Origin of the sequence: Corallococcus praedator, from assembly GCF_003612125.1 — a bacterium.
In the GTDB taxonomy this organism is placed as follows: domain Bacteria; phylum Myxococcota; class Myxococcia; order Myxococcales; family Myxococcaceae; genus Corallococcus; species Corallococcus praedator.
This window is the reverse complement of the sequence record NZ_RAWI01000029.1, coordinates 1-44,606: the sequence shown is the minus strand read 5'-3', so window position 1 is coordinate 44,606 and position 44,606 is coordinate 1. Positions and strand designations below refer to the sequence as shown.

Sequence of the window (44,606 nt, the reverse complement as noted above, 5' to 3'; positions counted from 1 at the left end):
GGCCTGGGGCATGCTGGTGGTCATCTTCAACCTGGGGGACGCCATCGACAGCGTGGCGCACCTCTGGGGTGAGCGTCCGTACGCGGAGGCGCATCACGCGCGCAACGGCGTGTTCATGGGGTGGTTCACGCTGGGCGAGGGGTGGCATGCGAACCACCACAGCTTCCCGTCGAGCGCGCGCCACGGATTGTTGCCGGGACAGTTCGACTTCATCTGGCACGTGCTGCGATTGTTCGAGCGGCTGGGGCTTGCCAGCGACCTGCGCGTTCCGGCTCCGGCGGACATCGAAGCGCGCATGCACCGACCGTCGCCGTCGGGGCCCATTTCCGTCCCCCTGTCCCGGTGAGCCATGGATCCCGTCGAACTGCTGAACAGCGAACCGCACGACCCGAAGGATCCGGACCCCTGGGTCGCGCTGTTCCTGGACCGCAGCCTGCCGATGCACGAGCGCACCAAGGCGGCGATGCTGGTGGATCAGCGCTCGAGCGCGCGGCAGTACATGCTGCCGGTGGTCCGGCCCCTCGCGCGGCTGTGCATCATCCTGTTCCAGTGCCTGAAGATCTTCGTGCCCCGGCGCTTCACGTCCTCGAAGCTGCTGCACCGGCTGCTGGCGTGGGGGCTGAAGACGTGGGTGAGCCCGGAGGCCAACTACCTCATCCTGCGGCACTTCCACGTGGGCTCGGAGATCCTCGACTTCATCGCCCGGAACGCGTCGGAGCTGAACGTGCCCACGAATCCCATCTGTCCGACGGAGCTGGTGCACGTCAAGGATGAGATCTTCCTGAACCACGACCTGAACCTCTACAACTTCGTCATCCGGCTGAGCCGGGCGTTGAGGGACCAGGGGCGCACGCTGTCACCGCCGGCGAAGCTGGACTTCAGTGGGGTGTCGGACGAGTTCCCCATCCAGGAGATGCCGAACCGGTGGACGAACTTCCTGGACCTGCAGTCGGCCATCGAGATCTTCACGCCGATGTATCAGTTGTTCCTGACGGACCGGGACTTCTGGCGCGCGAGCAATTCGTTGCAGTTGGATGAGACCATCGCCATCTACGTCGCAACGCTGCTCCAGGCGCCGGGGCTGGTGGCGCTGGTGAACAACCGCCACCCGCTGGTGCCCCTGACGACGATGCGCGCGGGCTTCCGGCTGATGTTGCACGGCCTGTCCGCGGAGCTGCTCCATGGCTTCCTGGTGGAGTGCAAGCACGGGCGGATGCCGCAGTTGGCGCGCATCGTGGCGCCCACGCTCCAACTGCCGCCCCAGCCGGTGAGCGGGGCGGCGTAGGCCTTCCCCCCCACACGTCGGAACCGAGCGTCGTCCCACCGAATCGGTGCGAACAGCCCTGCTGCTTCAGGGACATTGACGGGCCGGCCCTTAAAGATGCATTCTGAATGCATCTTTAAGGGCCCGGGTCCGGGCAGGGAGCGGCGACATGTCGAGCGTGTACGAGCAGATTGGCGGGGAACCGGCGATGGCGGCTGCGGTGGAGCTCTTCTACCGGAAGGTGCTGGGCGACGAGCGCATCAGCCACTTCTTCGAGACCGTGGACATGGAGCGCCAGGCCGCGAAGCAGAAGGCGTTCCTGACGATGGTGTGCGGGGGCCCCGCGAACTACTCGGGCAAGGACATGCGGGAGGGCCACCGGCCGCTGGTCCAGCGCGGCTTGAACGAGACGCACTTCAACGCCGTGGCGGGACACCTGAAGGAGACGCTGGAGGAGCTGGGCGTGTCCGCGGAGCTGGTGGGGAAGGTGATGGCGGTCGCGGAGGGGGCTCGGGCGGATGTGCTGAACCGCTGAAGCGCGAAAGGGGCACGTCATGGCGAAGGTGAAACACGAAGCCGCGTGGTACCCGCTGGAGTCCGGCGAGACGGTGCTGGACGGCCTCCTGCGGCAGGGCGTGAGCGTGCCCCACGCGTGCAGGGCGGGCGCGTGCCAGTCCTGTCTGATGCGCGCGGTGGAGGGCAGCGTGCCCGCGGCCGCGCAGGTCGGGCTCAAGGACACGCTCCAGGCGCGCAACTACTTCCTCGCGTGCGCGTGCCGGCTGCCGGACGGCGCGGCGCTGGAGGTGGCGGGGGCCGGGGAGCTGCGGATCCCCGCGCGCATCGTCGCGTTGGAGTCGCTTTCCCCGGACGTGCTGTCGGTGCGGTTGGAGACGGAGTCCCCGCTGTCCTACCGGGCGGGGCAGTACATCACGGTGGTGCGAGGGGACGGGCTCGCACGCAGCTACTCGCTGGCGAGCCTGCCCCGCGAAAGCACCCTGGAACTCCACGTGCGGATCATCCCCGGGGGCGCCATGAGTGAGTGGCTGGCCCGCGACGCGCGGCCCGGCGAGCGCGTGGAGGTGCAGGGCCCGGCGGGAGATTGCTTCTACGTGCCCGGACAGCCGGAAGCGCCGTTGTTGCTGGCGGGCACGGGCACGGGGCTCGCGCCGCTGTATGGGATTGTGCGGGACGCGCTGGAGGCCGGGCACACCGGGCCCATCCACCTGTTCCACGGCGCGCGGGAGCCGGGCGGCCTGTACCTGGTGGAGCGGCTGCGGCAATGGGCGACGTGGCACCCGAACCTCCACTACGGGCCCACCGTGCTGACCGGCGGAGGAGGGGATGTGCGGGAAGGGACGCTGGAGGCGCTCGTGCTCGCCCGCGTGCCGAAGCGGCCCACGGGCTGGCGGGCCTACCTCTGCGGGAATGCCGAAGGGGTGCTATCCCTGCGCAAGAAGCTCTTCCTGGCGGGGTTCTCGCTGAAGGACATCCACGCGGATGCCTTCCTGCCGAGCACACCGCCAGCAGGGCGTGTCGCCGGAGCCGCCTGACCTTGCACCTGACCCTTCACGCCGACTACGCGCTGCGCGTCCTCATGTACCTGGCCGCGCGTCCAGACAGGCCCTCGTCCACGCAGGAGATGGCGGACGCCTACGGCATCTCCAAGCACCACCTGGTGCGCGTGGTGCAGACCCTGGGACAGCAGGGCTGGGTGGAGGTGAAGCCGGGGCGCTCCGGCGGCGTGCTGCTGGCGAAGCCCACGGGGGACATCCGCCTGGGCAAGGTGGTGCGCGCAGCCGAACCGGACTTCCACCTGGTGGAGTGCTTCAACCGCGAGCAGAACACCTGTCCCATCGCGCCGGCCTGCGGCCTCAAGGGCGTGCTGGCGGAGGCCCGGGACGCGTTCCTGGCCACGCTGGACAAGTACACGCTGGAGGACCTGCTGCGCCGCTCCAAGCCGGGCCTGGCGGACCTCTTCTTTCCGACGGCCGCCTCGGAAGGCTGAAGTCGCGCGCACCCGTGCGCCGACCGTCGCAATGTGGAGGGATGGCCCGGTGATGAATGCCGCGGGCGACGAGGACTGAAAGTGTGTGGCCGCGTGCGGCGGCCTCGCGATGACGAGGCGCGTCGCGCGACCGTCGTTGACAGGGGACACCCGGGCCCGGACAGTCGCGCGCGCCATGGCCACCTATCCCGCGTCTCCCCGTGAAGCCTTCCTCCAGCTTCGCTCGCTCGCCGAAGCGCTGAGCCAAACGGAGACGCGGGCCCGCGCGCTGGTGGAGCTGCGCGAGTTGGCGGAGCTGTCGCGCGACAAACCCGAGGGCGCACCGCTGCGCCTCGCGTCGGTGGTCGTCGCCGTGGGTGCGTCCCAGGAGCGGCTGGAGCTGCTCATCCCGCCGTCCATCTTCGCGCCCGAGGCCTGGGCCTTCACCTTCCTGGAGGGCCTGCTCAAGGTCCCGCTGGACGAGTACGCCGGCAAGCACCTGGTGGAGGTGGGCGCGGGCTCCGGGTGGATCTGCATCGCGCTGGCGAAGTTCACCGGCCTGTCGCGCATCCGGGGCCTGGACCTCAATCCCCAGGCTCCCGCCGTGGGCCTCTGCAACGCGTGGCTCAACGGCGACGAACAGCTCGTGTCGCGGCTGTCCTTCGGGGAGAGCGACCTGCTGCGCGGCCTGCCCCAGAAGCCCGACTGGGACTTCATCGTCGGCTGCATCCCCCAGGTGCTGCGCGGTGACGAGCTGCCGGCGGAGCTGGCGCAGGCGGATGAGCAGGCCCTGCTGGACCTGTCCAACTACACCTCGCTCCAGAACGTCTACGAGGACCACTTCGGCCTGGGCCTCATCGCACGGCTCCTGGACGAAGCTCCGGAGCGACTCCACGCCGGCGGACGGCTGTTGCTGAACCTCGCGGGCCGTCCGGGCCGCGCCATCATCGCGCGCATGTTCACCCGGCGCGGCTTCACCACCCGGGTGCGCGTGGCCCGCCGCGTGATGCAGGCGGCGGACACGGACATCCGTCCCCTGGTGTCGCTGGAGCAGCGCACCGGACGGGAGTTCGAGTTCTTCATGGAGGCCCACAGCCCGGAGCCCCTGCGCGCGGCGACCGCGCTCGGCTGGCTCCAGTCGGGCCATCCCATCTGGCACGAAGTGGCCGTGTGGGAAGCGCACCTGTCGCTGCCCCGTGAAACGCTGGCCCTGCGCTCGGCGTTGCGCACCCTGGGCATCGCGGCGCTCCAGGAGGAGCTGGACCTGGGCACCGCGTCCGCCGAACAGCTCGGCTTCGTCACGGCGCTCGCGGAGCGGATGTCGCAGTCGCCGCGCCTGCCCTATGCGCACGAAGCGGGAGACGCCTCCTTCCGCCGGCTGGTGGCCCGCTACCTGGACCGTCACTTCGGGCTGCGCCTGTCGGAGGACTCCCTGTTCGTCGCGCCCGAGCGCGAGCAGGCCGTCTATTCGCTGCTGCTCGCCACCTGCGACCCGGGCGACACGGTGCTGGTGTCGCGCAGCCTGCACCCGCTCTACGCCCGCGCGCTGGACAAGGCGGGCGTGCGTGCCGTCGTCACGCACAACGCGCTGGGGGAGATCCGCCGCCTGCTCACCGCCTTCGATGTGAAGGCCGTGCTGCTGACGGTGGAGCCGGGCGAGCGCACGAACCTCGCGGTGCTGCGCGACATCGTGGCGGAGGCCGCGCGGCGCGGCATCTGGGTGGTGTTGGATGAGAGCGCCTTCTTCAACATCACCGGCGAGGTGGAGCCGCGCACGCTCTTCGAGTTCCTCGCGCGGGCCCCGCAGGCGCCCAACCTGGTCATCCTGTACGGGTTCATCAAGAACGCGGTGTGGCCGGACCTGGAATTGACGCTGCTGTTGCCCGTGCCCGAACCGCTGCGCGCCGACCTGGAGGTGGCCGCGGAGGTGACGTACTCGCGCATCAGCGTCTTCGCGGAGTGGTTCTACGAGCGCACCTTCTCCGAACTGCTCGCCTTCCGCATGGCCTTCGCGGAGCCTAAGCCGCCCACGCCGCCCCGCGCGCCCGAGGTGCCGCTGCCCCGCGCCCAGCGCATCGCCCGGCTCTCCACCCTGCCCGCGTTCGCCCCCCGCTTCTTCCGCGAGGACGACCCGGAGCTTGTGCGCCTGGACTACGGCGAGAACGAAGGCCCGCTGCCGCTGCCCCTGATTGAAGGGCTCATCGCGGCGGGCGTCGCCCCGCGCGCGGATGCCACGCAGACGGGCCTGGCCGAGTCCGTGGCGGCCTTCCTCCTGGAGACGCGAGGCGCCCGCTACACCGCCGAGGACGTCGTCGTGGCCCCCGGCGTCTGGCCCCTCATGCACCACCTGGGCGTGGCGCTGCGCAAGCGGCTGGGCCGGGGGCCGCGCGTGTTCCTCGTCACGCCCTGTTATGGCGTGCTGGCGCCCACGTTCCTCGCGGCGGGCTGTGAGGTGGAGTCGGGGCCGCTCGCCACGCTGCTGTCGCGCCGCGCGCGGGGCGGGGCACCGGACGCGGTGGTGGTGTCCCAGCCGGCGAACCCCACGGGCCACTACCTCTCCCACGAGGACCTGATGGCGCTGGCGACGTACGTGGTGGAGCAGCGCTGCCTGTGGGTGTCGGACGAAATCTTCGGGCTGGTGAACCTCTCCAACCCCACGGCGGAGACGGTGCACAGCCCGGTGACGCTGGAGGGCGCGGTGCCCGGCATCGGCGCGCACACGGTGCTCCTGGGCGGACTGTCCAAGGAGTTCGCGGCGGGGGGCCTGCGCGTGGGCTGGCTCGCGACGAAGGACCGGGCCCTGGTGGCGGCGCTGCGCGACAGCGCCCCGGGCGTGCTGCACGCGCCCACCGCGCGCGCGGCGGCGTACCTGTACGCGGCCCATGCCAGGGGCCCGGACGGACAGCTGCTCTATCCGGCGCGGCACAAGGCGCTCCGGGCCTTCCTGGCGAGGATACGGCGCGACCTGGCGGAGAAGCGCGAGCTGCTGTCCGAAGCGCTGCCCGACGACGGCCGCGCGGAGGCCACCGAGGCGGGCGGCCTCTTCCTCGCGCCCCGGATGACGGCCTGGCTGGGCCGCACCGTGGACGGGGTGAAGCTCACGCCGGAGAACCTGCCCCGCATCGTCTACGAGCACACCCACGTGGTGCTCAACGGCGGGGCGTGGTGCGGGGACCCCGAGCGCGTGCGCGCGGTGTTCTCCATCCCCAGGGAGAAGCTGCTCAAGGCCCGCGACCGGCTGCGCGCCTTCGGACAGCGGCTGCGCTGAGCGTGGCGCGGACTACACTCCGCGCATGCTCCGACTCTTCGTCCTGCTCCTCTGCTGCCTGCCGACGGCCGTGCTCGCGGCCTCCGAGTCCTGGTGGGTGACGACCGACCTGTGGGGCAACCCCGCGTACCAGCTGCTCACGCTGGAGCGCGCCGGCAAGCGCCTCACCGGGGAGCTGGACGGTGACGCGCTGGAGGGCGAGCGCGTGGGCAACGACATCCGCTTCGTCGTCACCGACGCTCGCAAGCAGACGTATGTCTTCAGCGGCAAGGTGGGCGGGGAATCGCTGCGCGGTACCGCGGACTACCCGGACAGCAACAACCCGAAGACGCGCGTGATGCATGCCTTCACGGCCCGGCTGCTGCCCACGCGTCCCGCCGGTCCGCCGCGCGTGCACGACTTCAAGCCGACCACCTGGTCCAACGAGTTCTCCGCCCACCGCAAGCCGGTCCTCACGGTGTGGCCGGGGGACACCGTGCGCACGACGACGCTCGACTCCGGCGGCATGGACGAACACGGCGTCACGCGCGCGCTCTTCGGCAATCCTCAGACGGGCCCCTTCTTCGTCGCCACCGCGAACCCGGGCGACACGCTGGTCATCCGGCTCAAACGTCTGCGATTGAACCGGACGTTCGCCGACAGCCTGGACGGCATCGTGGGCCGGGCCCTCACGCCGGGGCTCGCCGCGAAGGCGACGGAGCTGGGCAAGCCCGTGCGCTGGAAGCTGGACCTGGAGCGCGGCGTCGCGACCCCGGAGGCTCCGACGGAGCGCTTGAAGCACTTCACCGTCCCGCTGCGCCCCATGCTGGGAGGACTGGCGGTGGCGCCGGGGTTCGGGTCCGCGTCCCCGTCCACCGGCGACACGGGCCGCTCCGGCGGCAACATGGACTTCAACGAGGTGGTGGAGGGCAACACCGTCTACCTGCCCGTGTCCCAGCCCGGCGCGCTGCTCTACCTGGGGGACGCGCACGCCGCGCAGGGCGACGGTGAAACGTCGCAGTACGCACTGGAGACCTCCATGGAGGTCGAATTCACCGTGGACGTGGTGCACGGCAAGGCGCCTCCCTCGACACCTCGCGTGGAGTCCCCCACGCACCTGATGGCGCTGGGGCAGGGCGGCTCGCTGGACGACGCGCTGCGCTCCGCGACGCAGGGCCTCACGCAGTGGCTGGAGCAGGAGTACGGCCTCACCCTGTCGGAGAGCGCGCAGGTGCTGGGCAGCTCCGTGCAGTACGTCGTCGCGAACCTCGCGGGGCGCAGCGTGGGTGTCGTCGCGAAGCTGGAGAAGGCGCGGCTCGCGCCCCTGCGCCCCGCCACGAAGTGACCGTCACCCCGGTGTGCCTCAAGGCCTGTGCACCCGTCGCGTCGCCCGAGGCCCGTGGACTCATTTCCTTCCATTGAGGATGTGCTGAAGCAACTGCCGCGAGATGCGCAGCAGCTTCGCCGCGCCGCGCACGCTGCCCTGGGATTTCGCCAGCGCTTCATCCACCAGCGTGTTCCGGACGACGCCCTCCAACTGGTGCAGTGGCACCTGCCCGGCGCTCGCCCGCAGCGCATGCACCAGGTCCGGGGGGCGTGCCAGGGTTTGCGTCCACACCGCCTCCAGTCGCGCCAGGTCCAGGGGTTTGGGAATGAAGGCCCGCACGCCGCCGGAGGCCAGACGGAACGCCTGCTCGGCGGTGGCGTTGCCACTGATGGCGATGACGTGCGGCAGGGGCTCAACCGCTTGCAGATCCGCGAGCAGGGAGTCGCTGGTGCCATCCGGAAGACTGACATCCAGCAGCACGGCATCCGGGGGCTGTTCTCGCAACACCTGACGTGCCGCCGCGAGCGTCGTCACGTGGGTGATGCGCTCGGCGCGGGAGCGCAGCGCGTCCTCCAGCACCGAAGCCAGACGTTTCGAGTCCTCCACCAGCAACAGATGTCGCGCCCGCCCCACTCCGGGAAGCCTACCCTGTATGCCTGAACGCTCCGAGCCTTCCTCTCCCGAACAGATTGCCTACCGTGTGCTGTTGGACGCCTCCAACAATGGTGAGGCGTTGTTGAGCGTGGCCCGCATCGTGTTCTGCGGGCTCATCCTGGTGCGTTACCTGTTGCTGGGCGGCATCCACGCGGAAGGCGGCGTGCCGGCGGCGCTGGTGGAGTTGCCCGTGCTGGGCATCTGCATGGCGGTGTCGGCGGGCTCGGGGTGGGCGGCGCGGCGGCGCCTGTTCGGCCCCTGGCTGCTGGTCGCCTCCGCGGTGCTGGACGCGGTGTTCGCCCATGCCTCGCTGCTGTCCACGATGGCGTGGCATGGCCCCCAGTACACGGGCCTGCTGCGCATGCCCGACCCGGCCGCCTCCGTCTCGGTCGTCTTCATCACCGCCCTGCGCCTGTCGCCCCGGGCCGCGTGGGCGGGCACGCTCGCCACGTTGCTCCTGCTGGGGGGGCTGGTCGCGCTGGACCTCCACCTCAACGCCCGCTTCGTCACCTACGGCCTGTCGGAAGTGGCGCTGCTCGTCATCGTCATCGGCAGCGCGGGGGTGGTGTCCATCGTGACGTGCGACGTCGCTCGGAGGATCGTGCTGCGGGCGGGCCGCGAGAGCGCCCGCGTGGAGAGGACGCGCCGCAACCTGGACCTGCTGCTGCGCGAGCACCACGACGTGAGGACGTTGCTGTCCTCGGCGCGGCTGCGCGCGGAGCTCCTGGTCCGCGACCCGGGCGGCCCCACGTCCTCGCGCTACGCCCAGGCCATCGTGCAGGACCTGCGCGAACTGGGGGACTTCGTGTCCAGCGTGAAGTCCCGTGCGCAGGGGGAACTCGCGATGATCGACGAGGCGGAAGGCGTGGACGTGGGGGCCGCGCTGCACCACGCGGCGCAGGTCGTCCGTGCGCGCTTCTCCCATGTCCACATCCTCGTGGAAGCAGAGGCCCAGGCCTCGCCCCTGCGCGCCCGCATCGTCGGAGGCGAGCGGGGCCTGGCCCACGTGGTGACCAACCTGCTCGTGAATGCCTGCGAGGGCGACGGCCAGCAGGGAGCCCGGACGGTCCGGGTGCGGGTGCGGCCGGGCTCGAGCCCCGCGCACCTGCTGCTGAGCGTGAGCGACGACGGGCCGGGCTTCCACGCGGGGCTGCTGGAGGGCGCGCGCCTCCTGGGGGGAACGACCAAGCGGGACGGGTCGGGGCTGGGCATGCTCCTGGTGGGCGGTCTTGTGGAGGCGAGCGGGGGCTCCCTGCGCGCCACCAACCCGCCGGAAGGAGGCGCGTGCGTGGAGGTGCTGCTGCTGACCGATGCGTGAGTCGCCGCCCCCGTCAGGGGCCGTGCAAGAAGTTTGGCAGTGTTCGCATCGAGGGCTTCCCGGCAGGGTGCTTCGTGAGCCCGCGCTTCCGGGAGGCGCGGGTGTGGTGTCTGTCCATTCCCCGAACCCCACGAAAGAGAAGCCACACCATGTCTGGAATCCATTCCCTGGGTGCCCTGTCCCGCCGCGCCTTCGCCACGCTGGTCGCCGCCTTCGCCCTGGCCTTCATCACCCTGGCGCCGGGCGACGCGCACGCCTACGACGAGTCCCTGCGCGTCTCCTATATCCGCGTGAAGATCACCACCGGCGGGGATGACCTGCGCACCGCGAGCCTCGCCGTCGCCCAGCTCAAGTACCTGTCCCTGACGGGCAGCCAGCAGACCGCCAGCGGCAACCTGAACAACTACGTCGGCTGGGGCAACTACACGGAGAACACCGTGACCTACGCGGTGCCGGGCGACGTCTACGTGGACCGCCTGCTGGAGTTCGCCGTCCAGTTCACCTCCGGCCAGCCCAACATCTTCTCCACGGGGGACAACTGGAACATGAACAGCATCACCGTGACCGCGGTCCTGTCGAACTCGACGGAAACAATCCTGCTGACCATGGCCGGCAACCCCCTGCACCGCTTCCAGAGCGACAACTTCACCCGCTGGGCCGTCACGTTCTGAGCGACGAAGCTTCCGGTGGACCGGGCGCAACGGTGCGGTAGGCCGGGGTGGGCCTCCCGGGCCAGAAATGCCGTGTCGAATTCGCGGCCCCTCGTTCGACGTGGAGCTGAAGCCTCCTGGGATGCACCCGGGAGGCGCCTTCGTCTGGAACAGGAGCCGTCCCCATGGCCATCAAGCTCGCCGTCGCCGCCCTCATCCTCCTCGCCGCGCTGGGGACCTTCATTGCCACCCGCCCGGACCGCTTCAGCGTCGAGCGCCACGCCCAGGTCCACGCCTCCCCGGAGGTCGTCTTCGCGATGATCAACGACCTGCGCCAGTTCGACGGGTGGTCGCCGTACCGCTTCGAACTCGCGCCGGGCCTGAGCAAGTCCTTCGACGGGCCGGCCACGGGGCAGGGCGCCAGCTACACCTGGGAAGGGGGAAGCAAGGCCGGCGCGGGGCGCATGACCCTCGTGGAGAGCCGGCCCTCGGAGCGCGTCGTCCTCAAGCTGGAGTTCTTCAAGCCGTTCGCCGCCACGAACCAGACCGTCTTCACGCTCGCGCCCGTCGAGGGCGGCACCCGGGTGAGCTGGCGCATGGAGGGGGAGAACACCCTGATGGGCAAGGCGTTCTCGCTCGTCGTGAACATGGACACGATGCTGGGCAAGGACTTCGAGAAGGGGCTCGCGAACCTGGACGCCGCCGCGCGAAGCGGAACGCAGGCGGCCTCCCAGAGCGCCCAGGCCGGCACGGCGACGCCCGCGTCCGCGCTCTAACCGAGCGCCGCGTACGCCGCCTTCGAGAACGCCACGGCGAAGGCCTCATCGTCGGGGCCCGACATGATCCGCTGGGTGAGCAGCAGCGCGACCAGGTCCTGGTCGGGGTCGATGAAGAACGTGGTGCCGAAGCCGCCGGCCCAGCCATAGCGACCGGCCGTGGGGGAGATGCCATCCGGCCGCGTCGTGACGCTTCCGCCGAAGCCCCAGCCGGAGGTGTCCCAGAAGCCCGGGAAGAAGGGCGAGGCGGCCTTCTGCTCGGGGGGGATCTGATCCGTCAGCATCTGCTGGAGGCTCTCGGGGGACAGCAGGCGCGTCGCACCGTGGCGGCCCTGGTTCAGCAGCATCCGGCAGAAGGTGAGGAAGTCGTCGGCGGTCGACACCAGCCCGCCGCCCTGCCCGCCGCCCGCGAGGAAGGCGGGAGGATGTGACAACAGGCCCGACAGGGGGCTGTCCCAGGCCGTGAGCGCTCCGGTGCCGGGGGCTCGCTGGTAGGCGGTCGACACCCGGTCCAGCTTCTCCTGCGGCACGCTGAACGCGGTGTCGTTCATGCCCAGGGGCTTGAAGAGGCGCTCGGAGAGGAAGTCATCAAGGCCCATCCCGGAGGCGCGTGCGACCAGCACGCCCAGGACCTCGAACCCGGTGTGATACATCCACCGTTCTCCCGGGTGATGGATGAGCGGCAGCGCGCCCAGACGCCGCATGAATTCGTCGGGCGTGTGGGGGATGGGCTCGAAGCCGGGAGCCACCCGCTCCGCCTGCATCGCCTTCTGGATGGGGTAGGTGTTCGGAGGCGCCATCACCGCGCCCGTTCCCAGCCGCAGCGTGAGCAAGTCCCGCACCGTGATGGGGCGGCGCGCCGGAACGGTGTCCTCCAGCGGGCTGTCGAGCGCGCGCAGGACGCGGCGGTTCGCCAGCTCCGGCAGCCACCGGTCGACGGGGCCATCGAGCTGGAGCCTTCCGTCCTCCACGAGCATCAGCGTGGCCACGGCCGTGACGGGCTTGCCCATGGACGCGATGCGGAAGAGGGTGTCGCGCCGCATGGGCACGCCGGACTGGAGGTCCTGCACGCCCAGCGCATCCACGTGGACCTGAGCCCCTCGCGCCACCAGCGAGACGAGGCCGGGCAGCCCGCCCTGTTCGACAGGGCCGCGCAGCACGGAGGACACCGCGGCGAGCCCTTCGCGGGTCAGTCCTCCTGAAGCCCGTCTGGGCGAGGGGGGCGATTCCGTCCGGCCTGTCGGTGCCATGGCGCGTCTCCTCCAGGTTCAAGACCGTCAACGCGCGCCGGCCTCCAGGCCTTCGCGCGCGGGCGGGCGGCCAGGCGAGGGCTCACCGCTTCGCGAGCATGAAGGCGGTGATGGAGTAGCGCTGATGGCCCTGCGCCGCGGGCATCCACTCCGTCACGCGGTGCGGGGCGTTCACGGCGCGGAAGATGAACACCGAGTTGAAGATGGGCGGGACGCGCATCAGGTCCCGGTCGCCGTCCGGGTGCGGGAAGGCGAGGACCCCGCCGAAGCCCTGTTCCCAGGGGCGGGTGAAGTTGTAGACGACCGCGAGCCCTTCCTCGTCCGTGTCCCGGTGCTCCGGGAACTGCTCGCCCACGTCCATGCGCGACACCTGGACCTGCCGGGTCTCCAGCTTCTGGGGCCAGCCCACGAGCGCCGCGTGGAAGTCCGCGCCGTCCTCGCTCGCGAGCCACGCGCAGAAGTCCGACAGGACGCCGGGCGCCTGCTGCGCCAGCGGCGCGACGTGCAGCGGATAGGGCCCGTGGTGGTGGCGCTGGAAGCGGGCGTCGCGGAGCGCCTGGTGCATGGCCTCGGCGCGCTCGGGCAGGAGCATGCGCTGGAGGCAGACGTGCGGCACCCGTCCACCGGAGATGAACTCGTGGCGGATGGCGTCGTGCAGCTTCGGGGATGCGTCCGCGAGCGGGGACCACCCGGCCGCGGACGCAGGGAACGCGCTCGGCGGCTTCGCGCGGACGTGGCCGAAGACGCTGTCGGCGAAGTGCGCGACGAAGAAGCCGCTGGGGCGCTCAGGCCTTGGCGACCAGGTAGCTGGCGAGTCGGGTGATGACTTTTCCGTCGCGCGGATCATCGAAGAAGGAGATGGCGGGAGTGGGGTTGAATTCAAGGGCCACGAACTCGCCCTCGGGGGTCCGGCGCAGGTCCACCGCCGTGAAGACCATGCCCAGCGCCTTCGCGCCGCGGATGCACAGCTCCCAGGCCTCCTTGGGCAGGCGGCCGGGCTTCACCTTGTCCAGGTTCTGCCGCGCGTCCACCACACCCTCGGTGGGGATGCGGAAGGCCGCCACGGGCTCGCCGTCGAGCACGTAGGCGCGGAACTCGTCGCCCTGGATCTGCTGCTGGAAGAGGACCGGGCAGTTGACGAGCAGCGCCATCCGCTCCTCGGTGAGGTCCGCTTCGCCAATCTTCTGCACGAGCGCGCCGCCGCCCAGCGGCTTGTAGATGACGGCCTTGTGGCGGGCGACGAACTCCCGCACCGCGTCCGCGGAGGCGGTGCCCAGGCTCGCGGGCACGGGGATCTTGTGCCGCCGCAGCAGGGCCAGCTGGTGGAGCTTCAGGTAGTGCAGCTCCACCGCCTCCATCGGGTTGATGAAGGAACACCCGCGCTTGTTGAGCGAGCGCAGGACGGAGTGCAGCAGCGACTGACGCTCCCGTTCCGCGAGGTACTGCTCCTGCCAGCGCGGGAAGTTCCGCGCGGACAGGGCTTCGGCCTCGGGGACCGGGAGCGAGAGCCGGATGGCCTTGATGTAGAACGAGCGCAGGTCGCTGAGACATTCACCGTCCCAGAGCACGTCGCCGTCCTCCCAGCTCAGCGTGGCGGAGTCGGGCACCTTGTCGGTTTCCACGACGATGGCTCGCGCGCGTCGGCGCTCCACCGCTTCAGCGACGAAGCGGGTGGCGTCATCCGTCCGCGAGCCGATGATCACGACCTTCTTCATGGACGCCATGGGGACCGTGACTCCGCCAGGAGGCTGCTCAGACCGGGCTGTCCATGCGGACCTTCAGCACCTGGGTGTCCAGCGGCTTGATGTCGAGCTTCGGCGGCTTGAACGAAGGCTCGGACGGGCCACGGATGGGGTCGTCGGAGATGATCTTCACGATGACGCCGTCATCGATGTCCTTGATGCTGCCGTCACCGCCGCCCTTGATGGGGTTGGTGGGCTCGTCCGCGATGACCTTGACGATGTGGTCACCGATCTTCAGGCCGGAGTCCGTGCCACCCTTGATGGGGTTGGTGGGCTCGTCCGCGACGATCTTCACGATGTGATCATCGATGAGACCCGACGTCCCGCCGCCCGTGACGGGGTTGGTGGGCTCGTCCGCGACGATCTTCACGATGTGATCGTCGATGAGGCCCGGCGTCCCACCGCCCGTGACGGGGGTGGTGGGCTCGTCCGCGATGACCTTGATGGGCCCGTGCGGGAAGCCGATGTCCTTGAAGTCGCCCTTGCCGCCGATGTTGCCCTTGAAGCCGATGTCACCGCCGCCCGTGACGGGGTTGGTGGGCTCGTCCGCGACGATCTTCACGATGATGCGGTCATTGACCTTGAGGCCCGTGTTCTCGCCCTTGACGGGGGTGGTGGGCTCGTCCGCGATGACCTTCACGATGACGCGGTCATTGACCTTGAAGCCCTCCTTGCCGGACTTCGGGGCAGGCTTCGTCTGCTCGAAGCTGTCGCCCGCGCGCTTGGGGGCCTTCTTCAGCTCGGGCGCGCCAGCGGGCTTGCCCTCGGTCGTGGCGCTCTTCGGCGCGGTCTTGGGCGTTGAAACGAATCCCGGCGGAGACTTGATCTTGGTCATAGGGGGTCCTTTGCGATGGGTTATCGCGCCGGATGCCCCGGGAGTTGCTTGATTCTCCGAGGATGAGAGTCCTGCTCGCCTGCTTGCTTCCGCCCTGCCGTCCGCGCCGCGAAAGTCCCTGTGACTACGGGGACTTGGAGGGCCGGTGGTACAGCTTGCGCAGCTCCTCCTTGGCCTCCTGGAGCGCGCGCTTCCGGGAAGCCGGGAGATTCCGCCCCGCGCGGTTTCCGTAGAACGTGAGCATCGACATGGCGGACTGGAACGGTGAGGCCTTCCGCCGGGTGCTGCGTTCGGCGGAGCGTTTCACCGAGCGTGCGATCTCCTTCGGGGAGAGTGTGAAGACCCGATCCTCCAGCGTCATCGCGTCGCTGTGCTCCGTCACCGCCTGGGACCAGCGTCCCTGCTTCGGTGCATGGGACGCGGTGGTCTTCTTCCGGGTGGGGGCGCGCTTGCGGGGCATGTTGTGGCCCCGCGTCTTCCGGGTGGCGGCTGCCATCGCGTTCTACCTCCCCGTCCGGGGCTTGCCCCGCTGCGCCGCGCTCTTCTCCTGGGCCGGCGGGGTCTGTTTGGAAGCGCGTGCGGGGCCTGGCTCCTCGCGGATGAACTCCCCCTGGACGGTCAAGGGACGCTTGTCCTCGCGTGGGTCCTTCCTGGCTTTGTCGGGGGGCTGCTTGTCGGGCATGGATTCCTCCTGACGGGCTGAGCGCGCCATTGATCCAAACCTGTGGCCGCGGCGCGGAGGGACAAGGTGGGGTGCCGCGCCAGCTATCGCACCGCCTCCCCTGGCTGCTCGTCTGGTCGCCCACCGTTCATGGGAAGGGCCCGTCCGCGTAGGCTCCGCGTCCATGTCTTCCGGAGGGGAGCAGTCCTTGAAGTGCCTGAAGCCGCGGTGGGGCGTCCTGGCGTTGCTGCTCGCTTCGTGCGCGGCGCACGAACCCACCCGCGCGGAGGACCGGGACGACGCGGTGGCGCGGGACCTGCGCGCGCGCATCTACCTGGCGAAGGGCGAAGCGGCCGCCGAGTCCCGGCAATGGGGCGTGGCGGCGGCCTCCTTCGCGATCGCCCGCGCCTCCCAGGACTCACTGGCGGCCCGGTGGGGACAAGGGCAGGCGTCGGGCCGGGCCTCCACGCTGCGCTGGACGCAGTCGTTCGAAGGCTCCGTCCTCGCCGTGGCGTTCTCGCCGGATGGGCGGGTGCTGGCCTCCGCGGGCTACGACTCCGTCGTGCGGCTCTGGGACGTGGAGCACGGTGGATTGCTGGCGGAGCTCAAGGGCCACACGGCGGAGGTGCACGCCGTGGCCTTCGCGCCGGACGGCCGGTGGCTGGCGTCCGCCGGCAGGCCCGGGGAGATTCGCGTCTGGGATTGGCGGCAGGGGCGTCAGGTGGCCCTGTATCAAGGCCATACGGACGTCGTGCGGGGGCTGGCGTTCTCACCCGGGGGAGAGCGGTTGGCCTCCGGAGGCCTGGACAAGACGGTGCGCGTCTGGAGCGTGGCCACCGGAGCCGAACACCTGCGCTTCGAACATGACGAGCATGTGATTGCCGTGGCCTTCTCCACGGATGGCCAGCGGCTGCTCTCGACGAGCATGGACCGGAGCGCGCGGGTCTGGGACCTGGAGGCGCGCAAGGAAGCGCATCGCCTCATCGGTCACGAGGAGAAGGTGGAGTCGGGGGCTTTCTCCCTGGACGGGCAGCGGATCATGACCGCGGCGGCCGACCACGCCCTGCGCTTCTGGGATGCGCGGTCGGGGCAGCTCGTGAACGTCCTGCGAAACAGTGGGGATGTGTCGGCCGCGGCCATCGACCCCGCGTTCACGCTCGTCGTCCAGGCGGGATGGGATGGGCGCGTCCAACTTGTCGATGCGCGCGGCGGGGCCCTGTTGGAGCGGCTGGATGCGCACCGTGGGTTCGTGATGTGCGTGGCGTTGTCTCCCGACGGGTACACCTTCGCTTCCGGCGGGATGGAGGGCGTCTTGAAGGTCTGGTCCAGACCGCGTGCTCCGCTGGACGTGCTCCTGCGCGGACATGAGGTGTGGGTGGAGGCGCTGGCGTTCTCCCAGGAGCAGGAGCTGCTCTCCGGCGCGGAAGATGGGTTGCGACGGTGGCGCCTCGCGGACTGGAGCAGCGTCGCGTCGAGCGCGGAAGGGACGGAGGCCGTGGGGTCCCTGGCCGTGAGTCCGGACCGGAGGCTGGTCGCGGCGGGCACGTTGAAGGGACGGGTGCGGGTGTTGGAGGCCGGCTCGGGCCGACCCCTGCTGGACCTGTCGGGTGTGAACGGCTCCGTGCGCGCGGTGGCGTTCAGCCCGGATGGGAAGACGCTCGCCGCGGCGGGAGACCCGGACATTCACCTCTGGTCCCTGCCCGAGGGCACGCCCGTGGGACGGCTCCAGGGGCACACGGGGAAGCTCTGGGCCCTGGTCTTCGATGCCACCGGGCATCGGCTCGCCTCGGGCGGAGCGGACAAGACCGTGCGCACCTGGGATGTGGCCACGCGTCAGCCGCTGCTGCGACTCGAAGCGGGGGAGCGGGTCCGGGCGGTGGCGTTCACGCCGTCCGGCGACCGGTTGGTGACGGCGGGCATGCGGCAGCCCCTTCGGGTCTGGGACGCGGTGCAGGGCCGGTTGTTGCAGACGCTGGATGAGGGCACGGCGGGCATCCTGTCCCTGGCCCTGTCACCGGATGGGCGGTTCCTGGCCTCGGGGGGCCTGGATGCGGAGGTGAAGGTCTGGGGCCTGCCATCCGGAGAGCTGATGGGCCGCGTTGGGGGCCAGCAGGGTTTCCTGTCGGCCCTGGCCTTCTCGCCCGACGGGACGGTCCTGGCGTCAGCGGCCTCCGACCGGACCGTGCACCTGCTCGGGTTCCAGGCCCTGGCCCATCCGCCCCCGGCGGGGACGGGGATTGAAGACCTCCTGCGACGCCATGGGCTGCTCTGGGATGAGGCCCACTTCCTCCTCCAGCACCGCTGAGACGGCGCGGGGATGCTCAGCGAGCGGCGGCGGCCCCGGCGCTTCCGGAGGTCGCCCGGGCGCGCAGGTCGCGCTTGAAGCCCATCGAGAAGAGCACGAGGGTGATGAGGTACACGGGCTCGATGAAGAAGAGCAGCGGGCCGCCCAGGGACAGCCCGTGGGTCTTCTTCTCGAAGAGGATGTGCGCGCCCACCACCAGCGCGAAGCGCACCACCATCACGCCCACCGCCACGCCCACCGCGGTCCCGGTGGGAAGGCGCGACACCGCCTCGGCGGCCGCGAGCGTGGGCAGCAGGGGGATGGCCATGAGCAGGCCCGCGGTCCACTCCAGCGTCACGGCGTAGAGGACCACCGCGAGCACCAGCAGGTGCGCGGCCGTGAGGGACAGCCCGGGCACCGGCAGGTGCACCCAGGACAGGGGCACGAGCAGGGAGAAGGTGAACAGGTAGGCCCCCACGAAGTGCACGGCGCGGCTGACACCGTTCTCGTGCAGGGGCAGCCAGGGGCGCAGCTTGTCGGCGAAGCTCATGAGGGGTGAATGTAGGCCACTTCCGGCCACGTTTCCTGGGCGAATGCGCCCCTGCCTGGCCGGGGTGACGGTTCCGTGTCGACAGCCTCCCCGCGTCTCTCGCGGAGCCGCCGCCCGCGACATCGCCAGTCATTGGCGTGCTCAGGACGGGTGTTTGTCATTGCTCCAAGGCGGCGCTCGGCCCCGCCAGGGGCCACTGAAAGACAGGCGAACTCTGCCGGCAATCCTTGCCCGGGGCAGGCAGCTATTGCCGTAAATGCATACAGCGGTCCCTCGTCATCGAAGGCAGGCGAACTCTGCTGTCGGTGGAGCCCCAAAGGCAGGCGTAATCTGCTCTTCCCAGGGCGTCCGCCAGAGGAGCGGGGAACAAGTCCAGTTACATTGAATTAACCGGATTAAGTTGCTTGATACGAGATTTCAGCTATCGCTCTGGCTATTCTGATGCTATGTCCCGCGCCGCCGGTTGCGATGAAACAGTTCGCCGGCGTGACCCGTCATGGGTCGTGGTTTCAGAGGGGGAGTGATGGGAAGACACTGTAGCGGTATGGGGATGCATTCGACGACCGCCTGACGAGGCGCCTCTGGAGGGGCGTTCGGTAGCGCACGCGTTCTTCCTTCCAGCGGGCTCCAATCCATTGCCAGAAAACCGTGGCCGGTCTGGACGCGTCTCCAGGACGGACCGCCACGTGCTTCGCCGTGTCGTGGGTGCCTTGGGGGCCCTCACGTCGCTGGCGCTGACGGACCCGTTTTATCTCGAAGGAAGCAGCCTGCTATGTGCGGATTCATTGGCGTCTACCAGCGTACTCCCTCGTCCTTTGACGAGCGGGCCCTCATCACCGCGCTGACCACCATCCACCACCGTGGACCCGACGAGCGCAGCCTGTGGCATGACCCGGCCGGCCGCGCGGTGCTGGGGCACGTCCGCCTGAGCATCATCGGTCTGGACAACGGCAAGCAGCCCATCGTCGCGGACCAGGGTGACCTGGCCCTGGTGGTCAACGGCGAGCTCTACGACCACGAGCGGATCCGCCGGGAGCTCCAGGCGCTCGGGTGTGAGTTCAAGACGGACTCCGACAGTGAGATCGCCCTGCACCTGTACCGCCGCTCGGGCCTCGCGGGCCTCAAGCAGCTGCGCGGCGAGTTCGCCATCCTGCTGTTCGACCGCCAGCGCCGCCTGATGCTGGCCGTGCGCGACCGCATGGGCATCAAGCCGATGTTCTACGCCCAGCACCGGGGCGCCTGGTACTTCGCGTCGGAGATCAAGGCCCTGCTGGCCGCCGGGGTCCCCGCAGAGTGGGACGAGGACGCCTACGCGAGCCGCGCCTTCTATCTGCGCGACCACACCCTCTTCAAGGGCGTGCGCAGCGTGCAGCCGGGCTGCTGGGTGATGGCGGACAGCGGCGGGCTGCACCACGGCCGCTACTGGGACATGGAGTTCGCCCGCCAGGACGCGCCGGATCCGTCCGACGAGCAGGGCATGATCGAAGCCGTGCGCGCCGCGGTGGAGAAGTCCGTGAGCCTGCGCCTGCGCGCCGACGTGCCCATGGGCGTCTACCTGAGCGGCGGCATTGATTCCTCCGCCATGCTGGGCGTGGCGACGCAGCTGTCCGGGCAGCCGCTGGACGCGTTCAACCTGTCCTTCACGGACATGGATGACTACGACGAGAACCGCTTCGCCCGGCTGGCCGCGGAGCACAACGGGGCGCGCTTCCACACGGTGGCCGTGTCCCAGGACGACCTGGCGGATCACTTCGAGCAGGCGCTCTGGCACAACGAGACGCCGTTCTTCAACGCGCACGGCGTTGCCAAGTACATCCTGAGCCGGACGGTGCGCGACGCCGGGATGAAGGTCGTCCTCACCGGCGAGGGCGCCGACGAAGTGTTCGCCGGCTACCCGCACTTCCGCCGCGACATGCTCCTGTACAACCCGGAGCGCCAGGACCCGAAGGTGGTCACCCAGCTGCGCCAGCGCATCCAGGAGAGCGAGAACGGCTACCAGCGGCCGGACATGCCCCAGGACATCCACTGGATGGTGGAGCAGCTCAGCCACGGCGTGTCCTGGCTGGACAACCAGGCCGGCTGGTTCAAGGCCCTGGAGGCCCTGTACCGCAAGGACTTCCGCGACCGCTTCGAGGGCACGGACCCCTACCGCCAGTTCTACGACCGCCTGGACCACCGCAACCTGGAGGGCCGCGACCCGGTCCACAAGTCCATGTACCTGTGGGCCAAGTCCTACCTGCCCAACTTCGTGCTCACCACGCTGGGCGACCGCATGGAGATGGCCAACAGCATCGAGGGCCGCGTCCCCCTGTTGGACCACCACGTCGTGGAGCTGGCCTGCCAGATGCCCGTCTGGATGAAGGTGCGCGGCTCCACGGAGAAGTACGTGTTCCGCGAGGCGATGAAGTCCTACCTGCCGGACGCCCTCTACAAGCGCAAGAAGCACTACTTCCGCGCGCCCCCGGCCACGCTCCAGCAGAAGGGCCGGCTGTACCAGCTGGTGCGCGACGTGCTGAACGGCTCGGAGCTGGACTCGCTGCCCTTCTTCGACCCGGCCCGCGTGCGCGACCTGCTCAACCGCCTGCCGCAGTTGAGCGCCCATGAGCAGGGCCTGTTGGACCCGATGCTGATGGAGCTGACCAGCCTCTGCCTGTTGCAGAACCGCTACTCGCTGCGCTCCTCCAACACCCAGCCCCTGTGGAGCGCCCGCGAGGAGGCGGCATGAGGGTCGCCATCATCGGCGCGGGCCTCAACGGCCTGGCCTGCGCCGTCATGCTCAAGCGCCTGGGCGTGGACTGCGTCGTCTTCGAGCGTGGCAAGGGACCCCGGGACTCGGGCACGGGCATCTACGTGTGGCCGCAGGCCATGCAGGTGCTGCGCTTCGTGCTCAAGGACCGGAAGTTCCTCTCCCGGGGCCAGCCCATCGAGTTCCTGGACACGCACGACAAGCACGGCCGGCTCATCCACAGCCAGCCGGTGCGTCCGGACGGGCTGGGCCTGCCCGCGCCCGCGATGATGTTCCTTCGCACGGAGCTGTTCCGCCTGCTGGCGGACAGCCTGGAGGAGGACGACATCCACTACGACATGGGTTGCGAGAAGCTGGAGAACCTGGGCGACCAGGTGCGCCTCACCTTCACCAACGGCCACCGCTTCGACTTCGACCTGGTCGTGGGCGCGGACGGCGTCTCCTCCACGACGCGAGGGTTCGTCAACCCGGGGCTCCAGCCGCATGACACGGGGCTCGTGGCCAGCCGGGGCGTGGTGACGTTCGACTCGCCCCTCTTGCACTCCGACCGCTGTCAGATCTTCACGTCCCACCACTCGCGCGTGGTGACCTATCCGCTCAGCAAGGCCAGCTCGCTGCGCTACTGGTTCGCCGCCTACCAGCACAAGAACCAGCCCCTGCTGGACAGGCAGGGCCTGTTGGAGCTGTTCGCGCCGCTGCCGGAGGACCTGCTGCGGATGATGGCGCGGACGCCGGAGGAGGACATCCTCACCCACAAGCTCAAGGCGCTGACGGGCGAGGGCCAGTGGTTCCGGGGCCGCGTGGTGATGCTGGGCGACAGCATCCACGCGATGCTGCCCACCCTGGGCTACGGGCTGACGCTGGGGCTGGAGAACGGCTTCATGCTGGCCCAGGCGCTGGTGGGCCACTGCGACGCGGACCTGGAGACGGCGCTCAAACGCTATGAAATCCGCGCGGCGCGGCGCTCGCGGGAGATGCTCCAGGTGATGAACGACTTCACCCAGCTCTACTACTTCGAACCGGAGGGCGAGGTGTCCCCGGCGCGGCTGTCCCCCATCGTCCAGCGCTTCCAGCACCTCGCGCAGACCACGGTCTTCTAGGTGGGCACGGACGCCATGACGCAAGCCTTCCGGGAGCAGGTGCGCGCCTTCGTCAACGACCATGTGCGGCCCGACGTGGACGCCTGGGAGCGCGAGGGTGCGTACCCGTTGGAGCTCTACCGCCAGGCGGGCCGCGCGGGCCTGCTGGCCCTGGGGAAATCCCCGGAGCAGCTCCCCGACGACCCCCGGGCGCTGGCGGTGCTGGTGGAGGAGCTGACCCTGGGCGGCGCCCAGGGCATCACCATGGGGCTGGCGTCGCACTTCGTCAGCCTCAAGGCGGTGCAGGGCAGCGACGCGCAGGTGGCGGCCCGCGTGGTGCCGGCGGTGCTCAAGGGCGACCAGGGCATCGTCCTGGCGCTGACCGAACCCCAGGCGGGCTCCGACCTGCGCGCCTTTGAATGCCGGGCGGAGTCGCGCGGGGGCGAATACCGGCTCACCGGGGAGAAGAGCTTCATCTGCAACGGCGGCCGCGCGGACCTGCTGCTGGTGGGCGCGGTCCACGAGGGCGCCCTGGCGCTGTTCCTGGTCGAGGCAAAGGCGCCCGGGGTGAGCAGCACGCGGCTGGCGTGCCTGGGCTGGCGGTGCCTGCCGCTCGCCTCGCTGCGCTTCGAGGCGGCGCCCGCGCGGCTCCTCATCGCCGGACGCGAGGCGGGGCGCCTGCTCCAGACGTGCCTGCAGCAGGAGCGGCTGAACCTGGCGGTGATGGCGGTGGCGTCCGCGGAGCTGGCGCTGCGCGACACGGTGGCGCACTGCCGCACGCGCCGGGTGGGCGGCGAGGCGCTGCTGGACAAGTCCGTCCTGCGCCAGCGCCTGGCGGAGCGGCACTCTGAATTGAGCGTGGTGCGGGTGTACGTGGAGCAGGCGGTGCGCTGGCAGGCGGAGGGACAGCTGTCCCCGGCGCAGGCCGCCATCGCCAAGAACTCCGCGGTGGACGTGCTGGAGCGCATCGCGCACGACGCGGTCCAGTTGCATGGGGCGCACGGCTGCGTCGAGCCGGCCCGGGTGGAGCGCATCTACCGCGACGCGCGGCTGCTCGGCATTGGCGGGGGCGCGCGGGAAGTCATGCTGGAAGTCATCGGACGGGCCTTGTGACGGGAGACACGATGAAGGACCTGAGTGAACACGCCCGGGCGCACTCGCAGGCGCTCCTGGAGCATGCGTACCAGCGCTATTGCGGCCTGCGCCTGATCGAGCAGCGCGCCGGCTTCTGCCAGTGCCGCCTGCGCGTGACGGAGGCCATCGACAACCTGAGCCACACCCTGCACGGCGGGGTCATCTACTCCATGCTGGACGTGGTCAGCATGCTGGCCACCCTGCCCATGCTGGGGCCCGACGAGTACGCGCTCACCAACAGCTTCAACAGCATGATGATGTCGGCCACCCCCCTGGGCGCGGAGGTGCTCTTCGAGGCCCACGTGCTGCGCAGCGGCCGCAACCTCATCTTCACCCAGAGCCAGGCCTGGAAGATTGCGGACGACGGCCAGCGCACGCAGATCGCCTCCGCGCAGCTGAGCAAGTTCCGCATGCGCGTCGACTGGCAGGATGGCGCGGCCCGCACGGGCTGATTTCAGCCGCGCTTCCCCCCTGCGGCGTGACTCCAGCCCGTGTCGCTCGCGAAGCGCCGGGCCAGGAAGTCCACCCACGCGCGGATCTTCGGAGTGATGGTGCGCCCCGGCGCGTGCACGGCCCAGATGGACAGGTCGGGCAGCGCGTAGTCATCCAGCACCTCCACCAGCTGTCCGCCCCGCAGCTCCTCCGCCACCGCGAACAGCGGGAACTGCCCGATGCCGGTGTGCCCCAGCACGGCCATCTTGAGGGCCAGGCTGCTGTTGGCCTGCAGGGGCCCGGTCGTCTCCACCAGGGACTCCTCGCCCCCGGGCCCGCGCAGCTTCCAGGCCGTGCCGGAGGCCAGGTAGGTGTACTGCACGCACCGGTGCTGCTTCAGGTCCTCGGGCCGGTGCGGCGTACCGTGGCGGTTCAGGTACGCGGGCGTCGCGCAGATGACGCGGCGGCTGGACGCGAGCTTCCTCGCCACGAGGGAGGAGTCCGGCAGCGTCGCGATGCGGATGCAGACGTCGAAGCCGTGCTCCACCAGGTCCACCACGCGGTCATCCAGTTGGATGTCCAGGTCGATCTCCGGGTAGCGCTCCAGGAACTCCGGCATCGCGGGCACCACCTGCATGAGCCCGAAGGTCATCGGCAGGCTCACGCGCAGGCGTCCGCGCGGCTTGCTCCGCAAGAGCAGCACCTCCGCCTTCGCCGCCTCCAACTCGTCCGTCATCCGCTGGCACCGCGCCGCCAGGGCCCGCCCCTCCGCCGTCGGCGACAGCTTGCGCGTGGTGCGGTGCAGGAGCCGGACGCCCAGCGTGCTCTCCAGCAGCATCACCTGCTTGCTCACGGTCGCCTTCGACAGCCCCAGCGATTTGGCCGCCACCGTGAAGCTGCCGGTCCGCACCACCTCGGCGAACGTGAAATAGGGCGCGACGTGCTCCATTGGTCACCTCCAGGAAACAATCCTTTTCCCTCCTGCGCGTAGTGTCCAGTCGTCAACCCGCTCTATAGGGAAGTCATGGTTTCCCGAGGTCCGGTCCTCCGGGTGCACGTGGCGCTGTTCCTGGCCGCGACGGCCTGCACCCCCCCAGCGAATGAAGTGCCTCGCGCCGAGGCGGCGGGCGTGTCGCGGGTGCTGACGTCCACGGCGCCGGAGCCGTCCTTCCGGCTGGCCGCGCGCAAGGGCCCACGTCCGGAGACGAGCGACGCGCCTCCGGGCACGCCGCTGGCGCACCGGCAGTTGAGCCAGCAGTCCCCCACGGACATCCAGGAGCGCCTCTTCACCCGCGCGGCGGCGCTGCCGGACGTGACGGTGGCGCCCAGCGGCATCTCCGTGCCGGGGGCGCGTGCGTTCTGGCTGCGGCCGGAGTCCGTGCGAGGCCCCCGGGCGGCGTTCCAGGTGGGGACGGAGTTCGCGCACATCCACCCGGCGGAGGACGGCAGCCTGCACCTGAAGTTCCCGCCGGAGCTGGCGCGGCAGGTGTTCCAGCAGGGCTGGGGCATGCCGCATCCGCGCTCGGGAACGCCGATGCTTTTCGGACCTCGCGACGCGGACGAGCTTGAGGTCGTGTGGCAACTGCTGTTGCGCTCCTACGCCTGGGCCCATGACGGCCAGGTGGTGGGAGTGACTGTCGAATGACTCAACCTGAACTTGAGAAGAGGCGGAACATGAAGATCCTTGTCACGGGCGCGACGGGCTACATCGGCGGGGCGGTGGTGGATGCGCTCAAGAAGGCGGGCCACCAGGTCCTGGGCCTCGCGCGTTCCGAGGATGCGCGCAACAAGCTCACCGGCCGGGGCGTCCAGGCCGTGGCGGGCGACCTCGCGGACACCGCGGGGCTGGCCGCCCTGGTGAAGAACCTGGACGCGGTTGTCTGGACGGCGACGACCAACAGCGAGGCCGTGGACGCGCCCGCCGTCGCGGCGGTGCTGGACGCGCTCAAGGGCACGAACAAGACCTTCGTCTACACCAGCGGCGTCTGGGTGCACGGCGACACGCGCGGCGACATCGTGAACGAGGACACCCCGCTGAGCGCGGCGGCGCTGGTCGCCTGGCGCCCGGCCGTGGAGCAGCGCACGCTGAACACGGCGGGCGTGCGCGGCATCGTCATCCGTCCGGGCATCGTCTACGGGCGCGGCGCCGGCATCCCCTCCATGCTCAGCGCGTCCGTGAAGGACGGCGGCGCCGCCCGCTTCATGGGCACGGGTGAGAACCACTGGCCGGTGGTGTTCGTGGAGGACCTGGCGGACCTCTATGTGCGCGCCGTCGAGCAGGCCCCCGCTGGCACCGTGCTGGTCGCCGTGCAGGGCCCGCCCCTGAAGGTGAAGGAGATCGCCGCCGCGGCGAGCGAGGGCGCTGGCGCGGGTGGCAAGACGGTCGCGTGGCCCCTGGAGGAGGCGCGCAAGCAGTTTGGCGCCTTCGCCGACGCGCTGGCCCTGGACCAGAAGTTCTCCGCGCAGAAGGCGCAGACGCTGCTGGGCTGGGCGCCCAAGGGCCCCGGCATCATCGACGAGCTGCGCACCGGTTCCTACGCGCGACGCTGAAGCAGGCGGCTTTCGCTCGCGCGCCGGTGCCTCCAACACCGACGCGCGCGCAAAGCGCCTCCACCGGAAAGCGAGGGCTTCCGGTCCGGATGTGAAGGCGGCGTCCAGGGGCGGGGGTGGGGCCCCCGCGAGCGCCGGCCCGCCTTGAAGCAATGACACACCCGCAATCCCATCCACCGCGTCCGCGGTGCACGGGAGGCGTGTGCTTGAAGCAATCAACCGAAGAACCCGAGGGGGAAGTCATGCAGGTGGGCCTGGAAGCAATCGGTGTCGCGGTTCCTGACACGTATGTGGAGTTGGCGGACCTGGCGATGGCGCGCGGGGTCGCGCCCGGCAAGTACGTGGACGGCCTGGGCGTGACGCGCATGGGCGTGCCGCTGGTGGACGAGGACACGGTGACGCTGGCGGCCCGCGCGGCGCGGATGGCGCTGGAGTCCGCGCGCTGCTCTCCCGACGACATCGGCCTGCTGGTGGTGGGCACGGAGACGGCGGTGGACCACTCGAAGCCGGTGGCCTCCTACGTCCAGGGCCTGCTGGGCCTGTCCACGCGCTGCCGCATCTTCGAGACGAAGCACGCCTGCTACGGCGGCACTGCGGCGCTGCAGATGGCGCTGGACTGGGTGCGCTCCGGCAGCGCGAAGGGCCGCAAGGCGCTCATCGTGTGCTCGGACATCGCCCGCTACGGCGTGGGCACGCCGGGCGAGCCCACCCAGGGCGCGGGCGCGGTGGCGATGCTGGTGTCGGACCACCCCAGCCTCGTCGTCCTGGAGGCCGGCAAGACGGGCGTCTACTCCAAGGACGTGATGGATTTCTGGCGTCCGCTGTACTCGAAGGACGCGCTGGTGGACGGGCACTACTCCGTCCAGTGCTACCTGGACGCGCTGGAGGGGGCCTACCGCGCCTACCAGGAGGCCGCGGGGGACGCGGGCGGGGAGGGCGCCTACAGCGACCGCTTCGCCGCGCTCGTCTACCACGTGCCCTACGGGAAGATGTCCCGCAAGGCGCACCGGCACCTGCGCACGCTGGACGGGGACGCCGCGCCGGATGCCAGCTTTGATCGGCTGGTGGGCCACAGCCTGGTGATGCCCTCGCAGGTGGGCAACATCTACACGGGCTCCATGTACCTGGCGCTGGCGAGCCTCCTGTCGTCCGCCCCGGAGGACCTGACGGGCAAGCGCGTGGGCCTGTTCTCCTACGGCAGCGGTTCCTGCGCGGAGTTCTTCAGCGGCGTGGTGCAGGACGGCGCCCAGGCGCGCGTGAAGGCGCTGGGCCTGGAGGCGAAGCTCGCGCGCCGCCGCGCGCTGTCCATCCCTGAATACGAGGACGTGATGCGCGCTCGCGAGCACCTGGACGAGCGGCCCGCCGCGGACGCCGCCGGCTCCGGCTTCCGCTACCAGGGCACGCGCGACCACAAGCGCATCTACGCGACCTGATTCCTGGCGGCCCTCCGCGGCGCGGGGGGCCTGCCGTGATTGTTTCCCATTGGAGAGCAACACCATGACGTCGTTCCTCAAGTCCCTCGCCATCGTCGCCCTCGCCGTTCCCTCGCTCGCCGCCGCCACCGAGTACGAGATCCACCCGACGAACTCGTCCGCGCTCTTCTCCGTCAAGCACATGATGGTCTCCAACGTGCGGGGCTCCTTCTCGAAGGTGACCGGCACGGCGAACATCGACGAGAAGGACATCACGAAGTCGACGGTGGAGGCGGTCATCGACGCGACGACCGTCACCACGAACGACACCGGTCGTGACGAACACCTGCGCGGGCCCGAGTTCTTCGACGTCGCGAAGTTCCCGACCCTCACCTTCAAGTCCACCAAGGTGGAGAAGTCCGGTGACGGCCTGAAGCTGACGGGCAACCTCACCATCCACGGCGTGACGAAGCCCGTGGTGCTGGAGGCCGAGGGCTTCACCGTGGAGTCCAAGGACCCGTACGGCAACCTCAAGCGGGGCGGCAGCGCCACCACGAAGGTCAACCGCAAGGACTTCGGCCTGACGTGGAACACGGCCCTGGAGACGGGCGGCGTGGCGGTGGGCGAGCAGGTCTCCATCACGCTCGAAATCGAGCTGGTGAAGAAGCAGCCGAAGCAGCCGGTGAAGTCCGCCGCCAGCACCACCCCGTAGCGCCGCCGTCAACGGCGGTCTTCCCCTCTTCCCCAAGGGAGTTGGTGTCATGGCTCGGACCAGCGCGCATCCCCCGGCCAGCCGTCAGGTCGGACTTGAGAATCGGCGGCGGCAGTGCGCCGCCTGTGGCGGGCCGGCGCCCGCGGACTATCGGGCGCGCCGCAACGTGGTGACGCTCAACGGCGTCGTCGCGCTCAAGGTGCAGGTGCGCGTGTGTCACCGCGAGGGGTGTCCCCTGCGCCTGAAGGCCATCCGCGCGGAGGAAGAGGGGCTGTGGGTCCTGCCGGAGCACGAGTTCGGCCTGGACGTCATCGCGCTCATCGGGGCGCTGCGCTACCAGGAGCAGCGCAGCGTCCCCTCCATCCACGCGGCCCTGCGCGCGCGGGATGTCCCCATCTCCGAGCGCAGCGTCACCAACCTGTTGGACCGGTACGACGAACTGCTGGCGCTGCGGCTTTCGGACTGCCTGCGGCTCAAGGCGGTGACGCAGAAGCTGGGCCGGGTGGTGCTGTCCATGAGCGCCCTGCGTCCGGAGGTGGGCAACCAGGTGCTGTGGGTGGCGCGGGAGTGTCTGTCCTCCGAGGTGCTGGGGGCCTGGAGCCTGCCCGAACACCGCGAGGAGGAGCTGGTGCCGCGCTTCCAGGAGATGTCGCGGTCGCTGGACGTGCCGGTCGTCGGGGTCGTCTCCGACGGGCAGGGGCCCGTGGTGCGCGCCGTGACGGAGGCGCTGCCGGGCGTTCCGCACCAGCTGCGCCAGTCGCACGAACGCTTCGACGCGGCGCGGCCCCTTCCGGAGACGGAGCCCGTGTCCGTGAAGGTATTAGCGGTGCCCGCGTGCGAGCCGCACGCGGTGCCGTCCCCTCCGGCGGGGCGCGAGGCCTTCGCCACGCTGTGCGCGGCCGCCCTGCTGGGCCGGGAGCTGCTGCCGGAGCTGTTCCAGTTCGGCGCCGCGTACGCGCCCCTGGCGCTCTGAACCCTTTTCTTCCTTTTTCCAGCGGTCCCCCTTCATGACTTCATTCCTTCGCGCCCTTGGCGCCGCCGCGTTCCTCCTCGCCGCCCCAACGGCCCTCGCGCAGGGGCCCGCGCCCCGTCCGCCCAATGCCCTGCTGTATGAGACGTATGCCTATTCCGGGTCGCTCAACGGGCAGCCCACCACGGTGTTCGCCCCGGCGCTCTCCGCGTCCGTCGCGCTGTCGGACAGGCTGAGCCTCAACGCGGCCTGGCTCTTCGCCTATGCCCCGTCCCGCGCGGGAGGGCCCACCGCGTTCCAGGCGGGCAATCCCTCCGTGGGGCTGGGCGGCGTGCTGAGCGACGACGGCGCGTTGAAGGTCCGCACGGGTGGCAACCTGGTGCTGCCCTTCACCCTCATCACGGACCCGGACGACTTCGGTTCGGCGCTGCTGCGGCGCGCGGCCACGCTGCGGGGCAACAGCGGCTTCAGCCTGGTGAACCCGGGGCTCGTCGGCCTGACGCCGTGGGTGGACGCGACGCTGAAGACGGGGCGCTTCCGCTTCGGCGTGGACGGGCGCATCCCCATGTCCGCCCAGCTCTCCGAGAAGCGCGGGCAGCGCGTGGACGCGGTCTTCCAGTTCTCCGGCTCCGCCGCCATGGACGTCACCTCGCACGTCCTCGTGGGGTCCACCTTCCAGGCCATCTACCTCGCGACGGCGGTGGAGGGGGCGGACCCCACCTTCCTCGCGCTCATCCCCCATGCGCGCTTCTACGGCTCGGCGGGCTTCGTGGAGGCCCGGCTGGTGATGAACCTGGATGCCCCGCTGGGCTTCGCCTTCTCCGACAACGGGCTCTGGGCGGCGGCGCTGGCGCTGGGCACCACCTTCTGATGAGCGACCCCGTCCCGATGAGTTCCCCCTCCCTGGTCGGCTCGCGGCTGCGGCAGTGGGGCGACGCGCCCCTCTTGCTGCTCATCGCCACCGGGATGTTGCTGGGCAGCATGCTGCCCATGTCCCGCGTGGCGCGCGCGGAGGGCTGGTCGCCCCTGGCCTTCGCCTTCTGGCCCGCGCTGGGCAGCGGGCTGGTGCTGGCGTTCGCCGGCGGCCGGAGCCTGAGCGGCACCCCGGAGGCGCGGCCCGTGCTGCTCTACAGCCTGATCGCCGGCGTGCTGAGCGTGGCCGTTCCCAACAGCGTCACGTTCATCGTCATGCAGTTCGTGGGCACCAGCGTGACGTCCCTGGTGTACACGCTGCCGCCGCTGTTCACGTATGCCTTTGCCTGGGGCCTGGGCATCGAGCGCTACCGGCCGCTGCGGCTCGCGGGCATCGTGGTGGGGCTGGTGGGCGCGGCCCTCCTGGTGCTGGGCCGGAGCAGCGCGCCGGGCACCGGGTCGTCCTGGTGGCTGGCGCTGGCGCTGTGCACGCCCATCAGCATCGCGGCCGGCAACGTGTACCGGAAGCTGCGCATGCCCAAGGGCGTGCCCGCGAGCCTGCTGGCCGGCGGGATGCTCCTGGGGGGGGCGCTGGCGCTCCTGCCGCTCCTGGTGATGAACGGGGGGCTGCCGCGCCCCGGCATGGCGGGGTGGGGCGTCATCCTGGCCCAGTGCTTCTTCACCAGCCTGGGCTACCGCGTGTACTTCCATTTCCAGAAGGTCGCGGACCCGGTGTACTTCAGCCAGTTCGGCTACGTCGTGTCCGCCACCGGCGTGCTGTCCGGGCTCGTCTTCTTCAACGAGCACCTGACGCTGCCGATGCTGCTGTCCATGGGCGTCATCCTGGCGGGCATCGCCATGGTGAACGCCCGGCCTCGGGCGGCCTGAGCCTCACCCGGAGGCATTCAGCGCGCGGGGGGCCGCAACACCAGCACGGGACGACGACTCTGGGCGAGCACCTGGCGCGTCACCGAGCCGAGCAGGGCCTCCTTCAGTCCTCCGTGTCCGCGCGAGCCCATGCAGAGCAGGTCCGCGTCCAGCCGCTCGGCGGCCTGGGTGAGCATGGCCGCCACCTCCCCCGCGACAAAGACTTCCGCCTGCACGCGCACGTGCCGCTGCTCCAGTCCTCGCGGCACGCGCTCCAGGAGCTGCCGCTCGAGGTCGCGCTGCTCTTCCGGGGTGAGGGGCTCCTGCACCACCGTCACCAGATGCACCTCGGCGCCCTGCGGTGCCAGGGCGAAGGCCAGGGGAATGGCTTCGTCGGCGAGCGGGGACAGGTCCGTGGCCACCAGCAGCCGCCGCACCTGGGGCAGGGGGGCCTCGCCTTGCGAGGCCGCGTCGCGCACCGGCACCGCGACCACCGCCATGGGCGCGAGGCGCAGCGCGTGGTGCGCCACCGACGCGAGGTTGCCCAGGGCGGTGTGGTGGTGCGTGCCCAACACGAGCACATCCGCCTCCTGCTCCTGGGCCAGGTCCACCAGATGGTCGGCCGCGCGGCCCACGCCCTGGCGCAGGTGCACCCGCACCGGCTGCCCCGCTCCCGCGTCCGCGAGCGTGGCCACCTCGCGCGACAACATGTCCCGCAGCAGCGGACTCGCGTCGTCCATCGTGGCCGGCACGGGCAGCCCCAGCCGTTGGCACTGCTCGTAGACGTAGTAGACGTTGCCGGCCATCAGTTCGAGGGGGCCGTACCGGCCCAGCTCCGTCAACCAGCCGCGGGCGGCCAGCGTGCCCCGCGAGCGGTCCACCCCCAGCATCACGCGCAGGGGCCGCTGGCCCGCGAGCCAGGCCTGGAAGGGCGCCGCATCCCGCACCCTCAGCAGCGGTATCGAGGTGGCCTGGGCGATGCGATCCAGGCTGCCACCCGCGCCGGGGTAGGGCAGCTCGCCGCGCGGCGGCCCCACGACCAGGAGCCGCGCGTCATGTCGGGCACGCAGGTCGCTCAGGGCCTGCGGGGAGGCACTCTCCACCAGCGCCACCTGGACCCGCGCTCCCAGCGCCTCCAGGCGCGCGGCCTCCTCCCGGAGCAGGGCCTGCAGGCCCTCGCGCACGGGTTCGGCCGCGCCGATGAGCTCGTCCGGATGGACCTGGTGCACGAGCAGCAGGGGCTGCTCGTGGCGGGCCGCGAGCAGCGCGGCCACCGTCGCCGCCTGGCGGGCTCCCTCGGAAAAGTCGATTGCGCACAGGATGGTCATGGGCGGACTCCGGATGAAGGGGCGCGTCGCACCTCGGCGCCCGGCCTGACTGCGGTGGGGCGTGCCCCAGCCGCTCCCGGGTTCTTCACGATGCGTGCCGGACGCCTTCGCGGGGGGGAAGGCGCAGGTCGCGCAACGGCTGCGGCCTCCCGCGCAAATCCTGCGCGTCGCGCCGCCGCGTCCCGGTTGCCCGGGGCGGCGTGGGCTTCGCAATCCCGGAGCCTTCCGTAACCGCGCAAGCTCGCGCCGCGCGGCGGCCCCCCGCCCGCGCCGGCACGGCGGGCGCAGTCCCCCGACTACTGCTTGAGCACCTGTTCGGCCTGCACCTGCGTGGGCCCCAGCGGCTCCCCTCGCTCGAAGCGTCCCACGCTCTCCAGCGTGGTCCGCGCGATGGCCCGCAGGGCCTCCTGGGTGAGGAAGCCCTGGTGCGCGGTGACGAGCACGTTGGGAAACGTGAGCAGGCGCGCGAGCACGTCGTCCTGGAGCACCTGGTCGGAGAGGTCCTGGAAGAAGATGCCCTCCTCCTCTTCGTACACGTCCAGGCCGGCGGCGCCCAGGTGGCCCGCCTTGAGCGCGTCCAGCAGCGCGTGGCTGTCGACCAGCGCACCCCGGCTGGTGTTGATGAACATGGCCCCGGGCTTCATCCGCGCGAGCGCGGCCGCGTCGATGAGGTGGCGTGTGCCGGGCGTGAGCGGCACGTGCAGGGAGACGATGTCCGCCTGCTCCAGTGCCTGGGTCAGCGCCATGCGCTCCAGCCCCAGGGCTCGTGCGTCAGCGTCCGACAGCAGGGGGTCCACGCCGAGCAGCCGGCAGCCGAAGCCCCGGAAGATGCGCGCGGCGGCGCGCCCGATGCGCCCCAACCCCACCAGGGCCACCGTCTTGCCGCACAGGTCGAAGCCCACCAGCCCGTCGAGCGAGAAGTTCCAGTCGCGCACGCGCGCGTAGGCGCGGTGCACCTTGCGGTTGAGCGCCAGCACCAGCGCGGCGGTGTGCTCGGCCACCGCCTGCGGCGAATACTCGGGCACGCGCGTGACGGCGAGCCCCAGCCGCGCGGCCTCCCGCAGGTCCACGTGGTTGAAGCCCGCGGAGCGCAGCGCCACCAGCCGGGTGCCGCCGTCCGCGAGCGCTCGCAGGCACGGCCCGTCCAGTCTATCGTTGACGAACGAGCACACGGCGGGAAAGCCCGCGGCCAGCCCGGCCGTCTGCGAGGTGAGGCGCGGCTCGAAGTAGGTGAGGCTCTGGCCCGCCGCGGCATTGGCCTGTTCGAAGGCCGCGCGGTCGAAACGGTGGGTGTCGAAAAAGGCGATGCGCATTTCGGGTCCTCCTCCCGACAACGGCGGTGGCCGTCCGGGGACTTCCCGTCCGGCCATGCATCCGGCGTGCGCGGCGGGACGGGAAGCCCCGGACCGTGCTGGCGCAAGCGCTGCGCGGGCGGCCCGCCTTGCGCGCATTGCTTGCGGCGCGCGGCGGCGGGGCCGGGCGCACAGGGCTGGCACGCCGGATGAATCCCTCAGGCCGGAGCCCCGGGCCGAAGCCCCGGTGCGTGGAAGGCGGACCCGGATGGACGTCCCCCAGCATGTGGTGTCGCGGGAGCTGCTGCCCCGCTGGATGCGCCTGCTCGCGTTGCGGCAACAGCACCAGCACGTGTGGGTGCTGGTCCAGACGGCCCTGTCGCCCGGCCTGCCGGACCCGGCGGTGGCGGCGGAGGCGAAGCACCTGCTGGAGCGGCTGGAGGCGCGGGAGCTGCAGGAGTTCCTCGCGCTGGAGCAGGCCCTGGAGCGGCTCGTCCCCGACGACGCGTCGCGCTGCGAGGTCTGCGGCGGGTGCCTGGAACCCGTGTCCGCGAAGGCGCCCCGTGCGTCCCGGTGTCCCCGGGGTTGCCCGGCGCGGGCACGATGAGTCCTCCGGGGAAGCCCCCCGCCTCCATCGGGTGGCTCGCCTTCGGCTACTTCGCCTGCTACCTGCCCTACAGCGCGCTCACCAAGGCGCTGAGCCTGGGCGCGCTGCCGGGCATGGGCGCGGGGCTGCCGGGCTTCGTGCTGCTGCCCTCCACGGCGGTGGCCACGTTCGCGGGCATGTTCCTGTACCTGAAGGCGACGGGCGGCTTCCAGCACGCGGGCCACCGGCGCTTCGGGCGGTGGCGGCTGCCGTGGCCCGGACGCTGGACGTTCCTGTCGGGCCTGTGCACCACGGGCATCATCGCGACCACCACGCTCGCCTACACGTTCGACGGCACCTCCATCGTCTTCATGATGCTGCTGATGCGCGGCGGGGTGCTGGTGCTGGCCCCGCTGGTGGATGCGCTGAGCGGCCGGCGCGTGGCGTGGCCCTCCCGCGTGGCGCTGGGCCTGAGCCTCCTGTCGCTGCTCGTCGCGACGGGCCCGGGCGCAAGCCCCCACCTCTCACGCGTCGCGGCGCTGGACGTGGCGGTGTACATCGCCAGCTACTTCGTGCGGCTGCGCTTCATGAGCCAGCGGGCGAAGAACGACGCGCCCGGTGCGCGCGAGCGCTACTTCGTGGAGGAGCAGATGGTGGCCACGCCCGCGCTGCTCGTCCTGCTCGCGGCGTGGGCCTGGCTGGGCGTGGGGGGCGCGGCGGCGCAGTTGCGCGAGGGCTTCGTCGGGATGGTGTCGCGCCCCACGCTGCCCTTCGAGCTGGCGGTGGGAGGCTTCTCCCAGGGCAGCGGCATCTTCGGCGCGCGGGTGCTCCTGGATGCCCGGGAGAACAGCTTCACGGTGCCGGTGAACCGCGCGTCCAGCGTGTTCGCGGGCGTGGGGGCGACGCTCTTCCTGGGGCTCTTCCTGGGGCTTCCCGGTCTGGAGGCCACGGACCTGGCGGGCGCGGCGCTGATGTCGGTGGCCGTGGCGGTGCTCGCGATGCCAGGGGTGCTGGCCGCGCGGCGGCGGAGCACCGTGGAGCCCGCCGTCCCCCCCGCACCATGAGCGCCCCGGGCACGCTTCGTGAATTCGTACCGGAAGGACCCATGAGCACCGACCCGATGATCCTCCGGGCGCGGCAGATGCTGCGCTGTCGCCAGGACGCGCTGCGCACCCAGCGGCTGTCCAACGCGCGCGGAGTCCGCTTCGCGCCCCAGGAGTTGGTGGAGGTGGAGGCGGCGCTCGTGCGCATCGACGAGGGGTGCTTCGGGGGGTGTGAGTGTTGCGGTGGCGCCATCGGACGACAGCGCCTGCTCGCCGTCCCGGAGGCGCGCTACTGCCTGGGGTGCGCGGACAGGCGGCGGGCCCTGGCGCCTGGCCGTTGAAGACGTCGCTGCCCGGACAGGTTTGCTAAGCAGGAGCCATGGTCAACGAACGCATCCTGGTGGTGGACGACGAGGCGAACGCACGGCGCGCCATCGCCACGCTCCTCAAGGAAGAGGGCTTCGACGTGCGGGAGGCCCCGGACGGCGAGGAGGCGCTGGGGCTGCTCGCGGACTTCGCGCCCGCGGTGGTGCTGACCGACATGCGCATGCCGCGCATGGACGGGCTGACGTTGATGCGGCGTGCGCGGGAGGGCGGCAGCGACGCGACCTTCGTGGTGATGACGGCGTTCGCTTCGGTGGAGGCGGCGGTGGAGGCGATGCGCGCGGGCGCGGAGAACTACCTCACCAAGCCGCTGGACATCGACGCGGTGCTCGTCGTCCTGGGCAAGACCCTGGAGACGCGCCGGCTGCGGCGTGAAGCCCACCAGCTGCGCGAGCGCGTGGCGGAGCGCTTCCGCGTGGACAACATCGTCGGGGACGCGCCCGAACTCCAGGGCGTCTACGCCCTCATCCAACAGGCGGCACCCACGAAGGCCACCATCCTCATCCTCGGGGAGAGCGGCACGGGCAAGGAGCTGGTCGCCCAGGCGCTGCACAACCTCAGTCCGCGAAAGGAGCGCCCGTTCGTGAGGGTGCACTGCGCGGCGCTCAGCGAGGGGCTGCTGGAAAGCGAGCTGTTCGGCCATGAGCGGGGCGCCTTCACGGGCGCGGTCGCGCGCAAGGAGGGCCGCTTCGAACTGGCGGACGGCGGCACCCTGTTCCTGGATGAGATTGGCGAAATCTCCCCGGCCGTCCAGGTGAAGCTGCTGCGGGTGCTGCAGAGCCGCGACTTCGAGCGCGTGGGCGGCACGCAGACGCTGAAGGTGGACGTGCGCATCGTGGCCGCCACCCACCGCGACCTCCAGGCGGAGGTGAAGGCGGGCCGCTTCCGCGAGGACCTCTACTACCGGCTCAACGTGGTGGCGGTGACGCTGCCCCCGCTGCGCCGGCGCAAGGGGGACATCCCCGCGCTGGTGAGCCACTTCCTGGAGCGCTGCAACACGGCCTACGGCAAGCAGGTGACGGGGTTGGCCCCCGGCACCCTGCAGGCGCTGATGAGCCACGACTGGCCGGGCAACATCCGCGAACTGGAGAACGCGGTGGAGCGCGCGGTGGTGCTCGCCCGGGGGGAGGAGCTCACGGCGGACGACCTGCCGCCCGTGCTGCGGGGCCCCCGCCCCAGCGCCGAGTCCAGCGAGCGGCTCATCCCCGGCGCAAGCCTCGCCGCCATCGAGCGCGAGGCCATCCTGCGCACCCTGGAGATGGTGGAAGGGTCCACCAGCCGCGCCGCGGAGGTGCTGGGCATCAGCGTGCGGAAGATCCAATACAAGCTCAAGGCATATGCTGGCGGCGGCACCGGGCAGGACCCCTCCGTTGCCTCCTAGGTCGCCCGCAGAGCGGGCGGAAGGGATGTCTTCCGTGGAGTCCGTGACCCAGAACGTCTTCGAGGAGCTGCAACGCTACGTCGACTTCCGCGCCGACGACGGCGAGGCCCTGCGGGCGCTGCATCCTCGGGTCCAGGCGCACTTCGAGCGCATCGCGGACGTGTTCTACCGGCGCATCCTGGAACACCCGGAGGCGCGCAAGGCGCTGGAGGGCGGCGAGCGCCAGGTGGGCCACCTCAAGGTGACGCTCCAGGACTGGATGGATTCGCTCCTGCTGGGGCCCTGGGACGCGGCGTACTTCGAGCGCCGCTGCCGCATCGGCCGGGTGCACGTGCGCATCAGCCTGCCGCAGCACTACATGTTCGGCGCCATGAACCTGCTGCGACAGGCGCTGACGGACGTGCTGGAGTCGTCGCTGCGAGAGCAGCCCGACGAGGCCGCCCGGCTGCGGCGCGCGCTGGGGAAGATCCTGGACCTGGAGCTGGCCATCATGCTCCACACCTACCGCGAGGACCTGCTGGCCCAGGCCGCGCGCGCCGAACGGCTCGCGACCTTCGGGCAGCTGGTGGGCTCCATCGGGCACGAGCTGCGCAATCCGCTGGGCGTCATCGAAACCTCGCTCTTCATCCTCAAGGGCCGCCCCGCCGCGCAGGAGGACCCGCGCGTGGCGAAGCACCTGGAGCGCATTGGCGAACAGGTGGACGTCGCGAACCACATCGTCACGAGCCTGTTGGACATGATCCGCGCCCGGCCGCTCACCCACGCACCGGTGCGTCTGGAGGAGGTCTGGACCTCCGCGCTGGGAGCGGTCGTCCCCCCGGCGCGCGTGCGCGTGAGCGCACGGGGACTGGAGGCGCTGCCCCCGCTGCGAGGGGATCCGGTGCAACTGCTCCAGGTCTTCGTCAACCTGCTGGACAACGCCGTGCAGGCCCTGGGCGACGCCGCGGGCGAGGTGCGGCTGGAGGCGGCCCTGGCGGAGTCCGGCGCGCGCGAGGTGTGGCTTGTCCTGGAGGACAGCGGTCCGGGCCTGGAGCCCGCCATCCGCGCGCGCGTCTTCGAACCCCTGATGACCACCCGGGCGCGGGGACTGGGGTTGGGGCTCGCGCTCGTGCGGCGCATCCTCGAGCGCCACGGTGGCGGCATCGAACATGCTCCGCGCGAGGGCGGACTCGGAGGGGCCCGCTTCGTGCTGCGCCTGCCCCTGCCTCCGGAGGCCTCCTGATGGGCCGCTTCCTGGTGGTGGATGACAACCGGGCCTTCGCGGAGAACCTCGCGGAGATCCTGGAGGATGCGGGCCATGTGGCCACGGTGGTGGTCTCCGGCGAGGAGGCCCTGGCGGCCGTGCGCGCGCGGCGCTACGACGTGCTGCTCACCGACATGCGCATGCCCGGGATGAGCGGCGCCGCGGTGGTGCATCAACTCCGGCGGGTGGACCCCGGCCTCGCGGCCATCATCATCACGGCGCACCCGGGGGAGGCCGAACTGGAGTGGGCGCGCGGCCAGGGGGTGCTCGCGGTGCTGCCCAAGCCCGTGCCCATGCCCACGCTGGTGGAGCTGCTCGCGCGGGCGCGGCGCGATGGGCTGGTCGTGCTGGTGGAGGACGACCCGCACCTGCTGGACAACCTCGCGGAGGTGCTGCGCGCCCGGGGCTTCACGTCCGTGTCCGCCAGCTCGGTGCCGGAGGTGGCGCGGCTGGGGGACGTGAGCCCCTTCGCCGCGCTCGTGGACCTGCGCGTGCCGGGGGGCCCCGACGGCGAAGCGCTGCGCTGCGTGCGCGAGCGCTTCCCGGGACTGACCCTCTTCGTGGTCACCGCCCACCCGGACGCCCTGCCCGGTGACTTCGACGGCCGGCTGGTCCGCAAGCCCTTCGACACCGGAGGGCTGCTCGCCGCGCTCGAACGGGTGCACGGGGGCCGCGGATGAAGAGGTCCCTGACACCGGAGACCCGAGCGCCGTACCGCCCCCGCGTGCTGGTGGTGGACGACAACGCGGCCCTGCTGGACAACATGGTGGAGCTGCTGGGGGACGAGGGCTACGAGGTCGCGAGCGCGACCAGCTGCGCGGGAGCGCTGGAGCGGGCGCGGGACGGCTTCGATGTCGCGCTGGTGGACGTGCGGCTGCCGGACGGGGAGGGCACCGGGCTGGCGCCCCGGCTCAAGGAGCGCGTGCCGGACGGCGAGGTGGTGCTGCTCACCGGCCTGGGCATGTTGGAGGCGGCGGTGGCCGCGGTGCACGCGGGCGCATGCGCGTACCTGCTCAAGCCCTGCGCCACGCCGGAGCTGCTGCTCACCCTGGAGCAGGCGCTGCGGCAGGTGCGGCTGCACCGCGAGAAGCGGGAGCTGGCCCGTCGCGCGCAGGTGACGGAGAAGCTCGCGGCGGTGGGCACGCTCACGGCGGGCCTGAGCCATGAAATCCGCAACCCGCTCAACGCCGCCGCGTTGCAGCTCACCGTGCTGGAGCGGCGGGTGCGACGGCTGGAGGAGGGCGTCCAGGGGCCGCTGCTGGAGCCGCTGCTGCTCGTGCGCGATGAGATCCGCCGGTTGGATCACATCCTGGAGGACTTCCTGCAGTTCGCCCGCCCCCGGGATTTCCTGGCGAGCCCGGTGGAGGTGGCGCCGCTGCTGGAGCGGGTGCGCAGCCTGTTGTCGGGACAGGCGGAGCAGCGGGGCGTGGCGCTGGAGGTGGAGCTCACGCGGGTGGTGGCGGTGCGGGGCGACGAGGAGCGGTTGCGGCAGGTGCTGCTGAACCTCGCGCTCAACGCCCTGGAGGCGACGCCCCCGGGAGGTCGGGTGCGCTTCAGCGCGAGCCCGCACGGCGACGAGGCGGCGCTGTGCGTGGACGACAGCGGCCCGGGCATCGCCGCCGCCGTGCAGGCCCGCCTCTTCGAGCCCTTCTTCACCACCAAGGCGCGCGGAAGCGGGCTGGGGCTCTCCATCGTGCACGCCATCGTCACGCAGCACGGGGGCACCATCACGGTGGGGGATGGGCCGCTGGGCGGCGCGCGCATCACCGTCCGGCTCCCCACCATGGTGGGGGGAGCCCACGACGTCTAATGCCTGCCACGAGGCCGGTGCATCCGCGCGCGACCGGAGGTCGGGCGGCGGGGGCTCGGGCGGTTAACAAGTCAGCGTGGTCATGGAGCGCCGAAGTGCGTCCTTCTGGGACGACGAAAGGCAGCATCCCCATGTTGACCGAAACAGCAGCAGCCGTGTCGGGGCGCCCGCTGGTGCCCCCGTCGGTGGGTCGGGTCCGGTTCGACGCGTTCAAGAGCCTCTGGCTCTGGGCCATGCTGGTGCCCGGCCTCGTCTTCGGGATCCCCGCCGTGACGCCCGCGACGCTCACGGCGTCCCTGGTGATGGCCTTCCTGACGCTGTGCCTGGGCCACTCGGTGGGGCTGCACCGCGGCGTCATCCACCGCACCTTCCAGGCAAGCCCGGTGGTGGGTGGGGCGCTGCTCTACCTCTTCGTCCTGAGCGGCCTGGGCGGGCCGTTGTCGTGGGCGCGGCTGCACGCGGTGCGCGACCACTGGCAGAACCAGGAGGACTGTCCGCCGTACTTCGCGTACCGGCATTCGGTGTGGCGCGACTTCGTGTGGAACCTGCACCTGCGCTTCGACGCGGCGGATGACCGCGCCCTTTCGCGGCTGCCTCCGGGCCTCTTCGAGGACCGGTGGCTGCGATTCCTGGAGGGGACGTGGCCCCTGCACGTGCTCGCGCTGGCGGCGGTGACCTTCGCGGTGGGTGGGCCGGGCGCGGTGGCTGTCTTTGTCTGCGCCCGGACCGCGGGCGGCATCCTGGGGCACTGGTTCGTGGGCTACGCCGCGCATGTCTGGGGTGAGAAACGGCACGTCATCCCGGGCACCACGGAGAGCGGCACGAATGTCTGGCTTCTGGGCGTGCTGTCGTTTGGCGAGGGCTTCCACAACAACCACCACGCGTTCGCCCACTCGGCGCGGATGGGGATGCGGCCGGAGGAGCTGGACCTGGGGTGGCTGAGCCTCCGGGGGATGGAGGCCTGCGGGCTCGTCCACTCGCTCCAGGCCTGGGACCGCCCCGCGAGGCCTTCGTGAATCGGGTCAGCGCAGGACGGAGAGTCCTTCCTGCAGGTCCTTGTGGAGGGCCTCGCTCAGGATGAAGCGGCCGCCCTTGCCGACGAGGTGCGGCTTGAGGGCCTTCCCGTAGTCGCCGACCTGGGTATCCGCCTTGACCTCCCGCCAGGTCTCATCGTCCGTGATGAGGGTTTCCACCGCGAGTGCGCCGAACTCCACCTGGTGGCCTTCCTCGATGAGGATCTTCGCGCTCAGCGTCCCGCCCACGTGCAGGGTGTCCTGGTCGAACGAGTTGGCGTACAGCACGTGCGCCACCTCCAGGTTCCCCGTGACGTGCACCTCCGAGCCGCAGACCATGTCCCGCGCGCGCAGGTTTCCCAGGACGTAGAGCTTCGAGAAATCGTCCTCGTTCTCGAACGAGTCCGCCAGGCAGCCGGCGACCGCCATGTCCCCGTTCACGATGACGACCTCGTTGCTGTCGAGCTGGAAGTCGCCCGGCATCGCGAGGTTCCCCCGGTGGAGCACGAACTGGAGCTGATCGTCGTCCTCATCGAAGGGGGTCGCGAGGATGTCCGCAAGAAGCTCGTTCGCGCGCTTGGAGTCGATGGGTTCGAAGTCGTTGGACATGGGGGGACCCTAGCCGAGAAGTCCCACCTTTCGGGGGGATGATTCGCGGCGCACGCCTGCTTCCCGGTGCCGTTAGGAATAACGGAACTCCGCGAAGAACAAACATAGACGGTCTCAGCCCGTGAGAAGTCGCGAACCGGACGAAAGACATCGCGCTGACACATGCGATTGTTTATAGACGTGCGGACGCGTCGCTGTGGCTCACGAAGCCCCGACCCCGGCCCATCCCCGGCCCGTCTGGAGGCTTCGGTGAAACGCACGCACTCGTTGGTCTTCCCCACGCCCGTCCTCTACTGGTTCTTCGCGGGCCTGGTGCTGAGCTACCTGGTCGTGGCGATGCTCCTGGCCCCGGCGGGGGTGCACCTGCTGCCGCTGGACATGGTGGTCAGCCTGCTGCGCGGCAACATGGGGTTCTTCATCCTGCTGTTCGGCCTGCCCTGTGGCATCTACCTCATCGGCTGGCGGGCCAGTGACCTCTTTGTCTGGATGCGCGCGCCGCACTCCCTGTCTCTGGACGACCAGGGCCTGCGCGCGGGCGCCGTCCACATCGCCTGGCGGGACGTGGAGTCGGTGCTCGAAATCCAGAACCACGACCGCATCGTCCTGCGGCACCGGGGCGGCAGCTACAAGCTGCGGCTGAACCTGTGGAGCGACGCGGAGGCGCTGCACCAGTCGGTGATGGAGCACGTCGTGCCGGAGCTGCTGGAGCGCGTGCACCAGCAGGTCGCCGACGGACAGCCGGTGCGCTTCGGGCCGCTGACCCTGGACGACGCGGGGTTGACGCACAAGGGCCGGCGGATGCGCTGGGAGGAGATCGAGAGCATCCGCGTCCAGGATGAGTTCGACACCGGCGTATCGACCCGCGAGCTGGTCATCGTCGCGCAGGGCAAGCCCCGGAAGATCGACGAAGCGAAGATTCCCAACGCGCCAGTGCTGCTGGCCTACCTGTCAGACCGCCTGGCCGGCTGACCTCACCCCCAACACCGGGCATCACCTCATGGAAATCTACCGCAACCCCCAGACGAAGAAGAAAGCCGAACAGCCGCACGCGGTCTACAACTCGCGCCTCAAGCTCATCGCGGGCGCGGTCATCTGGGCGCTGGCGCTCGCCTTCTTCGGGGCGCTCACCTACCGGTCGCTGGGGGAGACGGGCGCGATGGCCTTCTTCGGCTTCGTCACGCTGGCCGCGGGCTGGATGTTCTTCAACTGCGTCAAGGGCCTGGGCAGCCTGGACAAGCCCGCGCTGTTGATTGGCCGGGACGGCATCCGCTTCAATGACGGCGTGCTCATCGCCTGGGACGAGATGAAGGAGAACCTCTACGTCGACCAGAGCTACATGGGCATCCCCATCCTGAAGATGGTGCAGATCAAGACCACCCTGGCGAAGCCCAAGGTGAAGAAGCAGCGGGTCTCCGCGCTCGCCATTGACAGCGACGAGTACCTGGCCCTGTGCGACAACTACAGCCAGGGTGTGATTCCGGCCACCACGCGCTGAGTGTGGGTCAGGGAGGGTGCGAAGGCTTGTCTGTCTTTCGTGCCATCTCCCCAATTGATACAAATCATCTGCCATTTGCTGATTGTGGATGTGTCTTGAAAAAGAGAGGGTGTCGCCCTTCCACGGAAGAAGGGCACCCCTCATGGCCACCGCGACCGCAGCTCCTGGCAAGACGCTTCTCACCCCCAGCGACCACACGCTCATCCTCATCGACTTCCAGCCGCAGATGGCGTTCGCGACGCACTCCATCCACGCGAACCAGCTGCGCACCCACGTGTCGCTCATCTCTGGCGCGGCGCGGGTGTTCAACGTGTCCACCATCCTGACGACCGTCGCGGAGAAGTCCTTCTCCGGCCCGATGTTCACGGAGATCAAGGAGGCGTTCCCGGAGGAGGTGGCCATCGACCGCACCTCGATGAACACCTGGGAGGACCCCCGCATCGCGGAGCGGGTCAACGCCATCGGCAAGTCGCGCATCGTGCTGGCGGGCCTCTGGACGTCGGTGTGCATCGTCGGTCCCGCGCTGTCCGCGCTGGACCAGGGCTTCGAGGTCTATGTCATCGCCGACGCGTGTGGTGACGTCTCCACGGAGGCGCACGAGCGGGCGATGGCGCGGATGATCCAGGCGGGCGTCCGGCCCATGACGTCGCTCCAGTACCTCCTTGAGCTGCAGCGCGACTGGGCCCGGAGCAAGACGTACGACGCCGTCGTGAACCTGGCGAAGGAGTCGGGCGGCGCCTACGGGCTCGGCCTGCTCTACGCGAAGACGATGTTCGGCGGTGGCGAGGGCGGTCACTGACCGTCCGTCTTCCGGCCATGAAAATCTATCTGGTGTCGCTCGCCGCGGGGGCGCTGATGGGCCTCCTCTACGGCCTGCTCGGTGTCCGCTCCCCGGCGCCGCCCCTCGTCGCGCTGGCGGGGCTGCTGGGCATCCTGATTGGCGAGCAGCTGGTGCCCGTCGGTCGCCGGCTGCTGCGCCGGGAGCCGCTCACGGCGGCGTGGATCGCCGAGGAGTGCGTTCCGAAGGTCACCGGTGTGTCCCCCGCCCCCCCGGGGGATGCTCCAC

At 70.6% G+C, this 44,606-nt stretch carries 44 protein-coding genes and 1 pseudogene; 34 read left to right on the top strand and 11 right to left on the bottom strand.

Translation table 11 applies throughout. The annotated features are described in order from the left end of the window. From D7Y13_RS06255 to D7Y13_RS06225, 7 genes and pseudogenes are all read left to right on the top strand, one after another. Nucleotides 1–346: pseudogene (locus tag D7Y13_RS06255) on the top strand (fatty acid desaturase); the annotation flags it as partial. A 3-nt stretch (nucleotides 347–349) separates the two neighbouring features. Continuing rightward, nucleotides 350–1,285 (top strand): DUF6999 family protein, encoded by a 936-nt coding sequence (locus tag D7Y13_RS06250; RefSeq protein ID WP_120582975.1) that lies wholly within the window; start codon nucleotides 350–352, stop codon nucleotides 1,283–1,285. Between the two features lie 148 nt (nucleotides 1,286–1,433). After that, entirely contained in the window at nucleotides 1,434–1,799 is a 366-nt protein-coding gene (locus D7Y13_RS06245; RefSeq protein WP_120532438.1) for a group I truncated hemoglobin, read from the top strand. 19 nt (nucleotides 1,800–1,818) lie between these two features. Then, nucleotides 1,819–2,814 (top strand): FAD-binding oxidoreductase, encoded by a 996-nt coding sequence (locus D7Y13_RS06240; protein ID WP_120532437.1) that lies wholly within the window; start codon nucleotides 1,819–1,821, stop codon nucleotides 2,812–2,814. A gap of 2 nt (nucleotides 2,815–2,816) precedes the next feature. After that, nucleotides 2,817–3,269 (top strand): RrF2 family transcriptional regulator, encoded by a 453-nt coding sequence (locus tag D7Y13_RS06235; protein WP_120582976.1) that lies wholly within the window; start codon nucleotides 2,817–2,819, stop codon nucleotides 3,267–3,269. 175 nt (nucleotides 3,270–3,444) lie between these two features. Continuing rightward, nucleotides 3,445–6,516, top strand: coding sequence for an aminotransferase class I/II-fold pyridoxal phosphate-dependent enzyme (locus D7Y13_RS06230; RefSeq protein WP_120582977.1), 3,072 nt, complete (start codon nucleotides 3,445–3,447; stop codon nucleotides 6,514–6,516). Between the two features lie 25 nt (nucleotides 6,517–6,541). Then, nucleotides 6,542–7,840 carry an acetamidase/formamidase family protein gene (locus D7Y13_RS06225; RefSeq protein ID WP_120582978.1) on the top strand — a complete coding sequence of 433 codons (1,299 nt, stop codon included), beginning with the start codon at nucleotides 6,542–6,544 and terminating at the stop codon, nucleotides 7,838–7,840. 60 nt (nucleotides 7,841–7,900) lie between these two features. Here D7Y13_RS06225 and D7Y13_RS06220 read toward each other — a convergent pair whose 3' ends face one another. Then, the gene (locus D7Y13_RS06220) at nucleotides 7,901–8,455 is read right to left on the bottom strand and encodes a response regulator (protein WP_233595396.1); all 555 of its coding nucleotides are present in this window, start codon (nucleotides 8,453–8,455) and stop codon (nucleotides 7,901–7,903) included. A gap of 19 nt (nucleotides 8,456–8,474) precedes the next feature. Between D7Y13_RS06220 and D7Y13_RS06215 the strand changes: the two genes are divergently transcribed. From D7Y13_RS06215 to D7Y13_RS06205, 3 genes are all read left to right on the top strand, one after another. Beyond that, on the top strand, nucleotides 8,475–9,794 hold the full coding sequence (locus D7Y13_RS06215) for a sensor histidine kinase (protein ID WP_120582979.1): 1,320 nt from the start codon (nucleotides 8,475–8,477) through the stop codon (nucleotides 9,792–9,794). Between the two features lie 149 nt (nucleotides 9,795–9,943). Further along, the gene (locus tag D7Y13_RS06210; protein ID WP_120532431.1) at nucleotides 9,944–10,465 is read left to right on the top strand and encodes a hypothetical protein; all 522 of its coding nucleotides are present in this window, start codon (nucleotides 9,944–9,946) and stop codon (nucleotides 10,463–10,465) included. 164 nt (nucleotides 10,466–10,629) lie between these two features. Then, the gene (locus tag D7Y13_RS06205; protein ID WP_120582980.1) at nucleotides 10,630–11,220 is read left to right on the top strand and encodes an SRPBCC family protein; all 591 of its coding nucleotides are present in this window, start codon (nucleotides 10,630–10,632) and stop codon (nucleotides 11,218–11,220) included. Here the strand turns inward: D7Y13_RS06205 and D7Y13_RS06200 are convergent. The 5 genes from D7Y13_RS06200 to D7Y13_RS06180 form a co-directional block, all read right to left on the bottom strand. After that, nucleotides 11,217–12,470 (bottom strand): serine hydrolase domain-containing protein, encoded by a 1,254-nt coding sequence (locus D7Y13_RS06200; RefSeq protein WP_120582981.1) that lies wholly within the window; start codon nucleotides 12,468–12,470, stop codon nucleotides 11,217–11,219. The genes D7Y13_RS06205 and D7Y13_RS06200 overlap by 4 nt on opposite strands. A gap of 82 nt (nucleotides 12,471–12,552) precedes the next feature. Then, entirely contained in the window at nucleotides 12,553–13,317 is a 765-nt protein-coding gene (locus D7Y13_RS06195) for a 2OG-Fe(II) oxygenase (protein ID WP_120582982.1), read from the bottom strand. After that, entirely contained in the window at nucleotides 13,256–14,194 is a 939-nt protein-coding gene (locus tag D7Y13_RS06190; protein ID WP_120582983.1) for an ATP-grasp domain-containing protein, read from the bottom strand. The genes D7Y13_RS06195 and D7Y13_RS06190 overlap by 62 nt, the downstream gene beginning before the upstream one ends. A gap of 28 nt (nucleotides 14,195–14,222) precedes the next feature. Beyond that, nucleotides 14,223–15,047, bottom strand: coding sequence for a hypothetical protein (locus D7Y13_RS06185; protein ID WP_120532426.1), 825 nt, complete (start codon nucleotides 15,045–15,047; stop codon nucleotides 14,223–14,225). Between the two features lie 124 nt (nucleotides 15,048–15,171). After that, on the bottom strand, nucleotides 15,172–15,543 hold the full coding sequence (locus D7Y13_RS06180) for a DUF3175 domain-containing protein (protein ID WP_233595397.1): 372 nt from the start codon (nucleotides 15,541–15,543) through the stop codon (nucleotides 15,172–15,174). 373 nt (nucleotides 15,544–15,916) lie between these two features. On the opposite strand from D7Y13_RS06180, the gene D7Y13_RS06170 reads away from it, so the two are divergent. Next, the gene (locus tag D7Y13_RS06170) at nucleotides 15,917–18,013 is read left to right on the top strand and encodes a WD40 repeat domain-containing protein (RefSeq protein WP_233595398.1); all 2,097 of its coding nucleotides are present in this window, start codon (nucleotides 15,917–15,919) and stop codon (nucleotides 18,011–18,013) included. Nucleotides 18,014–18,029: 16 nt separating this feature from the next. Here the strand turns inward: D7Y13_RS06170 and D7Y13_RS06165 are convergent, their stop codons facing one another. Beyond that, a complete protein-coding gene (locus D7Y13_RS06165) occupies nucleotides 18,030–18,542 on the bottom strand; it encodes an Mpo1-like protein (protein WP_120582986.1) in 513 nt (170 codons plus the stop codon). Nucleotides 18,543–19,314: 772 nt separating this feature from the next. Between D7Y13_RS06165 and asnB the strand changes: the two genes are divergently transcribed. From asnB to D7Y13_RS06145, 4 genes are read left to right on the top strand one after another with little or no spacing between them, the layout of a single operon-like run. Then, complete coding sequence (gene asnB, locus D7Y13_RS06160) at nucleotides 19,315–21,267, top strand: asparagine synthase (glutamine-hydrolyzing) (protein WP_120582987.1); 1,953 nt, start codon at nucleotides 19,315–19,317, stop codon at nucleotides 21,265–21,267. Next, on the top strand, nucleotides 21,264–22,388 hold the full coding sequence (locus tag D7Y13_RS06155; protein WP_120532420.1) for an FAD-dependent monooxygenase: 1,125 nt from the start codon (nucleotides 21,264–21,266) through the stop codon (nucleotides 22,386–22,388). Before asnB ends, D7Y13_RS06155 begins: the two co-directional genes overlap by 4 nt. A gap of 15 nt (nucleotides 22,389–22,403) precedes the next feature. Then, nucleotides 22,404–23,480 (top strand): acyl-CoA dehydrogenase family protein, encoded by a 1,077-nt coding sequence (locus tag D7Y13_RS06150; protein WP_120582998.1) that lies wholly within the window; start codon nucleotides 22,404–22,406, stop codon nucleotides 23,478–23,480. 11 nt (nucleotides 23,481–23,491) lie between these two features. Then, entirely contained in the window at nucleotides 23,492–23,953 is a 462-nt protein-coding gene (locus D7Y13_RS06145; RefSeq protein ID WP_120582988.1) for a PaaI family thioesterase, read from the top strand. 2 nt (nucleotides 23,954–23,955) lie between these two features. Here D7Y13_RS06145 and D7Y13_RS06140 read toward each other — a convergent pair whose 3' ends face one another. After that, nucleotides 23,956–24,882, bottom strand: coding sequence for a LysR family transcriptional regulator (locus D7Y13_RS06140; RefSeq protein WP_120532418.1), 927 nt, complete (start codon nucleotides 24,880–24,882; stop codon nucleotides 23,956–23,958). A gap of 75 nt (nucleotides 24,883–24,957) precedes the next feature. Between D7Y13_RS06140 and D7Y13_RS06135 the strand changes: the two genes are divergently transcribed. The 7 genes from D7Y13_RS06135 to D7Y13_RS06105 all read left to right on the top strand — a co-directional run bounded on the left by D7Y13_RS06135 (nucleotide 24,958) and on the right by D7Y13_RS06105 (nucleotide 31,377). Next, nucleotides 24,958–25,578: a luciferase domain-containing protein gene (locus D7Y13_RS06135; protein WP_120532417.1), complete on the top strand. Its 621-nt coding sequence runs from the start codon at nucleotides 24,958–24,960 to the stop codon at nucleotides 25,576–25,578. A gap of 29 nt (nucleotides 25,579–25,607) precedes the next feature. Further along, a complete protein-coding gene (locus tag D7Y13_RS06130; protein WP_120582989.1) occupies nucleotides 25,608–26,483 on the top strand; it encodes an NAD-dependent epimerase/dehydratase family protein in 876 nt (291 codons plus the stop codon). Between the two features lie 242 nt (nucleotides 26,484–26,725). Continuing rightward, entirely contained in the window at nucleotides 26,726–27,916 is a 1,191-nt protein-coding gene (locus D7Y13_RS06125; RefSeq protein ID WP_120532415.1) for a hydroxymethylglutaryl-CoA synthase, read from the top strand. A gap of 64 nt (nucleotides 27,917–27,980) precedes the next feature. Continuing rightward, nucleotides 27,981–28,607 (top strand): YceI family protein, encoded by a 627-nt coding sequence (locus D7Y13_RS06120; RefSeq protein WP_120532414.1) that lies wholly within the window; start codon nucleotides 27,981–27,983, stop codon nucleotides 28,605–28,607. A gap of 49 nt (nucleotides 28,608–28,656) precedes the next feature. Beyond that, nucleotides 28,657–29,580, top strand: a complete 924-nt coding sequence (locus tag D7Y13_RS06115) for a hypothetical protein (RefSeq protein ID WP_120582990.1) — start codon at nucleotides 28,657–28,659, stop codon at nucleotides 29,578–29,580. Nucleotides 29,581–29,614: 34 nt separating this feature from the next. Beyond that, nucleotides 29,615–30,448, top strand: a complete 834-nt coding sequence (locus D7Y13_RS06110; RefSeq protein WP_120532412.1) for a hypothetical protein — start codon at nucleotides 29,615–29,617, stop codon at nucleotides 30,446–30,448. Between the two features lie 17 nt (nucleotides 30,449–30,465). Next, on the top strand, nucleotides 30,466–31,377 hold the full coding sequence (locus tag D7Y13_RS06105) for a DMT family transporter (protein ID WP_158620322.1): 912 nt from the start codon (nucleotides 30,466–30,468) through the stop codon (nucleotides 31,375–31,377). A 17-nt stretch (nucleotides 31,378–31,394) separates the two neighbouring features. Here the strand turns inward: D7Y13_RS06105 and D7Y13_RS06100 are convergent, their stop codons facing one another. Both D7Y13_RS06100 and D7Y13_RS06095 read right to left on the bottom strand, forming a co-directional pair. Further along, on the bottom strand, nucleotides 31,395–32,684 hold the full coding sequence (locus tag D7Y13_RS06100; RefSeq protein ID WP_120532410.1) for a universal stress protein: 1,290 nt from the start codon (nucleotides 32,682–32,684) through the stop codon (nucleotides 31,395–31,397). A 296-nt stretch (nucleotides 32,685–32,980) separates the two neighbouring features. After that, nucleotides 32,981–33,997, bottom strand: coding sequence for a 2-hydroxyacid dehydrogenase (locus tag D7Y13_RS06095; RefSeq protein ID WP_120582991.1), 1,017 nt, complete (start codon nucleotides 33,995–33,997; stop codon nucleotides 32,981–32,983). 247 nt (nucleotides 33,998–34,244) lie between these two features. Between D7Y13_RS06095 and D7Y13_RS45655 the strand changes: the two genes are divergently transcribed. The 8 genes from D7Y13_RS45655 to D7Y13_RS06055 all read left to right on the top strand — a co-directional run bounded on the left by D7Y13_RS45655 (nucleotide 34,245) and on the right by D7Y13_RS06055 (nucleotide 41,439). Then, nucleotides 34,245–34,583, top strand: coding sequence for a hypothetical protein (locus D7Y13_RS45655; protein ID WP_120532408.1), 339 nt, complete (start codon nucleotides 34,245–34,247; stop codon nucleotides 34,581–34,583). Then, nucleotides 34,580–35,626 (top strand): hypothetical protein, encoded by a 1,047-nt coding sequence (locus tag D7Y13_RS06085; protein ID WP_147444250.1) that lies wholly within the window; start codon nucleotides 34,580–34,582, stop codon nucleotides 35,624–35,626. Before D7Y13_RS45655 ends, D7Y13_RS06085 begins: the two co-directional genes overlap by 4 nt. Nucleotides 35,627–35,667: 41 nt before the next feature. Then, nucleotides 35,668–35,946, top strand: a complete 279-nt coding sequence (locus tag D7Y13_RS06080; RefSeq protein ID WP_233595400.1) for a TraR/DksA C4-type zinc finger protein — start codon at nucleotides 35,668–35,670, stop codon at nucleotides 35,944–35,946. 38 nt (nucleotides 35,947–35,984) lie between these two features. Next, complete coding sequence (locus D7Y13_RS06075; RefSeq protein WP_120582993.1) at nucleotides 35,985–37,370, top strand: sigma-54-dependent transcriptional regulator; 1,386 nt, start codon at nucleotides 35,985–35,987, stop codon at nucleotides 37,368–37,370. Between the two features lie 34 nt (nucleotides 37,371–37,404). After that, nucleotides 37,405–38,592, top strand: coding sequence for a sensor histidine kinase (locus D7Y13_RS06070; protein WP_370451645.1), 1,188 nt, complete (start codon nucleotides 37,405–37,407; stop codon nucleotides 38,590–38,592). Beyond that, complete coding sequence (locus D7Y13_RS06065) at nucleotides 38,592–39,293, top strand: response regulator (protein WP_120532404.1); 702 nt, start codon at nucleotides 38,592–38,594, stop codon at nucleotides 39,291–39,293. Before D7Y13_RS06070 ends, D7Y13_RS06065 begins: the two co-directional genes overlap by 1 nt. Next, on the top strand, nucleotides 39,290–40,423 hold the full coding sequence (locus D7Y13_RS06060) for a sensor histidine kinase (RefSeq protein WP_120582994.1): 1,134 nt from the start codon (nucleotides 39,290–39,292) through the stop codon (nucleotides 40,421–40,423). The genes D7Y13_RS06065 and D7Y13_RS06060 overlap by 4 nt, the downstream gene beginning before the upstream one ends. A gap of 131 nt (nucleotides 40,424–40,554) precedes the next feature. Further along, the gene (locus tag D7Y13_RS06055; RefSeq protein ID WP_120582995.1) at nucleotides 40,555–41,439 is read left to right on the top strand and encodes an acyl-CoA desaturase; all 885 of its coding nucleotides are present in this window, start codon (nucleotides 40,555–40,557) and stop codon (nucleotides 41,437–41,439) included. A 6-nt stretch (nucleotides 41,440–41,445) separates the two neighbouring features. Here D7Y13_RS06055 and D7Y13_RS06050 read toward each other — a convergent pair whose 3' ends face one another. Continuing rightward, a complete protein-coding gene (locus tag D7Y13_RS06050) occupies nucleotides 41,446–42,045 on the bottom strand; it encodes a hypothetical protein (protein WP_120582996.1) in 600 nt (199 codons plus the stop codon). Nucleotides 42,046–42,294: 249 nt separating this feature from the next. Here D7Y13_RS06050 and D7Y13_RS06045 point away from each other — a divergent pair, with 249 nt between their 5' ends. The 4 genes from D7Y13_RS06045 to D7Y13_RS06030 form a co-directional block, all read left to right on the top strand. Beyond that, nucleotides 42,295–43,014 carry a DUF6585 family protein gene (locus D7Y13_RS06045; protein WP_233595401.1) on the top strand — a complete coding sequence of 240 codons (720 nt, stop codon included), beginning with the start codon at nucleotides 42,295–42,297 and terminating at the stop codon, nucleotides 43,012–43,014. A 28-nt stretch (nucleotides 43,015–43,042) separates the two neighbouring features. Then, a complete protein-coding gene (locus D7Y13_RS06040) occupies nucleotides 43,043–43,540 on the top strand; it encodes a hypothetical protein (RefSeq protein WP_120538226.1) in 498 nt (165 codons plus the stop codon). Nucleotides 43,541–43,682: 142 nt separating this feature from the next. Continuing rightward, nucleotides 43,683–44,339 carry a hydrolase gene (locus D7Y13_RS06035; RefSeq protein WP_120538227.1) on the top strand — a complete coding sequence of 219 codons (657 nt, stop codon included), beginning with the start codon at nucleotides 43,683–43,685 and terminating at the stop codon, nucleotides 44,337–44,339. 17 nt (nucleotides 44,340–44,356) lie between these two features. Continuing rightward, nucleotides 44,357–44,606 (top strand): DUF1427 family protein (locus D7Y13_RS06030; protein WP_120630643.1); only part of this gene is annotated, 250 nt, incomplete at its 3' end.

Coding starts and splice junctions, on each gene's coding strand:
- D7Y13_RS06205 (WP_120582980.1), top strand. CDS start 10,630: ATGGCCATCAAGCTCGCCGTCGCCGCCCTCATCCTCCTCGCCGCGCTG.
- D7Y13_RS06040 (WP_120538226.1), top strand. CDS start 43,043: ATGGAAATCTACCGCAACCCCCAGACGAAGAAGAAAGCCGAACAGCCG.
- D7Y13_RS06180 (WP_233595397.1), bottom strand. CDS start 15,543: ATGGCAGCCGCCACCCGGAAGACGCGGGGCCACAACATGCCCCGCAAG.
- D7Y13_RS06140 (WP_120532418.1), bottom strand. CDS start 24,882: ATGGAGCACGTCGCGCCCTATTTCACGTTCGCCGAGGTGGTGCGGACC.
- D7Y13_RS06080 (WP_233595400.1), top strand. CDS start 35,668: ATGAGCACCGACCCGATGATCCTCCGGGCGCGGCAGATGCTGCGCTGT.
- D7Y13_RS06055 (WP_120582995.1), top strand. CDS start 40,555: ATGTTGACCGAAACAGCAGCAGCCGTGTCGGGGCGCCCGCTGGTGCCC.
- D7Y13_RS06060 (WP_120582994.1), top strand. CDS start 39,290: ATGAAGAGGTCCCTGACACCGGAGACCCGAGCGCCGTACCGCCCCCGC.
- D7Y13_RS06245 (WP_120532438.1), top strand. CDS start 1,434: ATGTCGAGCGTGTACGAGCAGATTGGCGGGGAACCGGCGATGGCGGCT.
- D7Y13_RS06085 (WP_147444250.1), top strand. CDS start 34,580: ATGAGTCCTCCGGGGAAGCCCCCCGCCTCCATCGGGTGGCTCGCCTTC.
- D7Y13_RS06110 (WP_120532412.1), top strand. CDS start 29,615: ATGACTTCATTCCTTCGCGCCCTTGGCGCCGCCGCGTTCCTCCTCGCC.
- asnB (WP_120582987.1), top strand. CDS start 19,315: ATGTGCGGATTCATTGGCGTCTACCAGCGTACTCCCTCGTCCTTTGAC.
- D7Y13_RS06240 (WP_120532437.1), top strand. CDS start 1,819: ATGGCGAAGGTGAAACACGAAGCCGCGTGGTACCCGCTGGAGTCCGGC.
- D7Y13_RS06075 (WP_120582993.1), top strand. CDS start 35,985: ATGGTCAACGAACGCATCCTGGTGGTGGACGACGAGGCGAACGCACGG.
- D7Y13_RS06250 (WP_120582975.1), top strand. CDS start 350: ATGGATCCCGTCGAACTGCTGAACAGCGAACCGCACGACCCGAAGGAT.
- D7Y13_RS06230 (WP_120582977.1), top strand. CDS start 3,445: ATGGCCACCTATCCCGCGTCTCCCCGTGAAGCCTTCCTCCAGCTTCGC.
- D7Y13_RS45655 (WP_120532408.1), top strand. CDS start 34,245: ATGGACGTCCCCCAGCATGTGGTGTCGCGGGAGCTGCTGCCCCGCTGG.
- D7Y13_RS06135 (WP_120532417.1), top strand. CDS start 24,958: ATGGTTTCCCGAGGTCCGGTCCTCCGGGTGCACGTGGCGCTGTTCCTG.
- D7Y13_RS06150 (WP_120582998.1), top strand. CDS start 22,404: ATGACGCAAGCCTTCCGGGAGCAGGTGCGCGCCTTCGTCAACGACCAT.
- D7Y13_RS06145 (WP_120582988.1), top strand. CDS start 23,492: ATGAAGGACCTGAGTGAACACGCCCGGGCGCACTCGCAGGCGCTCCTG.
- D7Y13_RS06225 (WP_120582978.1), top strand. CDS start 6,542: ATGCTCCGACTCTTCGTCCTGCTCCTCTGCTGCCTGCCGACGGCCGTG.
- D7Y13_RS06130 (WP_120582989.1), top strand. CDS start 25,608: ATGAAGATCCTTGTCACGGGCGCGACGGGCTACATCGGCGGGGCGGTG.
- D7Y13_RS06095 (WP_120582991.1), bottom strand. CDS start 33,997: ATGCGCATCGCCTTTTTCGACACCCACCGTTTCGACCGCGCGGCCTTC.
- D7Y13_RS06215 (WP_120582979.1), top strand. CDS start 8,475: ATGCCTGAACGCTCCGAGCCTTCCTCTCCCGAACAGATTGCCTACCGT.
- D7Y13_RS06065 (WP_120532404.1), top strand. CDS start 38,592: ATGGGCCGCTTCCTGGTGGTGGATGACAACCGGGCCTTCGCGGAGAAC.
- D7Y13_RS06210 (WP_120532431.1), top strand. CDS start 9,944: ATGTCTGGAATCCATTCCCTGGGTGCCCTGTCCCGCCGCGCCTTCGCC.
- D7Y13_RS06185 (WP_120532426.1), bottom strand. CDS start 15,047: ATGACCAAGATCAAGTCTCCGCCGGGATTCGTTTCAACGCCCAAGACC.
- D7Y13_RS06155 (WP_120532420.1), top strand. CDS start 21,264: ATGAGGGTCGCCATCATCGGCGCGGGCCTCAACGGCCTGGCCTGCGCC.
- D7Y13_RS06195 (WP_120582982.1), bottom strand. CDS start 13,317: ATGATCCGCGCGACGGAAAAGTCATCACCCGACTCGCCAGCTACCTGG.
- D7Y13_RS06190 (WP_120582983.1), bottom strand. CDS start 14,194: ATGGCGTCCATGAAGAAGGTCGTGATCATCGGCTCGCGGACGGATGAC.
- D7Y13_RS06125 (WP_120532415.1), top strand. CDS start 26,726: ATGCAGGTGGGCCTGGAAGCAATCGGTGTCGCGGTTCCTGACACGTAT.
- D7Y13_RS06200 (WP_120582981.1), bottom strand. CDS start 12,470: ATGGCACCGACAGGCCGGACGGAATCGCCCCCCTCGCCCAGACGGGCT.
- D7Y13_RS06100 (WP_120532410.1), bottom strand. CDS start 32,684: ATGACCATCCTGTGCGCAATCGACTTTTCCGAGGGAGCCCGCCAGGCG.
- D7Y13_RS06115 (WP_120582990.1), top strand. CDS start 28,657: ATGGCTCGGACCAGCGCGCATCCCCCGGCCAGCCGTCAGGTCGGACTT.
- D7Y13_RS06105 (WP_158620322.1), top strand. CDS start 30,466: ATGAGTTCCCCCTCCCTGGTCGGCTCGCGGCTGCGGCAGTGGGGCGAC.
- D7Y13_RS06050 (WP_120582996.1), bottom strand. CDS start 42,045: ATGTCCAACGACTTCGAACCCATCGACTCCAAGCGCGCGAACGAGCTT.
- D7Y13_RS06035 (WP_120538227.1), top strand. CDS start 43,683: ATGGCCACCGCGACCGCAGCTCCTGGCAAGACGCTTCTCACCCCCAGC.
- D7Y13_RS06120 (WP_120532414.1), top strand. CDS start 27,981: ATGACGTCGTTCCTCAAGTCCCTCGCCATCGTCGCCCTCGCCGTTCCC.
- D7Y13_RS06165 (WP_120582986.1), bottom strand. CDS start 18,542: ATGAGCTTCGCCGACAAGCTGCGCCCCTGGCTGCCCCTGCACGAGAAC.